This is a genomic window from Flavobacterium cheongpyeongense, assembly GCF_003202435.1.
GTDB lineage: Bacteria > Bacteroidota > Bacteroidia > Flavobacteriales > Flavobacteriaceae > Flavobacterium > Flavobacterium cheongpyeongense.
In genome coordinates, this window is record NZ_QJHK01000017.1 from 1 (window position 1) to 57,671 (window position 57,671).

The following is a 57,671-nucleotide window of genomic DNA, read 5'->3' on the forward strand; positions in this document are numbered from 1 at the left end:
CTTATTATCAGAAGAATTGAAAGAATGCTGATTTCCAGTAATAAATGTTTTTTCAGCCACAGTCTGGTTTTGATTTCTTTTTTCAGATTGCAGTACCTTATTATCAGAAGAATTGAAAGAATGCTGATTTCCAGTAATAAATGTTTTTTCAGCTACAGTCTGGTTTTGATTTCTTTTTTCAGATTGCAGTACCTTATTATCAGAAGAATTGAAAGAATGCTGTCTTCCAGTAATAAATGTTTTTTCAGCTACAGTGTGGTTTGTTTTTTCGTTTTTGTTTGATTTCGGGTAAGAAATGCTGGAATTAACTATATTATTAGAGTTGAAAGGAGTAATTTTTGTTCTGTGTGTTTTGTCATTTTGAGAATTGTTTGATTGATTTGCAATTTTCTCTAAAGATAAACTTTTGACAATGTCAGATTCTTCTTCCGGGCTATTTTCAGCATTAGATATTGCTTTGTTATTATCCAGATTTCTTTTGTTTTCGTCAACAGCAATACTTTTTTCTATCGATCCGTTATTTATTGTTTCGATTGATGAATCAGAATTAAAATGTAACGCAGTAGGAAGCAATAATCCTAATAAAAGGCATGCAGCAGCAGACCACCAGAGAATTGCTCTCTTTTTCTTTTTGGGTTTATTAAGTTCTTCCTCAATTTTAGTCCATAATTCGGGTGGTGGAACACTCGAAAAGTTTTCAATTGATGAAAAAATATCTTCTATTTTTTGCTTTTTCATGCTGTCTTAAAATTTTTAATACTCAAAATCCTTTTTTGTAAAATTCTTTTGGCCCTGTTTAAATTGGATTTTGAGGTTCCTTCTGAAATTTTGAGTTTTTCTGCAATTTCTCTATGTTTCATTTTTTCAAAAACATATAAATTAAAAACCATACGGTACTGATCTGGTAATTCTCTGATATATTCAAGTAATTTTTCTTGTGCGATCGGAATAATTTCCAGTTCCTCCTCTTCTATGAAATCGGTATCAGGATCAAAAACATCTAAAAAGAAACTTTCTTTTTTTTTCTTATTTAATGTTTCGATCAGTTTGTTGATAAAAATTCGTTTAAGCCAGCCTTCAAAACTACCCTCAAATTTATATTGATGGATTTTTTGAAAAACAATAATAAAGGCTTCCTGAAAAACATCCTTGGCATCGTCTTCATTTTTCATATATTTTAAGCAAATACCATATAAAACAGGCGAGAACAACTGATAAATTTTCAGTTGTCCTGTTCTGTCATTTTGTATACATTGTTTAATATATATGTCTAAATCGTCTTTCAAAAACAGGGTTGTTTGGTTTTGGTAAAAATAACTTTTTTTATACTCTTAACCTATTTTTTATAGATAGTTCGCGTGCCTTCAGAGTCATTACTTATTATTATTAAGTTTTGATTATCAAGGCTTTCTATGATGTATGTTTTACCTTCAAAAGAAATCAGTTCTTTTTCTGACTGGTCAAAAAAACTGATTCCTTTTTTGATTTCATAGGTGCTGTTACGAATTTCGACATCATCTTTGTAGGTGATGATTTTTCCGTCAGAGGTAAAAACTATTTTTTTATTGAATCCTATTGTTTTGGGAGTAGAAATGTAAGGATTACTCTCTCCGCCTATCGTTTTTTCCCATACCCAGGTATCAATAATCTGATCGGTTTTGGTTGTGTTGGCTTCTAATGAATAGGTAGTAGTGAAAATGCTAAATACAATAAAAATAAATAGTTTTTTTGTCATGATTCGTTTAAGTTTTTAAGAGTACAATTTTGTCTTTAATTGCCTTCTTGAACGCTTTCACTTCTGTACTCTGATCTTCTGTATCGGTGTTGTCGATATAGATTTTCGTTGTACTGGCACCTTGACGTAATTCAAAATAAACGCCACCCTGATTTTGCGGGTCTGGAGATCCGTAGGTTTTGGTTTGGCCTTTTAAGTTTAAGATTTCAGTTGGGACACTTTTGAGAAACAACGTATATTCACCTCTTTTTATTGTAGCGGTATATTTATATTGACCAAATTGATAATTTTCTGTATTGACAACATTTAAGAATTTAAGAAAATTATAGTCATTTAGTTGAAAAAAGTCGTTAACACTGCCAAAAGTTCCAATTACAATATTGTCTTTATTTTCTGTAGTTTTGTTATAAAAGATAGGTTTTGTTGTTTTAGGAATCAAAACATAATCAGCCGGATAGTTTACAGACGGAGTAGTCGTTTCGCCAGTTTGTGGGCCATATTCGTAAAAATTAACAATAATCTGGCAATTATTTTCTACTATCGAACTAATTTTTATACCATAACCGGTGGTTGATTTTTGACCTGAAAATATTCCAATTAAAAAATTAGTAGTAAAATTGATAGTTGGATCACTTGCAACTGTGCATGTATTAGCATGTTGATTAAAATACTGATTCAATTTCTCCTGTGTGTTTATAACTAAGGCAGCAGGATTAGGAAATTGTTCTTTAATCGAATAGTTGCAGGGAAGAGGAAATCCGCTAAAAGGGACAATAGTATACGCTCCACAAGTATCCTGGGGTAAATCATCATTCAGTGAACAGGCACTGATCCCAAATGCTATAAATAAGCTTAAAATTAACTTTTTCATGAATTTTTAATTATTAGGTTTATGTTAAGTAGATGCAATAGTTTTAAAAAGGTTGCGTTAGTTACTCTTTTTTTAAAAAAATTACAGATTTGTTTATTTAATTTAGAATGAATACTAATTCGTGAAATTTTAATTGTAAAGATTAACGACTACGTATTATTGCGTACTTTTACTTAAAAATAAACGTAGATATGTTCGATTTACTTCCTTTTTTATTCCTTTTCCTGATTGCTTTGTTCCTGGGGTTTTACTTAGGTAAAATCATGTCTGTTGCCAAATCCGAAACAGAAAAAGTAAGCCTGAACGAAAAACTAAATGCAGCCAGCAGCCAATTTCAATTGCAGAAAGAACAGTCTCAAAATGAAAAGAACAATTTTGAAAAACAACTTCATCTAATCAATTCGGAGAAAGAAAATATCCGTAACGAAAAAGACAGTCTTGCGATTCAGCTTTCTAAAAAAGAGGTCGATTTTGAGAATTTGTGGGAACGCCATAAAGAACAGAAGGCAGAAATAACAGCATTACAGGAAAAATTCACCAAAGAATTCGAAAACCTGGCCAATAAAATCCTCGAAGAAAAATCAGCAAAATTCACAGAGCAGAATTCCATAAACATGAAAAACATCCTGTTGCCACTGCAGGATAAAATTCAGGGTTTTGAACAAAAAGTAGAACAGACACACAAAGAGAGCATCGACTACCATGCTGCTTTGCGTCAGCAGATTTTAGGTTTAAGCGAAATGAATATCCAGATGAGCAAAGAGACTTTAAATTTGACAAAAGCACTAAAAGGCGACAGTAAAATGCAGGGTAACTGGGGCGAGCTGGTTTTAGAACGCGTTCTGGAAAAATCAGGTCTGGAAAAAGGACGGGAGTACGAAGTGCAGCAAAGCTTTACCAATGCTGATGGTAATCGTGTTTTGCCGGATGTAGTCATTAATCTGCCTGACGGAAAAAAAATGATTGTCGACTCAAAAGTATCCCTGACGGCTTATGAAAAATGGGTAAATGAAGAACAAGAGTTTCTTAAAACAGATCTTTTAAAAGAGCATGTCAATTCCATCAAGAGACATGTTGAGCAATTGGGAAGTAAAAATTATCACGACCTTTATCAAATTGAAAGTCCCGATTTTGTGTTGCTTTTTGTTCCTATTGAACCCGCTTTCGCCATTGCTTTAAATCAGGATGCTAATTTGTACAATAAAGCGTTCGAAAAAAACATAGTTATTGTAACACCAACGACTTTACTGGCCACTTTACGCACAATTGACAGTATGTGGGCCAACCAGAAACAACAGGAAAATGCTTTTGAAATTGCACGTCAGGCGGGCGCATTATATGATAAGTTTGAAGGTTTTGTAACGGATTTAGTAAAAATAGGAAACAAAATTAAAGACACCAAAACCGAATACGAAAATGCCATGAACAAGCTTGTTGATGGAAAAGGAAACCTGATTTCCAGTGTTGAAAGATTAAAAAAAATGGGGGCTAAAGCAAAAAAATCACTTCCGGAAAATATTATTGCGAGAGCTTCCAATACCGATGAAAATCAATTATTGTATTAAACTACCACTTAAATAAACCAAAAACTAAAAACAGATTACCAATGACTACAGATTTCAAACCCGTTTCTTCATCAAAAATTAGTATTTCCGAGTTGATGCTTCCGTCGCATACTAACTTTAGCGGAAAAATTCACGGAGGTTATATTTTACAGCTTCTGGATCAGATAGCTTTTGCATGTGCTTCAAAATTTTGTGGCAATTATTGTGTAACAGCATCTGTTGATACGGTAAACTTTTTAAAACCTATTGAAGTTGGAGAATTGGTAACCATGAAAGCATCAGTAAATTATGTCGGAAGAAGTTCTATGGTTGTCGGTATACGTGTTGAGTCTGAGCACATTCAGACTGGTGTGGTTAAACATTGCAACTCGTCTTATTTTACAATGGTAGCAAAAGATAAAGAAGGTAAAAGCGTTCAGGTTCCGGGACTTATTTTAACCAATCTGGATGAAGTACGCCGTTTTAGAAAATGTATCAAACAAATTGAAACCAAAAAAGAAATAGAACAGCACGCTAAGGAGGCTAAAGTAAATTCGATTGAAGACCTGGTAAATTTAGACAAGTATAATGTGTTGCTGGAAATAGGATAATTTTCTGCCTTGATAGGGATAAATTCTTTAAAATAAAGTAAAATGGTAAAATTTGGATATACAATTTTATATGTAGCAGATGTAGAAAAGGCGATCGTTTTTTATGAAAATGCATTCGGATTTTCAAGAAAATTTATAACGCCAGGAAATGATTATGGTGAAATAAACACAGGCGAAACAACAATTTCATTCGCTTCCAAAAAACTGGCCTTGCAAAACCTGAAAGAAGGTTTTATCGAAAGCAGTTTAGAAGATAAACCTTTTGCAATTGAATTAGGTTTTATAACCGATAATGTTGGCGATCTTGTACAAAAAGCGATTTCTTTCGGAGCTGTTCTGGCCACAGAACCCAAGAAAAAACCCTGGGGTCAGATCGTCGCCTATGTAAGGGATCCGGAGGGTTTTTTGATTGAAATTTGTACGCCGGTCCAGTAACGGTTTGTGAGTATAAGGAACATTCTTTTGTAAAACGTTCACAAATATTTAGCACAAAACCAGCATCCTTATTGCCGGAAATTCCGTAACTTTAAGTGTAATCATTTATGGGTTACAGCATTTTCACTGAATCGCCATTCGATTTTTTTTGAGCCTGATAGTCTGATCTTCTTCTTCGTCTAAAACCGGATGACATAATTGTTTAAATACTGACGATTATGAAAAGAATTGTATTTTTTATTTTACTGTTTACCACTTGTTCTGTGATTGCTCAGGAAAAAATTACTACCAATAAAGCAATACTGAATTTTGAAGCTTCCGTCCCGTTTTTTGAAGAGATCACAGCAGTAAACAATTCGGTTGCAGTTGTTTTAGATCCTAAAACAAGTACTTTATTATGTACTGTTTTGATGCGGGATTTTCGTTTTAAACTGGATTTGATGGAACAGCATTTTAACGAAAATTATGTTGAAAGTCACCGGTATCCCAAAGCTGTTTTTAAAGGCAAAATTGCAAAATTTGATTTAAAAGATATTGACGAAACGGAGAAAGAATATATAATTAAAGGGAAATTGATGATTCATGGAAAATACAAAGAGATCTCGGTAAAAGCTTTCTTCAAAAAAGCATTTGGAGTAATCAGGATCAGGTCTGATTTTCCGATTACCATAGCAGATTTTGATATTGAAATCCCGAACAAAATTGCTTCTAAAATTGCCAAAACAGTCAATGCCGAATTAAATGGTGTTATTGGAAATGATGAAAGAACCCTTATCACGTTAAAATAAACTGAATTTAGGATATACAGTTTGAAAGCGCTGTTTCCAGATCTTCAAACTGAAACCTGAAACCTGCGTTTTTAATTTTTTCAGGTGAAACCCTTTTTCCGGTCAGTATAGCAATACTCATTTCGCCCAAAACTATTTTAAGTACAAAAGCAGGCACTTTAGGCAGCCAGACCGAATAACCGTACAAACCGGCAATTGTTTTAGACACGGTTTCGTTTGTAGTATTGTCTAAGACAGTTGCATTGTAAGGACCATTTAATTTTTCATCCTGAATTGCCTTTAAATAAACAGCGCACAAATCTTCAATATGGATCCAGGGTACAAATTGTGCTCCTGATCCTAATATGGTACCAAAACCCATTTTAAAACCAGGTAAAAGTTTTTTTAGAAAACCTTCATTTCTGCCCAAAACAATACCGGTTCTGATTTTTACAGTTCTGATGCCCAATGATTTTATTTTAGTAGCCGTACTTTCCCATTTCTGGCAGGTTGTTCCTAAAAAATCATTGGCGGGAGCTGTGTTCTCCTTACAGATTTCATCCGAAGTTTCCGCTCCGTAAATTCCTACTGCCGAAGCAGAAACAAAAGCATCCAATGATTTATTGTTTTTTTGCAAAACAGAGTAAATAAGTTCAATTGGTTTTATGCGGCTTTCTAAAATGTCATTTTTGCGCCTGGACGTCCATCTTTTTTCTACAATTCCTTCGCCAGCCAGATGAATAATAAAATCTGCATTCAAAACGGCATTTTCGTCAATATAGTTACGGTTCAGATCCCATTTATAATACGTAATAAAATCCGTATTATTTTTGTTTGATCTGCTTAAAACAGATACCGAAAAACCATTGTTAATGAGTATGTCGGTAAGGTATTTTCCAATAAAACCTGACCCTCCGGTGAGTAATACGTTTTTAGCCATAATAGTTTATCATATATTTAACAGTTCCTTTTGTTTAAGGATTCATAAAGATACTTAAACATTTCCTATCTTTATATCAAATTCTAAACTTAAATAAAAATGGCTGTTAAAAATAAGATAATCAGTAAAGAAGATATCGTTTCAATATACATGAATGAAGTTCTGGAAAAAGGCGAAAAACCAAAATCAGTTTACCGTTTTGCAAAAGAAAATGATTTTACAGAGGCCGAATTTTATACCTTTTTTGGGACACTCGAAGGCCTGGAAAAAGAAATTTTCAGAATGTTTTTTGCTAACACAGTGGCTCTTTTGCATCAAAATGCGGATTATCTGCATTATGACATGAAAAACAAAATGCTGAGTTTTTATTTTACGTTTTTCGAAATCCTCACAGCCAACAGAAGTTATGTTTTACAAGCGCTTAAAATGGACAGAAATCCATTAAAAAATCTAACGCAGCTTACTTCATTAAGAGATAGTTTCAAAGGATATGTTGCTGAAATCCTCACAGATGATTACAGGCTTGAAGTCGAAAAACTGCAGCAGTTTCAGGAGAAAGCCATTCAGGAAAGTGCCTGGTTTCAATTGATGCTCACAATAAAGTTCTGGAAAGACGATGAATCTGCAGCTTTTGAAAAAACAGACATATTTATCGAAAAATCGGTCAATGCTTCCTTCGAATTAATGAATGTGGCTCCCATAAATCATCTAATAGATTTAGGAAAATTTCTCTTTAAAGAAAAAATATACAGCAAATCATGAAAACTATCGATTATATACCAACGTCAAAAATAGAACGAGCAGGAAAACTGGTACAGACCGGGGCAAAAATAGGCGTAAACTATGTCAAACATTATGCTGAAAAAATAGTCAATCCGGATTTGACCCGCGATAAACTCAACGAAAACAATGCCGAGGATATTTATGACGGACTAAAAAGCCTGAAAGGGAGTGCCTTAAAAGTAGCCCAGATGCTGAGCATGGACAAAAATTTTCTGCCACAGGCGTATGTAGAGAAATTTTCGTTGTCACAGTTTTCTGTTCCGCCACTTTCAGCGCCATTGGTTTTGAAAACGTTTAAAAATAATTTTGGCAAAACACCGTATGAAATTTTTGACGAATTCAATGCCAATTCCGTTAATGCCGCCAGTATAGGGCAGGTGCATCTGGCAAAGAAAGGCGATAAAAAACTGGCAGTAAAAATTCAGTATCCCGGTGTTGCGAACAGTATTTCGTCTGATTTGGCTTTGGTAAAACCTATCGCCATCCGCATGTTTAATCTACAGGGAAAAGATTCGGATAAATATTTTAAAGAAGTAGAGGATAAACTGATTGAAGAAACCAATTATTTACTGGAACTTCAACAAAGTCAGGAGGTTGTAAATGCCTGCAGTAAAATCGAAAACATTCTTTTTCCGAATTATTATCCCGAATTTTCATCAGAGAAAATCATCACGATGGACTGGATGAGCGGAATTCACCTTTCTGAGTTTACAGCAAAAGATTTTGATCGGGAGACCGGAGACAAAATTGGGCAGGCACTTTGGGATTTCTATATGTACCAGATTCATGTATTGCGAAAAGTACACGCAGACCCACATCCCGGAAACTTTTTGGTAGACGATCAAAATCATCTGATTGCTCTGGATTTTGGCTGTATGAAGCAAATTCCGAATGATTTCTATATTCCGTATTTTGAATTGATTAATAAAAATGTCATAACCAATCCGGGACTTTTCAATGATAAACTTTTCGAACTCGAAATCCTGCGGGAAGACGATTCCCCGGCAGAAATCGCCTATTTTACCGAAATGTTTCATGATTTATTATCACTTTTTACAAAACCTTTTCAGAACGAAACCTTTGATTTTGCAGATGAAACATTCTTCAATTCAATTGCCGAATTAGGAAAACGTTTTTCAGAAGATACCAACCTGAAAAAAATGAATGGCAACCGCGGCTCTAAACATTTTATCTACATGAACCGTACATTCTTTGGTTTGTATAATTTAATGTTTGATCTGAAGGCCAAAATTGAGGTTGCTCATTATTTAAAATATTAATTTACGATTATTTGATGATAAATAACAGACAAAAATGAAAAATATTCTAATCATTGGAGGAAGTAAAGGTATCGGAAACGCTGTTTTAAAGCAACAGTTAGCAGCTAATAAGGTCTTTAATATCAGTCGGACAGAACCAGCTCTGACACATGCAAACCTGACTCATTTTGATTTGAATGTTGTACAGGATCAACTTCCTGATATCGAAAACATAGACACTTTGATTTATTGCCCGGGATCGATTAATTTAAAACCGATCTCGGGCCTAAGCATCGATGATTTCAGAAATGACTTTGAAATTAACGTCATCGGAGCCGTAAAGGTGATTCAGAAATACCTGCCTGTTTTAAAAAAAGGCCAACAGCCTTCTATTGTTTTATTTAGTACCGTTGCCGTAAAATTAGGAATGCCTTTTCATGCCAGTATCGCAACAGCAAAAGCAGGTGTCGAAGGTTTGGTAAAATCACTAGGAGCCGAGTTGGCTCCCACAATACGCGTAAATGCTATTGCACCCACAATTACAGACACTTCACTCTCGGCTTCTATTTTGCGAAACGACCGTATGAAAGAGAATATGGCAGAACGTCATCCTATGAAAAGCTATCTAAAACCAGATGAAGTGGCTAATATGGTTGATTTCCTGATTTCTGAAAAAGCAAACTCTATTTCAGGTCAGATTTTCGAAATGGATTATGGTCTGGTGACTTTTAAAATCTAAAACCATGAAAATTCTCTTAACAGGCGCCACAGGTTACATAGGGAAACGCATTTTGCCAGTTTTGGTAACGCAGGGACATGATGTGATTTGCTGTGTAAGAGACAAAAACAGATTTTATGTACCGGAGGATTTTCAGGAAAAAATACAGGTTATTGAAGTCGATTTTTTAGACCATTCAACTGTAATAAATATTCCGCTTGATATCGATGCCGCATTTTATCTTATCCATTCGATGTCTGGTTCAGCTACCAATTATGATGAACAGGAAAGCATTTCGGCAACCCATTTTTCTGAAAGGATAAATCAGACCCAGGCACAGCAGATACTCTATTTGAGCGGAATAGTAAATGATAAATCACTATCCAAACACCTGACCTCAAGAAAAAATGTCGAAAGTATTTTATCAAAATCAACAGTCCCGCTAACCACGTTACGGGCAGGAATCATTGTAGGCTCAGGAAGTGCTTCTTTCGAAATTATCCGTGATCTGGTCAACAAGCTTCCTGTCATGATTACGCCCAAATGGCTCAATACAAAATGCCAGCCGATTGCGATCAATGATGTGTTGGAATTCCTTTCAAAATCCCTTTTAAATCCGCTTACCTATAACCAAAGTTTTGATATTGGAGGCCCGGATATTTTAACATACAAAGAAATGTTACTGGCTTTTGCCAAAGCAAAAAAACTCAAAAGATATATTTTTACCATTCCGGTAATGACACCTAAGCTGTCATCCTACTGGCTCTATTTTGTAACTTCAACTTCCTATAAACTGGCTTCTGCTCTGGTAAGCAGTATGAAAGTTGAGGTTGTCTGCAGCGATAACCGGATCAATCAACTTTTGAGCGTTCAGCCCATCAGTTACAAAGAAGCACTTTCAAGAGCCTTATTAAAAGTCGATGAAGACAAAGTGGCTTCAAGCTGGAAAGACTCCCTCGTGAGCGGAAGGTTCAGCCAAAGTATTTCGTCACATCTAAAAGTCCCCAAAAAAGGCTGTTATACCGATCGGCGAAAAAAAGAAATTATCGATCGTGACTTTACGATTAATCAAATCTGGTCGATAGGAGGTGAAACCGGCTGGTATTATGGCGATTGGCTCTGGAGTTTAAGGGGATTTATTGATAAACTCGCCGGAGGCGTGGGCTCCCGTCGCGGCAGAACCAATAAGCACAACATTTATCCCGGAGACGCACTCGATTTTTGGCGCGTTCTCTATGCCGATAAAAAAGAAGGGAAACTGATTTTATACGCCGAGATGAAATTACCCGGCGAAGCATGGCTCGAATTCAAAATCATTCACAACACCTTATATCAGGCTGCAACTTTTAAGCCAGACGGGTTCTTAGGAAAATTATACTGGTATTCCGTTCTGCCTTTCCACGGCTTTATCTTCAACGGAATGCTCAATAAACTCATTAAGTAGTTTCAGGAGCTTGATCCAGCTGTACACTGTATTCCCGCTAACAAAAACTACGGCAAAAGCCTTGTTTTTCTAAGCGGGAGATGCCGTTCACATCTGGGCTATGAAATTAGTTTTTATAAGAAATAGAGAGTTTACATTTGCAAATAAAATATACTGCTGTTTAAAGTATAACAGTAGCCTTTAACTTCCCGATACGATCAAAATCACTTTGCTGTATACCGAAGTGAGCGATAAAAGCATTCGAAAAATAATACGTATGTCTGATAATTTGTAGGATAATAATTAAAATGTATATTTACAAAGTATACGCTACTGAATAGCGGGTTTGTTTCCTAAAAAGGAGGGATAGTCGCTATTTAGTAGCGACTATATATTAGTTGTAGGCAATACTATTGAAAATCGTAGGTAAAAGAAAAAGATTGAATAAATGAAAAAAATCGATGAAGCAAAAAATGAATTTGATAGATTAAAAAATTCAATAAATAGTTTTATTCTAGACGATAATAATGAGTCAGATACAAGGTCGAAAATTATAGATAGCTATCTAATAAATATTTTAGGTTGGAGCGAAAATGATATTAAAAGAGAGGGACATTTAGATTCAGGCTTTTTTGATTACAAAATTAATTGTCCATCTATATCCTTTGTTATTGAAGCAAAACGTAATTACAAGGAGTTTATTTTACCATCTTCACATAAAAAAGTTAAATTGAAAAATATTTATAAAGAAAACCTTGATGTAATTACTCAAATTAGAAATTATTGTGGAGACATTGGTTTACAATATGGAATGATAACAAATGGCAAACAATTTATTATTGCAAAATTTTACAACTCTGACGGAATAGATTGGAAAGAAAATGATTGTTTGATTTTTCATAGTATTGAAGATATCGAAAACAGATTTGTAGAGTTTTATGAAAATACTTCTAAATTTTCTATTATTAATAATGGTGGTTTTAAATTTAATTATTTACCAATTGAAAAAGAAGCAAAAACAATTTTATCTACTTTAATAAAAAGAGAAAAAGAAATTGACAGAAATAATTTAAGTGCTCAAATATCGCCATTAATTGATAGGTTTTTTGGCGAGATTTTTTCATCATCGCTAGAAGATGATATAGATTTCATAAAAGAATGCTTTGTTGAAAATATTGAGACTAAAAAAAATCGTGATGAAATTGAACGCTTATTTGAAGATAAAGCACCTCAAATTTCAAATGTTGTTAAAGCTGTAAATACTAAGAACATCGTAAATCAAATATCAACTGAAATTAATAATGATGAAATTTCAATTAAGAATGCAACACCTCCAAAACCAATAATAATTATTGGTACTAAAGGTGCAGGTAAAACAACATTTATTAATCACCTTTTCAGAACTAAAGATGAAGAATTTGAAGCAAATCATCTAACTATCTATATAGATTTTAGAGAGTTTTACGAAACTTATAATTCATTTGAGCCAAATAATATTTCTAAAGAAATATATGAAAAAATAATAGATAAATATTCAAGTTTAGAATTGCATAGCCTCAAAACTTTAAAACGAATATATTCTAGAGAGATAAAAAATAATAATGAAAGTATTTGGCTATACGCATTAAATAATTCTGATATTTATGAAAGACTAGTTTCAGAATTTTTTATTACTCAATTAAAAGACTTTTCAAAACATTTAGAATACCTAAACAAGTATTTGATAAGAGATAGAAGAAAAAGAATAATTGTTATAATTGATAATGCAGACCAGTATAAAATAGCAATTCAAGAAAAAGTATTTTTTTACTCCCATTCTTTATCAAAAAACTCAAATTGTGGTGTGATATTTTCATTAAGAGAAGGATATTATTATAAATGGAGGAACAAACCACCATTTGACGCATATATATCAAATGTTTACCATATAACAGCACCTAAATATTCTGAAGTTTTATTGCGAAGAATAAATTACACTCTTGAGCATTTAACTACTTTGTCGGGTACAACTTCATCAATAACAAAAAAAGGATTAAAAATCGAAATGACGAATCAATCTGTTATTGAATTTTTGTCAGGTCTGAAAGACTCCCTTTTTTCTGAAAAAAATAGCGAATTAATTGATTATTTAAGCTTTACAACTTATCCAAATATTAGAGAAGGACTTCTCGTTTTTAAACAATTCTTAACATCAGGTCATACAGATGTTAGTAACTATATTTTAAGAGAGATCTATAAAGAGGTTGATAGACCAAATAAACAGATTATTCCAATACATGAATTTATAAAAGCACTTGGGTTGCAAAACAAGTTATATTATAATTCTGAATTCAGCATTATAAACAACATATTTCTTCCACCAAAAGAAACAAACGATCATTTTATAAATTTTTTCATTTTACAGAAATTTTGTGAAAACTTTGATAATAAGGGAAATACAAATAAATTTATATCTTTAGTCCATATTGTAGATTTTTTCAAAGAATTGGGTTACAGAACAAACGTAATTACATCATCTATTAAAAAAATGATACAAATGGAATTACTTGAATCTGATGAATTTATTTCAGATATTGAAATAACAAATTTAGAATTAGAAATAGAATTAGGTATTTCAACGAAAGGTTATTATTATTTTAAGGAACTAATAAAAAGATTTCATTACATAGACTTGATATTACAAGATACTCCAATTTATAACAAAGAGCATTTTGAAAAAATTAATAATTTGTTTCCAGAATCAGACATTAATGGTAGAAGAAATTTGAATGAAAGAGTTGAAACCGTTAAAGCATTTATAAACTATTTAAATGAAGAGCAAGATAAACAAGCAATTGCAGTAATCAAAATGTTTGGTAAACCATTAGACCACATTAATGAAAACTTAAGCAACGACTTGAATAACATTCAAACAAAAAATAAATAAGTACTGCCCACAACAGCAAGGGATTCGTTGCGTGCGCAGCACGAACAATGAAGCCCGTGTTGAACGGAACTGCTGAGATTCCGCTACTATGGGTTTTTCGATAAATGAGTTATAAGAATTTCAAGAGGCTATCGCTCCTTGCGTAAAGTCTGAAGATTTTGCCAGCGGAATACCCATAAATTGAATTAATTTAGTGTGATTTATGGACATGAAGAGCCGTGTGAAGGGAGACTTTCAAGCACGGTTTCGTGAGAATGTAGGGGTGAAATTCCCTTGCGTGACTCGATTAGCGGTCAGTTTGCCAAACGAAAACGAGAAAACTTGATAATAAATTAAATATAGATAAATGACAATTAACACATTCTGGAGAATCTTAATAAAAATTTTAGGCTTACTTTTAATTTTAGGTGCATTAACAGTGATTCCTCAATGGTTTTCATCTATGTATTCTGCTTATCAAATTGGAGATTTTGAAAGCTTAACAATATTAGCTATAATTTTTTTAGCAATATTATTTATTTATTATTTTGTCTTTAGACTTTGTGTTTATAAAACATCTTGGATAATAGAAAAACTAAAACTGGACAGAGATTTTGAAACTCAAAACATCGAGTTAAATTCCAAAAGCTTTACAATTATTTCAATTGCAACAATTGTGATTGGTGGTTTAATATTCGTGGAAAATATTCCTCTTTTACTAAGAGAAATATTTATTTTTTTTCAGCAAGAAAGTTTATTCAAAGATTATCCAAAAACTGGATGGATTTTGTTTGACTTCTTTAAAGTTATTCTTGGATATTTATTAATAACAAATAGCAGTAGAATAGCTAAATTTATTGATAATCAGAAAAAAAACGCATAAAAAAACCGAACCGCCAACAGATGCTACAACGGATTTGGGCAATAGGCTTAATGGAAAAATGGTCTTGTATTTGGGATGATTTGGCAAATCCGAAAATAGAGCTTAATTTAGTCCCAAACCCGGTAGTGCCAGAACGTTAGCTGCAAGCGAATCGAACAGCATTACAAATAATAAACAAATAGACTTATCGAACAGACAGAAAAAATATTCAGTCACTTTGAAAAATACATAAAACTAAGTGACACTTTAAAAGCTGAACTTGCTAACAGAATTGTATTCAAGACTTTTAAAAAAGGGGAACTTGTACATGATGCTGCTACAGTTTGTACGAAAAGCTATTTTATTCAAAAAGGACTATTGCGAACCTACTTCATCAAAGATGGAAAAGAAATTAGTGAATATTTTCCCGCAGAGGGTGAATGGAGCAATTCGCCCCGTAGTTTAAGAACCAGACAAACTGATATTTATTACATTGATGCCATAGAAGACACCGAAGCATTTTGTTTAAACGTATCTGACTTGATGTATTTATTTAATAACCATCCTGAAATGGAACGCTATGCAAGACTTTCTATGGGAACTGTTCTTGGACACCTGTTGGAAAGAATAACATCAATGAGGTTCACAAGTGCAAAAGAAAAATACAATCATTTTATTGCTACCTATCACGACATACACCATAGAATTCCACTTGGAATGATAGCTTCCTATTTGGGCATAACTCAAGAAACATTAAGCAGAATTAGAGCAGAAAAATGATTTTTTGATATAGGTCAAAAATTAACTAAGTACATAGAAATATATTTGTCGCCAAATTTAAAACTCATTGAAATGATAAAATTCTGTAGACATTCTTTTTCTGTTTTTCTGCTGATATTTTCAGCTAACGCTTTTGCTCAAATTACTTTACAGACACCTAATGTTGAGAGTGTTCTATATTTAGGCAAAAACAAAAACCAACCACTTATTGTTGGACTTGGAGGTTCAGAGGGCGGTAATGCTTGGACAAGCGATTATTGGAAAAAAAACAGAGACCAATTTATTGAAAAAGGGTATGCTTTTTTAGCATTAGGCTACTTTGGTTGCAAAGGCACTCCCGATACCCTCAATAAGATTGCAATTGAAGATGTTTACAATGCCATTAAAATTGCATCAAAAAATAAACTGATAAACAAAAAGAAAATCGCTATAATCGGTGGGTCGAGAGGTGCTGATTTAGCTTTATTGATAGCCAGTTATTATAAAGATATAGATTGTGTGGTGAGTATAGTAGGAAGTAATGCAGTGTTTCCCGGACACACCAATCATTTCACCACCTCTTGCTGGACTTATCAAAGCAAAGAGCTATCTTTTGTACCTGTAAATGATGAGGCAGTCCCCTTTTTAATGAAACGAGATTTAAGAGGGACTTTTGAGGCAATGCTAAAAGATACAATTGCAGTAGAAAAAGCAACTATTAAAATTGAAAATATCAAGGGAGCGGTATTTCTGTTATCTGCGACAAAGGATGAAATTTGCCCATCAACACCTATGGCAGAAACTATGATAGCAAGATTTAAAAACAATAACTTCAAGTACCATTACGAACATAAAGCAATTGAAGGCGGACACGCAGAACCGCTAAAACATTTTGATTTAATTTCTAATTTTTTAGAAAGCAACTTTGCGAAGAAATAGCGTTAGAAATAACGCCAGCATCTAACAGCAAGGGATTCGTTGCGTGCGAAGCACGAACAATGAAGCCCGTGTTGAACGGAACCGCTGAGATTCCGCTACTATGGGTTTTTCGATAAATGAGTTATAAGAATTTCAAGAGGCTATCGCGCCCTGCGTAAAGTCTGAAGATTTTGCCAGCGGAATACCCATAAATTGAATTAATTTAGTGTGATTTATGGACATGAAGAGCCGTGTGAAGGGAGACTTTCAAGCACGGTTTCGTGAGAATGTAGGGGTGAAATTCCCTTGCGTGACTCGATTGGTGGGCATTTTAGCGCAAAAACGGAAATCTATCGCAATTTGAAATCTAAAAATTAAATGAACGAAACGAATATTATTGACTTTGTAGTTGACAAAATAGTTAAGTATCCCAATATTAAATTTAATAAAAAAAGTAATTCTGAACTTAAAATATTTTGTCACGACAAAAACGGTTTTAATATTTATTTGCAAACAAATCATCGTGAGAGCACACTTTATTTTGGAGCATTTCATTGGCATTTTGATTTTACAGAATATGAAACTAATGAAATGCTGAATCAACTTCTTTTCGGCTTAACTGGGATTGCTAGACTTAAAGAATTTTCTAAAAACGGAAAAGCTTATAAGTGGAAATTAGAAGTTCAAGACAAAGATGGAAATTGGCTAGATAACGGAACGATGGGAACTATAAAACTAAACTTTTGGACAAAAGCGAATATAAAGTATTTCCAAAATAACCTTATACCAAAAGATATTTTATATTTGGATAATGAAGAAAAAATAATTCAATAAAATGCTAAATGCCTTTTATTTTAAGTGGAAATATTAATGACAAACGAAATAAAAAAACGCCCACTATGAGCCTACAACGGATTTGGCATTTGGCTTAATGGAAAGTTGGTTTTGTATTTGGAAGATTTTCCCCCCTGCGTAAAGTCTGAAGACTTTACGCAGGGGGGAACGTAGGGTGAAATTCCTTTGCGTGACTCCATTAGGCGACATACTTAAAAAACGATGAAAAAAAAACTAATTATATTATATTTTCTTCTTGGAATTACTACAATTGGATTCGGACAAGAATTTCCTGAAAAGAATAAAAAGTATGATCTCCAAATATTTGAGTTTTTAGTGTCTTCAACTGAAAAAGATTCAACATTATTAGAAACCTTTCTAATGAATATTAAACCTTTTTCAAAATGGGACATGAGACCTTTGAAGAGAGAGAAAGTCTGGGCTTTAGATACTATTCATCTCGCAAGTGAGGTTCCAAATTTCATTTGGGGTGCATTTTCCAATAAATATAAAATTTCACAGAAAGAGTCCATGAATATGCCAAATCAATTTTTAGGCAAAGGAGTAGAAAAAAGAAGTTCCTTAGAAAGTTATTTAAATGAAAATCTAAAAAAAATTGACGGGCTTTCGAAGCTTATTTTAGAAAGTAAAAATGATATCTTCTTATCCCAAAATAACCTTCAGAGAATTGATAATGTGTACAAAGAAAATAATCGATATTGGAAATATTCTATTCCTTCAGATTCTCCTTTCCCAATTTCAAATCAAATCGAAACTAATATAAAAGATAGTTATTCCAAAAAACAAATCAAACTTTTAGAATTGCTTAAAGATTTGAAGATTTATTCAGCCATAAAGACCCATAAAGGCATTTTCTATATAATTGATGGCTTTACGGATAATTCATATGGTTATTATTTTAATCAGCAAGGAGAAATGGAAAAGGATAATTTTCTATTCCAAATTATGAGATCTGAAAAAATAAATAAAAACTATTTTTACTACGTAGCAAATTAATACGTCGCCTAACAGCCAGGGTTCGTTGGGTTCGAAAAGCCAACACCCAAGCTTTTAGGCAACTGAAGAAGTAATAAAACCCTTGTTAAATGGAACCACTAAGACTCCGTCACTATGAGTTATCGTAAAACAATCAGGAGGATTTCCAGAGGATGTGGATTCCTCTTTTTTTGTGGAGTAATTCGGAAAACCTCCGTTCACCACCGAGCGTATGCTGGCAAGTACGCGCTGGCTTTGTTTTTTCGTGTTCATACAACTCATTTTAAAGCCTTTTGCCACCCTGATTTTTGGGTAGCAAACCAGTTTACTTTTCACCGAAAGCTATTTTTTTGTAGTTTAAATCAACTATATTTACGTTCAAAATAATAAAAAACGGAGGTTTTGAGACAAACTGATGTTAGCCGACATTTTAGCGCATCCAAAAATAATGAAACAATATTTTATTTTACAATTCAAAATGTTAAACAGGCAATTAACCGAATGGGGAATTGAACCCGTAATTGGTTATGTTGTTGGTCTTTTTGCATTTATTGGTATTTCAATAAAATTATTTGAAAAAACTCAATTTGCTGAATATATCTATATTGTATTGGCTTTAAGTTTAGTAATAAAATTGAATGAAATAAACAGAAACGATTTTTTGAAGCTTTGTTATTCTAAAACGGAGTATATTAAAATAAGAATAGTTGAAAACCTAATTGTTTCAATAGTATTCATAACCTTTTTACTATTTCAAGAAAAGTATTTGAGTTCGATTTTACTTTTTATTTCGGTTTGTCTTTTTTCTCTACTAGATTTTAAAAACAAATCAAGCTTTACAATACCAACTCCTTTTTATAAGTATCCGTTTGAGTTTATAGTAGGATTTAGGTCAAATTATTTGATCTATTTCTTTGCTTATTTTTTGACCTTTATGTCAATTAGTGTTAATAATTTTAATTTGGGTATTTTTTCATTAATTCTGACTTTACTTTCTTGTCTTAATCATTATACAAATTCAGAAAATGAATTTTATGTTTGGGTATTTTCTATGACACCAAAAGAATTTATAAGATATAAGTTAAAAAACATCATTCAATATTCAACTATTTTGTGCTTACCAATACTTATAACTTTAGCTCTGTTTTTCTATACAAAAATTGATATAATAGTAGTTTTTCAATTTTTAGGATATTTATTTATTTTCACAACTATGTTAGCAAAATATTCAGTATTTCCTGAGAAATTAAATATTAGATTCGGAATTGTATTTGCTTTAACATTTTGGTTTCCACCATTATTATTGTTCATTATTCCTTATCTGTACATTCAATCAACGAAAAAATTAAAAGAAATATTATAATGATTAGCATTGAAAACTTGTCAAAATCATACGGTTCTAAACTAGTTTTAGAAAATATTAACCTGAATTTTGAAAAAGGAAAAGTTTATGGAATTGTTGGCGAAAATGGTGCAGGAAAAACGACTTTGTTCAAATGTATTGCTGGATTAGAAAAATACAATGGAGCAATCCATTGTGAATATGGAAAACCTAAAGATTTTTTGGGCTATTTACAAACAGAACCCTTCTTTTTTTCAAAAATAACAGGTAATGAGTATATTCAGTTATTATGCAATGCCAGAAATGTAATCTATCCTGATATAAAAGAAAAAAATATTTTTGATTTACCATTGAATGAATATGCAGTAAAATATTCAACTGGTATGAGAAAAAAACTCGCATTTACAGCAATATTATTACAAGAAAATAAATTATTTATTTTAGACGAGCCTTTTAATGGTGTTGATATTCACAGTAACATCATAATTACTGAAATAATTCATAAATTGAAAGGAATGGGAAAATCAATAATAATTTCATCTCACATTTTTTCGACACTAAACGACACTTGCGATGAAATATTTTTATTGAAAAACGGAAAAATAATTAAGACAGTTTTGAAGGAGGAATTTCGCAATTTAGAAAGTGAAATGAAAGCGTTTACAATCGGAAATAAAATAGAAAAATTAAACTTAAAATAAAACGGTTATTAACAGCTAGGGTTGGGTTCGAAGAGCCAACACCCGAAAAGCAAACTGACGAAGTAATGAAAACCTTGTTGAACGGAACCACTGAGACTCCGTTACTATGAAGTATCGTAAAAATCAGGAAGATTTTAAGAGGATTGGGATTCCTCTTTTTGTGGAGTAATTCAGAAAACCCGAGTACACCACTGAGTATATGAGGTATTACGCACTAGCCTTGTTTTTTCATGTTCATACAATTCCTTTTAAAGCCTTTTGCCACCCTGATTTTTGGGCAGCAAACCAGAGGTTACTTTTTCCCGAAAGTTATTTTTTTGTAGTTTAAATCAACTATACTTATGTTCAAAATAATAAAAACGGAGGTTTTGAGACAAACTGATGTTATGTGCAAGCTTAAACAGAAAATAAACAAAGGGAAATTTGAAAAATAAGAGGCTAATAATAACAATAATCGTTTTCTGTATCATAGTAAACACATCATACTATTGGAAAGGAAAACTTTACTTTTTAACATTCCCTGCTTTCTTTATATTATTCATTGTTTATGTTGGACTTGGACTTGCATTAATTCGAGAACTTTACTTTGCTTTTAAAGACAATTTCAAAGACAAGAAAAGAATACTAACAATTGGTTTGCTAATAACAGTTTTGACTTTGACCTTTCTTAAACCATTTGGATTTATAAACTTTGAAGAATTTTGAAGGTAAAAATGTCTTAATTGCAGAAAGAGAAGGAGTCGCAGGTTGTATGATGACTTTGAAACTTAAAGATAATAATGAATTTACAGCAAAAAGCGTTTGCTTTGGTATCACAGAAATTAATGGTAACTATAAGTTCAGAAACGATACTGTCTATTTTGAAAACGTTGAACTTGGAAGAGGAGAAAAAGAATTTTACAAATAGGCTGTTATAAAACCTTTGAAATTTTATAGTGATAATAAATACTTTGAATTGTTATGTTACAGAAGCAAGAACGACACAATCGGGCACGGACTAAAAGTAATATTAAAAGAACTTAAATAAAAAGCCAGATCATAACATCAGCTCCTATGTAAAGCATCGTAAAGTTATTCACAACTGACACTGTTCTAAAAAGTGTGTTGTTTTTCGAGTATGGAATTCCGTTCCAACGGCTTGTTAGTTACAAACGGCAAATCATAAAAAACCTCCCGAAAATTTTCACTTCCGGGAGGTTTCGTTTTACAACCTAATTAATATAAAAACAATGCTATTTCCAGCCTCCGCCCAGATCTCTGTAGACATAAACTGCTGCGTTGAGCTGTTCTTTTTTGGTATCTATCAATTCTAATTTTGATTCTAAAGCATCACGCTGTGTCATCAAAACTTCAAAATAATCTACTCTTGCTGATTTAAACAAGTCATTCGAAACTTCGATTGATTTATTTAAGGCATCAACTTGTTGTGATTTTAAATCGTAACTTCTCTGTAAATTATCAATTTTAGAAAGTTGATTCGAAACTTCCAGATACGCATTCAAAATCGTACGATCATAGTTGTATAACGCCTGAATTTGTCTTGCATTGGCACTCGAAAACTCAGCTTTGATAGCATTTCTGTTAATCAGCGGTGCTGCCAGTTCTCCTGCCAAAGAGTACAAAATAGATTCTGGGAAGGTAAACAAATAAGCCGGTTTAAAGGCCTGTACCCCAAAAGCTGCCGAAATTTCAAGTGAAGGATAGAATTCGGCACGGGCTACTTTTACATCTAATTTGGCTGCAACCAGTTCTAATTCGGCTTGTTTAACATCCGGGCGGTTCATCAATAACTGAGACGGAATTCCGGAGTTTACTTCTGCAGGCAATAAGGTCAAAAAGTTACTGTTGGTTCTCTTCACTTCCTGCGGATATCTTCCCAATAAGAAATTGATTTTATTCTCGTTCTCCTTAATTTTCTGAAGAATATCAAACTCTAAACTTTTTGAAGTCAATACCTCAGCCTGAAACTTCTGAACACCAAGTTCTGTAGCTCTCGCTGCCTGTTTCTGAATTTTTACAATTTCTAAAGCATTTGTCTGGAGTTCGATGGTTTGTTTTACAATATCCAGCTGACTGTCCAGGGCCAGTAATTCGTAATAGGAATCGGCGACCTCAGCAATCAGGTTGGTAATGACAAAGTTTCTGCCTTCAATAGTTGCCAAATATTTGTTTACTGCCGCTTTTTTAGAATTACGCAGTTTTTTCCAGATATCCACTTCCCAGTTGGCATAAGCGGCAATGGTAAAATCACCAAGCGGATCAGGCGTTTCAACACCCGGTTTTATTTCTGTAGTGGCATCACCAGCACCCTGACTGGTATAGCGTCCTACTTTTTCTACTCCCGCTCCGGTACGAACGCCTGCAGATGGCAGCAAGAGTCCTTTTTTAACCCGAATATCATTTTTTGCAATTTCTATTTCCTGCAGCGTAATGTTTAATTCCTGATTGTTTTTTAAGGCAGCATCAATTAAGTCAATCAGATTCTGATCCTTAAAAAATGTTCTCCACTTCATGGAACCCGTATTGACTGTATCCTGGGTTTTAGCTGCTCCAAAAGATTCCGGAACGGGCGCACTTGCCGTTGCAGTCTCGGCCACGGGGGCTTTACAGCCCAGCACAGTAAGACAAAGGCCTAACGCAATACGATATTGATATGCTTTGAATTTATACATGATTATTGTCAATTTCTTCAGTTAATGGATTTTCTTCTTCATGTTTTACCAGTTTGTATTTCTCGGCTATTTTACCAAAAATGTAATATAATCCGGGAATCACAAATACTCCGCAAATGGTTCCGATAAGCATTCCTCCGGCTGCTGCAGTACCAATCGTTCTGTTACCTATTTTTCCCGGGCCAGTGGCAAAAGCAAGCGGGAGCAATCCGGCAATAAAAGCAAAAGAAGTCATTAGAATTGGACGGAATCTTGCTTTTGAACCTTCCATAGCAGCTTCCAGAACTGATTTTCCTGCTGCATGCCTTTGAATAGCAAACTCTACAATCAACACAGCATTTTTGCCCAGTAAACCAATAAGCATTACCATGGCAACCTGAGCATAAATATTATTTTCTAATCCGGTTAATTTCAACAGAAGGAAAGCTCCAAAAATACCTGCCGGCAACGAAAGAATTACCGATAATGGCAGAATAAAACTCTCGTATTGTGCAGCCAAAACCAGATACACAAATCCCAAACAAATCAGGAATACCCAAATCGCCTGATTTCCCTGCGCTACCTCATCGGCAGAAATACCAGCCCAGTCAATATCATAACCTCTTGGTAATTTTTTGGCTGCCACTTCCTGAATTACTTTAATGGCAGTTCCGGAACTGTATCCCATAGCAGGACCTCCACTAATTTCGGTAGAAGTATACATGTTATGACGCGTAATTTCTGAAAGGCCATACACTTTTTCCAGTTTCATAAAGGCTGAAAAAGGAACCATTTCATCCCGGTCATTTTTCACGTACAACTTTAAGATATCCTCTGGCAGAGCGCGATATTCTGGTGCGGCCTGAACGATTACTTTATAGTTGATTCCGTATTTAATAAAACTGATTTCGTAGTTGCTACCTACAAGCGTTGACAAAGTATTCATCGCATTTTCGATAGAAACGCCTTTTTGCTGTGCCAGATCATTATCGACTTTCATCATATACTGAGGGAAACTCGCACTAAAGAAGCTAAAGACATTTGTTAATTCAGGACGTTTGTTCAGTTCTTCTACAAACTCTTTGTTAACTTCTTCCAGTTTTTTGAAATCGCTGGTACCCGTTTTATCCAGCAGACGAAGTTCAAAACCTCCTGCAGCCCCATATCCCGGAACTGCCGGCGGCTGAAAGAATTCGATATTGGCACCCGGAATGTTTTTAGACTTTTCTTCGAGTTCGATCATAATTTCCTGTACGGATTGTTTACGATCATTCCAGTCTTTTAAGTTGATCAGACAGGTTCCTGCATTTGCTCCGGTACCTTCCGTCAAAATTTCATATCCTGCCAGAGAGGAAACCGATTTTACGCCTTCAATTCCTTCGGCTTCTTTTTGAAGTTTTTCTGCAATGTTATTTGTTCTTTCCAAAGAGGATCCCGGAGGAGTCTGGATAATCGCATAAAACATTCCCTGATCCTCATTCGGAATAAACCCGGAAGGAACCGTACTGCTGATAAACCATGTTCCTGCACAAAATCCTAAAAGTGCCACAACAGTAACAACCCTTCTGTTTACAATTTTGGACAATACATTTTGGTATTTGCCCTGAGCGAGATTGAATTTGTTGTTAAAACTATCGATGAATCTGTTTACAGGTGTTTTTTTCTTCGGTTTGCCATGATTGTTTTTCAGCATCATCGCACAAAGTGCCGGTGTAAGAGTCAAAGCCACAATACCCGAAAGGATAATAGCAGTTGCCATTGTAATAGAGAACTGTCTGTAGAATACCCCAACAGGACCTGACATAAAGGCAACCGGAATAAATACTGCCGCCATTAAGAAAGTGATGGCAATAATTGCCCCCGCAATTTCATGCATCGCTTTCTTTGTAGCTTTAAATGGCGACAGATGTTCTTCTTCCATCTTAGCATGGACGGCTTCGATGACCACGATCGCATCATCGACGACGACTCCAATTGCCAGAACCAAAGCAAATAATGTAATTAAGTTCAGTGAAATATCGAAGAAAGTCATAAATACGAAAGTTCCGATTAGCGATACGGGTACCGCAATAGCCGGAATTACAGTAGAGCGCCAGTCCCCTAAGAAAAGGAACACTACTAATCCTACCAGAATAAAAGCTTCAATAAGTGTATGGATTACTTTTTCGATAGAAGCATCAAGGAATTTAGAAACGTCATACGAGATTTCGTAATCCATTCCTTTTGGAAATTTGGTTTTGATTTTTTCCAGTTTGGCTTTTACATCTTCAATAACCTGATTGGCATTACTTCCAAAAGATTGTTTTAATACGATTGCTGCTGACGGTTTACCATTTAAATTGGAATAAATATCATACATCGAACTTCCAAATTCAATAGTAGCAATGTCTTTTAAACGTAAAAGTTCGCCGTTAGAATTGGATCTTACTACGATATTTCCGTATTGTTCTTTTGTTGTAAAACGTCCGGAATATTTCAATACATACTCAAATGCCTGGGAGCGTTTACCGGAACTTTCACCCGTTTTACCAGGAGAGGCTTCTAAACTCTGACTCGATAATGCTTCCATCACCTCTTCGGCGGAAATTTTATACGCCAGCATTCGGTCCGGTTTTAACCAGATACGCATCGCATATTCACGCGTTCCTAGAATGTCTCCGGAACCTACACCGTTTACCCTTTTCAATTCTGATAGTATATTGATATCTGCATAATTGTAAAGGAACTTCATGTCAGTATTTTTATCGTTGCTGTAAAGATTCACATACATCAACATACTTGGGACTTCACGTGTAATCTTCACACCTTCCCTAACAACCAGTGGGGGTAATTTATTGGTAACTGATGCCACACGGTTCTGAACATTGACAGCGGCCTGATTTGGATCTGTACCTAAATTGAATACCACCTGAATACTGGCTTCTCCGTCGTTTCCGGCATCAGAGGTCATATATTTCATTCCAGGGACACCATTTAAAGCTCTTTCCAGCGGAATAATAACCGATTTGATCATCAGCTCACCATTTGATCCCGGGTAGTCTGCCGTGATATTAACCATCGGTGGGGAAATCGAAGGGAATTGGGTAATCGGTAAACTTATTACCGACAATATTCCTAAAAAGACAATTACCAACGATATAACAATCGAGAGTACAGGTCTTTGTATAAATTTATTAAACATCTGTTTATTTTTTTAATGATTGGACTAAAGAGAAAGTTTAAAATTTGTTTCAAGTTTCAAGTGTCAGGTTTGCTTCGCTAATTCACCTAAAAGCCTCGCATCAAGTTTCCGTATAAAACTTGAAACTTGAAACCTGAAACCTGAAACTTGAAACAAAAAAACAAAAAAGCTACTCCGCTTTTAATCGTAAGTTGTTGATTATCTTTTGCGGAGCGATGTAACTGTAATCGATTTTATCATCTTCTTTTACTTTCTGAACACCTTCAAGCAAAATTTTATCGTTTTCAGTTATTCCGCTGTTTATCACATACAGATCCGGGATTTCTCCAGTAATCGTAATTTCTTTTGAACTTACCTTATTGTTTTTACCTACAACAAAAACATATTTTTTGTCCTGAATTTCGTAAGTCGCTTTTTGCGGAATTACAACAGCATTCTTCAAAGGAACCAGCATCTGAACTTTTCCGGTTTCTCCGTTTCTAAGCAGTTTCCCGTTATTGGCAAACCTTGCCCTGAAAGCAATATTTCCGGTTTCATTGTCAAATTCACTTTCAATAAGTTCTACTTTACCTTTGTATTTAAAAAATTCACCGTTTGCCAAAAGTAAGTTTACTGTGTTGTCGGCACGGTCTTTCACATTGGTTTGATATTGAAGGTATTCCGGCTCCGAAACGTTGAAATAAGCAAACATTTGAGAGTTGTCTGAAAGGCTTGTCAGTAATTCACCTTCATCAATAAGACTACCAAGTTTTAATGGAATTCTGTCAATCGTTCCGTCAAACGGAGCTCTGATTTCAGTAAAGGATAAATGGAGTTTCCCTAGTGCCACCTCCGCTTTTGCAGCCTGCAATTTTGCCTGTGCAACATTCAGTTCGTTTTTAGAAACAATATTTTTATCTGCAAGTGTTTTAGCATTTAAAACTTCAATTTCTGCTGATTTTTCTTCTGCCTGAGCTTTCAGTAATTCTGCCTGATACACATTTGGCATAATCCTGAACAATAATTGTCCTGCTTTTACAAACTGACCTTCGTCAACATAAATGTTTTGTAAAAATCCTTTTTCCTGGGCACGGATTTCGATATTTCGTACAGAACGGATCTGCGAAACATATTCTTTAGTGAATGAAGTGTCAATTCTGACAGGATTGGTAACGGTAAATTTTTCCGTTTCTTCTTTTTCTTCTTTTTTAGATGTACAACTGGTTAGACACACCAAGGCAATTAAGCCTGTGAATACAATAATTCTCTTCATGATTTTAGTATGGAAATTAAGCGATTGGATGTCAGGAATTTAAAAATTCCCTTAAAAGTAAAAGTACCAGTAACCATAGTCAGAACAGACCTGTTCAATGAAAGAAATAAAAAAACATACCTCTATGAGATAGGATTGCTCATAACCCAGATAACTGATGTAGAAGTATAAATCAGATTCTTAAAACGCGCTGTGTAATATAAAGAGGATTTGAATTGCCACAAAATGGCACAAAGAATTTGAAATGCCTGTGATAATTTACAGTAATACGGTCTGATAAAGACAGATACCAGCCATCTAGCAGGCTGTAATTTGAAGTAAAAATTTTGCTGACTGAAGTACCGTCAGAAGCGGCATCACCGGAGAACTCTTCATCAAGATCAAGGTCAGCTTCTTCAATGATAGAGTTGCCCTGCTCCTGATTCGTGTATTTTATATGATGTTTATGCCCGTAAGTATGATCAGAATTTTGATGCGTACCGGCACTAAGATATTGCCCTCCGCCAAACAGAAGGAAATTCATAAATGCCAGAAAAACAATTATTCTTTTCATTTGGGTGCGAAAGTAAGCAAAGAATCAAAACAAAAAAAGAAATTTTAATAAGGTTTAACAACTTAAAATAACGAAAACGTTTTCTGCTGCACTTTAAAAATTGGACAATATAATTTTCGGATTTAATTTGTAAAAAATAGAAGACTTTTTATTCCAGAACTTAGTTTTTGATTACAAATATTTCCTTGACCAACAATAGGAGAGTAAGACTTTTAATGTTATTGTTATTGGCAAAAAATAATTTTAAAGTTTTTTTACCCTATTTGACATAAAGTTTGAAAAAAACTTGAAGTCGAAAAACAAAAAAAACTCTAAATCAATTGATAAACGAGTTCAGGTTTATAATTTAGTTCTTTTTTTATACAGAAAATTTAATTTTTTATTTCCTTTTTTTTAAGGTAAAAAAATTCCTCTTCCAAAAGAAATATTTCTATATTCGTTCCATATTAATTTAACCCCAAATTGGTTTTTATGAAAAACATTTTACTTACGTTATTTTTTATGGCGGCCAGTTCAGTATGGTCGCAATCTGCAACAGCTTATTTTGATAAAGCAATTAAAAAAGCCGAAGCCGGAAACACAAAAGGAGCCATTGCAGACTATACCAAAGCAATCAGTATGAATTCAAAATTTGTTGAAGCGTATCAAAACAGAGGTGTTGCCAAATACAAGCTTAATGATTTACAAGGTGCTCTGGCAGATTTTAACAAGACCATCGAACTAGACAACATGAATGCTGATGCTTTTACCGGCAGAGCCAATGTTAATTACAAGCTTTTAAACTATCCTGATGTTATAAAAGATTGTTCGTATTCCATTCTTCTAAATCCTAAAGATTATGTAGCTTACAATCTTAGAGCTTTGGCTTATAATAAATCCGGAGACAAGAAAAATTGCTGCAAAGATTTTTCCAAAGCAATAGAATTAGGCAGCCAGAGTGCCATCAAAAACAAGGCTACTTTTTGTAAATAAAAGAGATCGATTATTAAATCATAAAAAAGCAATCTGTAAAAATGCTACAGATTGCTTTTTTTTATATCAAAATCATGTTAGTTTTAATTTAGCTAATTCAAATTGCTGTCATCCTGAGCAGAGTTGAAGGCTTTTTATTTTAAAGGGCTTCGACTCTGCTCAGCCTGAGAATCTATATAATCACAATAAAAAGATATCCTTACATTTGCTCAAAACAATACTAAATGGCTCTTTTAAGAAAAATAAATAACAATGCCCAAACCGATCAAAATTCTGGTTTTGGAACCAATGCCAACAGTTACGGCGGTCGCTTTGTAAACAAAAACGGCACTCCAAATATTGAGAAAAGAGGTATGCATCTGTTGCGCAGAATCAGTTGGTACCATACCATGATTGATATGCCCAACTGGAAATTCATGCTTATTCTGTTTACGTTTTATATCCTTATCAATTTTGTTTTTGCTCTTATTTATTACGCAATCGGAATTGAACATCTTGACGGAATTGCACAATCACAAAGTATCTGGGTACAATTTGGACAGGCTTATTTTTTTAGTGCACAGACCTTCACGACTGTTGGCTACGGACATATCAGTCCAACCGGATTTTTGACCAGTGCTTTGTCAGCCGCAGAAGCTTTAATCGGACTTTTAAGTTTTGCTATTGCAACAGGTTTATTCTTTGGAAGGTTCAGCAAGCCTACTGCCTTTTTAAAGTTTTCGCATCATGCCTTAATTTCTCCTTATAGAAATGGAAAAGGTTTAATGATTCGGCTTGTACCCTTTAAAAACACTAATTTTACAGATGCCAAGGCAAAAGTAACCCTTGGAATGAGTGTTGAAGAAAACGGTGTCATGACCAATAAGTTTTACGATCTGGATTTAGAGCTTGACAGGATCAACGCGCTTTCGTTGAGCTGGACACTAGTCCATCCCATTACAGAAAACAGTCCATTGTATAATTTTACCGAAGAAGATTTTAGAAAAATCCATGGTGAAATTCTGGTATTCATTACCACCTTTGATGATATGTTCAGCAATACCGTTGCAGCAAGGACTTCCTATACTTTTAATGAAATTGTTTATGGTGCCAAATTCAAAACCATGTACAACCGCAGCAAAGACGGGTCAAAAACAATTTTGCATTTAGACGTATTAAACAGCTTTGAACCAGCAACTTTTTAATATTTTAGCATTTTAAGCTCCTTATAAAGGTTATCCCGGATTTTATTCTATTTTTGTTTATTCAATAATGAAAAATGATAAACAATATAAAAACTGTTTTCAGTATAAAAGATCTTGAAAACTTATCCGGAATAAAAGCACATACTATTCGCATATGGGAAAAAAGATATAATATTCTTGAACCTATGCGAACAGATACCAATATCCGACTTTACAATTTAGCCAGTTTGCAAAAACTGCTGAACATTACATTGCTTCATGAATATGGTTACAAAATATCTAAAATAGCCACTTTTCCCGAAGAAAAAATCCCAGAGCTGGTTCGTGAAATTATCTCCATGAAAAATTCACAAAACTACGCCATCAATTCTTTCAAGATGGCTATGATGAATTTCGATCAGGAAATTTTTTTTAACACCTTTGACTGGCTCATTTCTGAAAAATCATTTCAGGAAGTTTTTAAGGAACATTTTCTGCCTCTGTTAAAAGAATTAGGACTTTTATGGCAATCACAAACAATTAGTCCGGCTAATGAACATTTCATGAGCCATTTAATCAAACAAAAAATATTAATTTATACCGAAGGACTTCAAAAACTGAAACCGGTCAAAACAGATAAAGTTTTTGTACTCTCATTACCTTTGAATGAGATTCACCAAATAGGATTATTGTACCTTCAATATGAAATTTTACTCCAGGGTTACAAAACCATTTATTTGGGTGAAAGTATGCCTATTGAAAACCTGCAGGATCTCACCCAACATTTTAACAAAATTACTTTTGTTACCTTTATGACTGTCCAGCCTGACCGCAGTATGGTTAATCAGTATGTAAAAATAATGGAACAGAAACTACTCTTACAAAGCAATGAAATCTGGCTGATTGGAAAAATGACAGAACATGTTGACCGAAAAAACCTATCCCAAAGAACGTTTGTTTTTGACTCCATGGAAGAAACTATTTATAATATATGATTTTGTTTATAGTTTTTGTATATTTGTTAAACAAATGAAAAAAACTATCTCTATAATAGGCTCCGGCTTTTCTGCATTAGCAGCTTCCTGCTACCTGGCACAACAGGGACATGCAGTAACTGTTTATGAAAAAAACGATTCAATTGGAGGCAGGGCAAGACAATTAAAAAGTAACGGCTTTACCTTTGATATGGGGCCAAGCTGGTACTGGATGCCGGATGTTTTCGAACGTTTTTTTCAGGATTTCAACAAAAAACAATCTGATTATTATGAGCTCATAAAGCTAAATCCGGCTTATCGGGTTTACTTTGGGATTGATGATTTTATCAATATCTACGATAACCTCGAAGCCATAAAAGCTACTTTCGAAGCCATTGAAAAAGGAAGCTCACAAAAACTTCAGGTTTTTATCAATCAGGCTAAAAGCAATTATGATATTGCGATAAAAGATTTGGTATATCGTCCTGGGGTCTCACCTTTAGAATTAGTTACGCCAAAAACGATCTTAAAACTCAATCAGTTTCTTAGCAACGTCAGTTCTGAAATTCGAAAAGAATTCAAAAACGAAAGATTAATTCAGATTCTGGAATTCCCAGTTCTTTTTTTAGGAGCTAAACCTTCTAAAACGCCTTCGTTTTATAATTTCATGAACTATGCCGATTTTGGCTTAGGGACCTGGCATCCCAAAACGGGGATGTTTGATGTGGTTCGCGGTATCGAAAAACTGGCTTTAGAACTTGGCGTTACCATAAAAACAAATTCTCCAATCGAAAAAATAATAGTCGAAAACCAAACCGCTACCGGAATTATAATTGACGGAAAAGAGATTAAATCTGACCTCGTTTTAAGCGGTGCTGATTACCAGCATACTGAAACTTTACTCGAAAAAGAATATCGTGTTTATTCTGAAAAGTATTGGGAAAGCCGTGTTTTTGCGCCTTCCTCGCTGTTGTTTTTTGTCGGTTTTGATAAAAAAATACAAAACATAACACATCATGCCTTATTCTTTGACGTCGATTTTAATCAGCATGCCGCTGATATTTACGACGAACCAAAATGGCCTGAAGCTCCCTTGTTCTATGCCAATTTTCCATCAAAAACAGATCAGACAGCTGCGCCTGAAGGAATGGAATCCGGTTTTTTTCTAATCCCATTGGCTCCCGGAATTCATGATAATGAAGCACTTAGAGAGGAGTACTTTGAAAAAATAATCACTCGTTTTGAGGAGCTTACACAGCAAAAGATAAAAAATAATATTATATTTAAAAAGTCTTTTTGTAAGAATGACTTTGTTGCAGACTATAATGCCTGCAAAGGAAATGCTTACGGAATGGCCAATACCTTATTACAAACTGCTTTTTTAAGGCCAAAACTAAAAAGCAAAAAAGTTCGTAACTTATATTTTACAGGACAATTAACAGTTCCTGGTCCAGGGGTTCCGCCTGCGTTAATTTCAGGAAAACTGGTTGCTGAGTTAATTCAAAAATCACTTAGATCTTAAAAAATGAAATCACTATTCGACACCGTTTCTTTCAAATGCAGTAAGCTCGTTACCAAAAACTACAGCACCTCTTTTTCGCTTGCCGTACACATGCTGGCACCAAGCATCCGGGATGCCATTTACAGCATTTACGGTTTTGTACGTTTTGCTGACGAAATCGTCGATTCGTTTCATGATTATGAAAAAGAATATCTCATCGATGATTTTGAAAAAGAATATTACAAAGCCATGCAACTAGGGATCAGTTTGAATCCAATTTTAAATTCGTTTCAGCATACCGTAAAACAATACAACATTACCGACGATTTGGTTCAGGCTTTTCTAAAAAGCATGAAACTTGACCTTTTCAAATCAAATTACAACACACAAACCGAATACGAAGATTACATATACGGCTCAGCAGACGTGGTAGGTTTAATGTGTCTTAAGGTTTTTGTAAAAGGGAACAATCAAAAATACGAACAACTAAAAGCTGAGGCTATGCGCTTAGGATCGGCGTTTCAGAAAGTAAATTTCCTTCGAGACCTGAAAGATGATAACTTAGTCTTAAACCGCAATTATTTTCCGGGAATCAATTTAAATTCTTTCGATGAAAGTGCTAAAACTGCAATTATAGCTGAGATCGAAGAAGATTTCAGAGTGGCGTATCAGGGAATTGTAAAACTGCCTATGGAAGCCAAATTTGGGGTTTACACCGCTTTTGTTTATTATAAAAAGCTCCTCAAAAAACTAAAAAGCACACCCTGTAATCAAATTGGAAACTCAAGGATCAGGGTTTCCAACTATACCAAAGCCGGACTTTTAGCACAATCTTTTGTAACTTATAAACTAAAATTAGTCTAAACTCATTTCACAAAAACAATTTACAATGATTTCTTTTTTAATCTTTTTAGGCGTTTTTCTGTTCATGGAATGCGTTACCTGGCTTACCCACAAGTACATCATGCACGGATTGATGTGGTATTTTCACGCAGATCATCATCAGCCCAAATACGAACATACTTTTGAGCGCAACGACATCTTTTTTGTCATTTTTGCCATTCCGAGTATTGTGCTGTTTTATCTTGGTGTTCAGGGAGGCTTCAATTATTTATTTTTCATTGCCTGTGGCATCACCACCTATGGATTTTGCTATTTCATGATTCACGATGTATTGATCCACCAGCGTTTCAAATGGTTCAAAAACACCAAAAACAAATATTTAATTGGTCTTCGAAAAGCACATAAAGTTCACCATAAACATCTTGGAAAAGAACATGGAGAATGTTTCGGAATGCTATTCGTACCTTTTAAATATTATAAAATGTAACCATTTGGGCGTTCCCCAAGGGTCGGGTTTTACGTTCCCGCTTTTTTGTGGCAGAGATGCGGCTCTAAAAAGATATTGATCCTGCCACAAAAAGAGCTCCACTGCAACCCCTAACGCAACCGTATCTCAGGAACGATACGTAATAATTGAAACCTTATGAAATTATACAAAGTAGAAACCGTACAACAGTTAAACACCAGTATCGAAGAATGTTGGGACTTTTTTTCCCGTCCACAAAATCTTCAAACAATCACACCGGACAATATGAGTTTCGAAATCCGGGATTTTGACAATAAACGCATGTACCAGGGACAAATCATTACCTATACTCTAAAACCGCTCTTGGGCATCAAGGTCTCATGGGTAACTGAAATCACTGCCTGTGTCGAAAACCAGTATTTTATAGATGTACAGCGTTTTGGTCCCTATACGTTATGGCATCACAAACACTTTTTCGAATCCACAGCAAACGGCGGTACCAAAATGACAGATATTGTTCATTACGCACTGCCACTCGGAATCCTGGGACGCCTTATGAACAGATTAGTAGTAAAGAATAAACTGAAAACCATTTTTGATTATCGTCACAAAAAAGTTGAAGAACTGTTTAATTCAAAATGAAGTTTCAGCACAACATTGTGTACAGATCTATATTCATAAAAATATTCTGCAAGCGAATACTCCAACAATGACAAAACAAAAAGTTACCCTTTTCTGGTTCAGACGCGATTTACGGCTCGAAGACAATACCGGATTATTTCATGCTTTACAATCTGATTTTCCAGTAGTCCCGTTATTTATTTTCGATGATGATATTCTGGACAATCTTCCAAAAAACGATGCACGGGTAAGCTTCATTTACGATTCACTACAAAAAATAAATACCGAATTATGCACAATTGGCTCTTCTGTTTTAATCAAAAAAGGAAAGACAAAAGACATCTGGAAATCGCTTCTGGAAGAATTTGACATTCAAAGTGTTTTTTTCAATAAAGACTACGAGCCATCTGCTATCAAACGAGATCTGGCAACTCAGGAATTATTAGCGCAAAATAATATAGAATCTTTTTCATTCAAAGATCATGTCATTTTTGAAGAAAAAGAAATCACAAAAGCAGACGGGCTTCCATACACAGTTTACACGCCATACAAAAACAAATGGCTTGAAAAATACCATATTTTAGGTCAGGCACCGGAGTATGATACAAAACTATTCTTTTCAAATTTTGATAAAAACAGCTATTCGTTTACTGAATTAAACGAAATAGGCTTTGAAAGAAGCACTATTAAAGTACAGCCACATAACCTGACTCAAATTGCCAATTATAAAGAAACACGCGACTTTCCTGCTTTAGACAGTACTTCCTACCTTTCGCCACATTTGCGTTTTGGAACTGTCAGTGTCCGAAAACTGGTAAATTGGGCAAACCGAAAAAATCAGACATTTTTAAGCGAACTGATCTGGAGGGAGTTTTTTATCCAGATCCTTTTTAGTTTTCCGTATTGTGTCAATCATAATTTCAAACCAGCTTATAATGGCATTCAGTGGCGTAATAATGAAGAAGATTTTAAACGCTGGTGCTCCGGAACAACAGGGTATCCTATGGTCGATGCCGGAATGCGTCAGCTAAATGAAACAGGATATATGCACAATCGCGTGCGTATGATTGTAGCGAGTTTTTTATGCAAACATTTATTGATCGACTGGCAATGGGGAGAAGCGTACTTTGCTAAAAAATTACTGGATTTCGAATTGGCCTCCAACGTAGGTAACTGGCAATGGGCAGCCGGGACGGGTTGTGATGCTGCACCGTACTTCAGAGTTTTTAACCCGGAAATCCAGCAAAAGAAGTTTGACGAAAATGGAGCCTACATCCGCAAATGGATTCCTGAATTTGATTTCGGTTACAACGAACCGATGGTTGATCATGCCTTTGCCAGGGATCGGGCAATTGCAGTTTATAAGGATGGGATTTTGAAGTAAATTTTTATTTTTTTAAATTTAAACTACACATACTTGGTCATCCCAAGGAACAAGGGATGATATACTAAACAGAAACGGTGATCGTTTAACAGGTATCTTTTACAAATACAAACTAAAGAAAGGGGGCAATGCATTTTTTAATCTATTACAGGACAACTAATCTCGTAAGGTTCTTTTGGGAATCCATATAAAATAAGGTTGTTAGTGTCTACATACTTTATCGGAATTAGTTTGTCCAGATAACTATCTGTGTAAAGGGATAGAAATAAGGTAGAATTGATTTTTTCGAGTATAATTTTACTTCCTTCTTTATTCAAACGCTTATTAATTTCTTGTATAACTGGTGAATCTAAAACCTCATTGAAGCGAATATTCATTTTTTCACCATTCCAATTAAACTCAAATTTTAAATTTTGAATTTCACTTTCTGTTAATTCGGTTTCCGTTTCATATAGTTTTTCATAATCATTTTCGAATATACAATCTTCTGTTATAGATTCAGTTTCGCTTAAAACCCTATAAATTTTTCCTTTACGAAAAAAACGAATACGGTTTGGATTAACAAACTCATGTTGTATTTGGCTTACTTTTTCACTCCGGTTTTCTTCTTTTATTTTTACTAAAGACAGATCGCTGCCTTTTTCGACCCAAAAATGTGTAATTTCATTTTGATCAAATTCAATTATTTCCGGTTTTCCATAATGATCAGGAGTTTTAATAAATAACCAGTTTTCTTTCATATTAATTTTTTTTAAATAGCTGATAACATAATAACGCTCAAAAGTACTGTATTACAAACGCTGCGTTTTATCTCTTTAATTTATGTCGGTACTCCTTGCAAAAGAGCCTGATTGAGGATTTGGGCAGAGGCTGAAAATAGCATTGTTTTTTATTAAGAGGTTGTAGAATTAAAACTTTTGGAGGTTTTGTTATGATTTTGAGTTGGTATTCTTTTGTAATAATAAGATTGTTATATTAGCTATAAGAAAAACAGTATTCTATAAAGTTGATTTATCGGACCATTTGTGTATTTTTTACCACAAAAAAACAAGAATGCTAAGTTACACTAATTCAAAATACTATGAAAAAAATAAGCCTGATTATTCTGTTTAGTCTTATGGTTTTAAACGTATTTGGGCAGTATACTAGTCCGGATAGTCTGTCTGTAAATAAAAATATGAAGTTTAAATATAAGGCATTAATTATTCCCACAGCTTTAATTGCGTACGGTGTTATTGGACTAGAAAGTAATACCCTAAAAGACATCAATACGGATACTAAAGAAGAAATAAACGAACATATTGACAACAAAGTAACAATTGATGACTTTTCTCAATACAGTACTTTTTTATCTGTTTATGCTCTAAATGCAGCTGGAATTAAAGGTAAACACAATTTCAAAGACAGAACAATTATTTTAGCTTCTGCATATTTGATTATGGGATCAACGGTTAATGTAATAAAAATGACAGGAAATGAGCTAAGGCCTGATAGAACGACAAATAACTCATTTCCTTCAGGACATACAGCAACTGCTTTCATGGGGGCTGAATTTCTTTATCAGGAGTATAAAGATGTTTCTGTCTGGTATGGCGTTTCAGGTTATTTGGTTGCTGCCGGAACTGGATTTTTTAGAATGTATAATGACAGACATTGGTTTAGTGATGTCGCTGCCGGTGCCGGTATTGGAATTTTAAGTACTAAAATAGCATATTGGATTCATCCTTTGATTAAAAAAACAATATTCAAAAAGAAGGAAAACCTTAACGGGGTAATTATGCCTATTTATAATGGAAAACAATATGGTCTTGGAATGTCAGTGTCATTTTAGGTCTGAAGAGAAACGAAAGAAATTCCAATCTCGTTTGCAATGAGGATCGTAATAAATTGAAGAAACGTATTTGGCAGCGTTTGAAAGGCGGATAATTTAGAAAACATAATTTAGAAGAGAATATTGTTTTTTGTAAGGCGAAGGCTGGACTTTTGTGCTCAGGAATTGCAAACACTGCGATTTGGTTCATAAAAAGTTCTGGTACTCGTTGCAAAAACATCAGATTGTTTGAAAGCAAAAAAAGCATTACTATGAAACTTACTTACTCAATGGCACTTGTTTTTATTTTAGGTTTCATTTGGGCACTAATGCATGAAGCTCAGTTTTTAGCTTACGACGAGAATTGGGGAAATATTTTATCAGCTTTTTTTATTTCCATTCTTGCAACTTTGTGTTTGCTTATTTTGTGGTTTAAATGTCAGAGTTTTATTTTGGAATGTAAATGGCAGACACTATTATTTTTAATTTTTGGCTCTCCGCTTACTATTGTTATTGTTGTCATGAATTATAACCTTATTTTTGGATCATCGTTAAAAGTTTAAACTCTGAACTGATTAGTGAACAACGAACACATCAAAAAATTAATCTTCCCAACCACAAAGCGTAAGGCCATAAGCTTGTGCCTGTTTAATAGAGACTTTTGTGATTTCATGTCTGCAGGCAGTTAATCCACGACAATTTTCTTTGTAGTGGTATTTTTTTGCACCGGTTGGACCACATATAAATACAGTGTTCTCTAAAGGCTCAAAAGCGGAAAGCGAAACAAACAGCAGAATTAAAACGAAACCATATTTCATGTGAGGCGTTATTTATTTGACAATTAACTGATATTGATTTCCTTTTTTATCAATGGCTTTTAGTTTTCCGTAAGCAATCCATTCGGTATTAATTTCAATGTCCCCAACGCTGTCTGTGATTAAAATTCCGGCACCGTATTTCCCTTCTACATTTATATTTCCAAAAACCGAATCGCCTTTTACATCTGTTCCTTTTACATCATAATTGTATTCATAATGTTGAGAATATCCTGTTCTGTATTGATATAGACAGGTTTTATCAATATGGTAGGTTTTGGCTTCTTCTGGCGTAATTGTTTTGCGGTCGTCTGCCGTAATTACTTTTTTGTAAAATGAATTGATTTGCGGTGGAGGTGGAGCAGATGCTTTTTTGCAGGAAACCGCAACAAAAAACAATAAAAATAAAATGGAGTATTTTTTTAGCATAGACGATTTGGTTTTACGTAAAGAGTTTTAAAACAGTGTTTTGGGAGCTTTAATCAATATTGTGCTAAATCTAAATAGAATTCAGTATTTTAAAATGAGTACTTATACGTGATTTATTTTTGTAAAATTTTTAGATTTATTTAAAATTTTCTTCTGGAGTTTAAATCAAATGAGAATTAAAATATTCAAAAAAGCACTTATACCTGTACTTGTGCTTCATATAGATCAACCGTATCTAATAATTCCTTTTCAAATTGATAAATATCATCAATTGATGAAATGGGTAATTTGGTTTCGTTTTTATTGTCATTAAAAAGGCTGATGTATTTTTTTGATCCGTTTAAATGTAATCTGCAAAGAGGTTTTCGATTATTATCGTCCAGGAGAATGCCAAAATACGATTGTGTATCACGATGGACGATTCTGCTGATCGGAATTTTTCGTCTTAAAACAGCTACTACGATCCTGAAACCGTCTAGTTCTTCTTCGGTTGTAATAATTTTATTTTCGTCTTCAATCGTTACCGTTTCTTCGTCCTGCTGCTTGATTGTTTCTTTGGTAAGTGCAGCATTAAGTCTGTCATTGATTTTTTCGCTGATAAACTGATTCAATGATTTCTGGACTAAGTCTTTAAATTCATCCACTACTTTTTCAGTCAGTCTTCCTGTGTACACTTTATTGGCAAAAAACTTGGTAAAATCATTCGAAGGATTTTCAAGTTCATTATTGATTTGCTTTTTGATTTCTTTGATGTATTTTAAAGAACTGGCATTACTAACGATATTATCTACATTGAAATTAGACTTATGAAACTTTGTGATTTCATTAATCGTGTTTTCCTTTAAATTGGTAATGTCAAATTCAAGGAAAGGTTTTTCATCCATTTTATTCTGAGCATCCAAATCCGTAAAAAACTGATAATGAATACCATTTGTCAAAAGTGCAAACCTGGTTTTGGTCACATGAAAATAGCGGAATAACTGCGAATTATGAATCGTCAGTTTTTCTTTCCAGCTTTTGCATTCAACGATTATGATAGGCTCTCCATTCTGGAAAATGGCATAATCTACTTTTTCGCCTTTTTTTAAACCTAAATCGGCTGTAAATTCAGGAACTACTTCAAGAGGATTAAAAGCATCATATCCCAGAACATGAATAAAAGGCAATACAAATGCATGTTTGGTAGATTCTTCGGTTTCGATTTTGCTTTTTAGCTGATTGATTTTATCGGCTAATGATTTTAGTTGAATATTGATTTCCATTGGTGTTGGTTTTAATTAGATTATTCAAATTTAGAATGATTCAAAGTCTGTATTTTATGGAAAACCGTAGAATCTGATTTTTAGATATAAAATTAGAATTGTAAATAGGATCGCTTTAGGATTTCTTTTCTAATATGAAATCTTTGATGATTTTTTCTGTATTGGAAGGCAAATCAGCATTTTTAATTTCAAAATGTTTTATTTTCATTTCAGTAAACCATTTTGTCCAATAGGCTTTTATTACTTTCTCTTCGTAAGGATTATTTCGATTTGGATTGATTCCTAAAACGAGCACTTCCAAATTAGATAAATCATCTCCGGTTTTAATAAAACCGTAATCCTGAACTTGAATTTTTTTCTCCCAGTCTTTGGTGTTTAAGCCATTCTTTCGAATCCATTCAGCAGTAATGTAGGATGTTCGGTTTTCTTCTTTCATTATGGTATTGTCATAAAACATATAGCCATCTGTGAGTATCACAAGAATGTTCCTTGAATCTTTTTCAAAGCATTGATCTTTCACTTTAGTGTCAAAAAAGCTCCAGATATCAGAGCCGATAAAATGGTTGTCTTGTATCGCAGATTCATATATTTTTGAGGTCTGTGAAGCGTAATTTGAATTGATGGAGTTCAGTAAATCTTTTGAGGCATTATTTTTATCAATAGCAATTTTTAACTTCTGAGAAATCGAATTTATATCTGGATCTTTAGGTTCCGGATTAAAAAATAATTGCATTTTATCGTCAATCTGCCTTATTCTTTTTGATTTTAGATGTTGAGTGAAAGCTTCCGAAACCGATTTTATATAACCTAAGTCCCGCTGATAATATTCCATAGTTGGATTTGGATTTTTTTCAGGGCTAATTCTGTCTGATAAATCAAGAAGTATGCTGATATTATAATTTTCGGATATAGAATTTTTAGAAGTAATGGCTTCCTTGCCTTTAACAGGATCTTGTTTGCATGAAAAAGAGATAACGAGCAATAATGATATTGCAAATGTTTTTAAGATATTATTCATAGGATTAGTTTTTAGAGTATACTAAATGTTGAAAATCAGGATCAATCAGATTTAATTTACTCAGATGTTCTTCAGAGTGAAGTTCACAACTTTCCAGAAGTTCAGTTTTTTCTTTATGAGCCAAAGCAATTTCTGTATTTATAGCCTGAAACCATCCTTCTTTATATTGATGATGATAATGAAGATATTCTTTTACAGGAAATACAAAACCATCTATTTTGGACTGGAGTTCTGAAATTCTTCCGTTTGCCGTTACAATTTGCTGTTTAAAATCATTTATTTTATTGATATATTCTGCTTTTAGTTTTTCTAAATCAATCAGATTTTCTCTTTTACCTCTTATAAAAGCCCTGATTTTATCAATGTTTTCAAACTCTTTCATTACAAAATCAAAAACAAGTCCCCAGATAATATAAACTACAAATCCTGCAAAAATGATCATCCAGAATTCTGCTTCGCCTAAAGCAATATTCAAATTGTACGGTGCGGAATCTGTTGTTTTATTAAATTCATAAATCTTTTTTTCGATTTGATAGGCTAATAAAGCATCAAATAAAAAGGTAGTGACAAAGAGGGCAATCATTCTGAAAATATTTTTAATCCCTTTTCCTTTTTGGACCATATGAATTACATAGCCTAATCCCATGAATACAAACGGAATTGTTATTACCAGTACACCTTCAAGCCAGCTGGCTTTAAATGAATTTGTTAAGGCATCGGCATCAAAAATAGCAGCTGTCAGACTATCATTTGAGAATTCCTTGAAAAATGCAGAATAAGAAGCCGAAACGTAAAATACTAAAACATAAAGCGTAATAGGTAGGAGTAAAAACAAGCCAATATAAAATTGTGCTTTTAGGCCTTTTCCATCTTCAATTCCAAATTTATCAGGATTTCGTTTGACTTCGATAATTTCGTTTTTGATCTGGTCGATATTATCGTTGAGATCCTGTTCTTTTTTTTCATAAATCCCAATTGCAGCTTCACACTTTTTAAGTTCTGTGCGATTCTTTTCCTGTTCTTCCCGATAGGGTTGTTTTAATCGGTCCTGTTCTAATTTTTGTTTTCGGCATTGATCTTCAAAACTCATGTATAAATTTTGTAAACAAGCTTTTAGAACAATTGGTTTTCCTGTTGCTTTTATTGAAGCAGCAAAACCGCTTTGATAATACGTAATTCTGATTTGTTCTCTGTCTTCTTCATTTTCATCTAAAAGTTTAGAAGAGGAATCGGTAGTTTTTTTTAAACTAAATAATTGTGAAAGTGGTTTCATAACTTAAGCGTTTAGTTGACTAATAATTTCTTGTTTACCAATGTTTTTCTGCACACAATCAATCAGATAGTCAGATAGGTCATTGATGTTTTCTTCAATAAAATTGAATTTTCTGCAATATTTTCTAAGCATATTCAATTCATCGTCCGTGACTTTTTCGTCAGCCCATATAATTCTTGCCAGATCATATAAGTATTCGATTTTTGTGGCTAAGGTTTCTGGAACTATAAAATCGGTACTGACAGGATTTAAAAAGAGTTTGTCTAGTTCTTCTTTTGGAATTCCTCTTTCATCTGCAAAATGATACAGCATTTGAAGTTCCAGAACATTAAATTGATCGTCTGATAATGCCATTTGGTATAATCGTAAAAAATGGCTTTTGAGTTCTAGTGTTATCATGTTTGATGGTTATTATTTTAAAGATTCACATGCAATTCCGTCACCGTCAGCATCTAAATTTTTATAACAGTTTTTGTTACTGTCATAAGTTGCTTGTGCTTGAGACCGACTTGTAAAATCTCCACAAGTTTTAGTTGGACAATTGGAGTTTGAACCCGAATTTGAAGTTTTCTCAACTGAATCTGAAGATTCTGAGCACGAAATAATTGAGCTAATTGCGGTAAAAAATAAAATCAGAATTAGGCATCCATTATTGTTTTTAGTTGAAAAAGACTTAGATCTGTTATTGGCATAATGCCCCTGAACATAAGTTCCGTCTTTTCTGTAATATCCTTTTCGATATCCCATAGTTATAAATGTTTTATTGTGAAAATTAAAAATGTAAGAAGTCCTGTAAAAGCAAATATTACAAGACACCCGCTATTTTGGTATTTTACTCCCGGGATGCCTGTTTTTACGGAATAACCGTATTTGCTAAATGTGCCCATCTTTGTTCTTAAACTTGGAGAAATCCCGGATTTACTAATATTTAGTCCGAGTCCGCCTCCAAGATTAATTCTTTTTTGAAATCGAAAGCCCATGATAGATTAGCTGCTGTGGCATGCACTACAACAAGTTTTGCATCCATTTGATTTTGAATACGTTTTTTTTGCCTCGGCTACAGCAGATTTACAATCTGAAAAAACGCCTAAATATTTTCTGTTCAATGGTAAATAATTACAATCACTGGTGTGAACTTCATGATCGCCATTTTGCTGAGCGTGTTGATTTACATAATAATTTTTCATCATTTAATAAAGTTTTAATTAATTATTGATTTAACAATTCAAACTTAATCTTATTTAAAGCCAGTATTTTACGGAAAACCATAATCCGTAAAAATTAAATTTTAGCCATAAAAAAAGCCCCCGAAGGAGCTTGAAAAATATGATTTTAGAGAGCTTAAATAATTCCCATATCTTTGGTAATCGAAACCAGATGAACGGTATTATTAGCTTTAAAAAAATCTTTGAGTTTCGAGAGTCTTTTTTCGATAGCGCTTTTGCTGTTGGGTTTGATATCGGTACTTTTAAAAATTTCTATAATTTCATCCTGTGAAGTACCGGCAGATAAATATTTTAAAATTTTAATATCAACATCATCCATTTCATAGTTGTTTTTTTCCTGTACTGCAGAGGCAACTTCTGGTGAAATGAATTTTTGGTCTGAGTTCGAAATGAGATGAATCGCTTTTTTTAGTTCTTCGATACTATTTAAACCTTTTAGAACGAAGCCATCAATTTCTGCAACATCAAAAAGAGATTTTATACGATAATTTTTATCTTCGACAGAATAGGCTATGATTTTAATAGCGGGCTGTAATTGACGAACTTTTTGAATGAGTTCATCACCACTGGTGATTTTTACTTCACGGTGATCTGTTTTAAACGAAAGGTCGCTGATTAATAAATCATAGGGTTCATTTTGAAGGATTGCAACGCGTATTTTTAGAAATGCATCATCACAATATTTAGAATGCTGAAAATCGACAATCTCCAAATCTTTCAGGACTTGCTGGATTCCTAAATTCATAGCATCAAGGTCTTCGGCTATTATTACTTTTTTAAACATAGGCTTTTATTTGGGCAGTGTTATTATTACTTTAAAACCTTTATCAGGCTGAGTGTCAAAAGTAATCGTTCCTTTTGTGGCCTGAATACGGTTTTCCATATTTTGCAAACCATTTTTTATAATTTTTGATTTTTCACAGCCTTTTCCGTTATCAGTGTAATTGATCATTACAGCCTTTGATTTACTGTCGAATTTTATGACCACAAGAAGAGCTTCGCTATGTTTTTTCATGTTGACCATTAATTCCTGCAGTACTCTGTAGATGGTAACCTTTTTTTCGTCCTCAATACTATCCCAGTTCACTTTTTCAATGTTTGTAATAATAACATTTGTATTACTACTATTATAGGTAGAAAGCATTTCTTTTAAATTAACAGAATAATAGGATCCTGTGTCAATACTACTATTCTCTCTCGAAATACCACGAACACGGATATATATATGATTCAGTTTTTGCAATAAGGTTTCTTTACTGTTTTCGGTAGTTAAAGGATGGGTTTGTGTATAAGTTATGGCGTGAAAAACATCATTTGCAAGTTCATCATGAATATCTTTGGCTATTCTGGTTTCGGTGTCGTAAGCAGTTTTTATTTTGTCTATTCGATTTCGGTTTTCATAACGTTTCTTCAGATAAGCCAGTAAAAAGAAAAGCGAAACAATACCTGTTATAAAAAATATTCTTTGGTATTTAGCTTTCTGAAGTGCCAGTAAATTTTCTGCTTGCTCTAAACGAAGTTTCTGATTTTCATCTTTCTCTTTTTTAGAGTCATATTTTATTTTGGCAAATTTGTTTTTATAGTTGTTTCTGATTTTAATGATACTATCATTTATTGTGATATATTTTTGTGCATAACTAACATTTTGATTACTAAAATCATTCGAAATTAAAAATTGTAAAGCTTTTAATCGTTCATCAATGCTATTTAGTTTTGTAGCAGTTTTATAAGCCTCTAAAGAATGTTGGTTTGATTTTTTTGGATCTGTTTTGATGTAATATTCTGCTAAATGCAGATTGCTTTCAATTGCTCCGTAGGTATCATCAATTTGATTTCTTAGTTTAAAACTATCTGTCATTAAAACAAGACCTTTTTCGGTGAAACCTTTTTTAAAATAAGCATAACCTAAATTGTCTAAAACTCTCGCTTTATTATTTTTAAGAGATTGGTTATCTAAAGCTTTTGTATTAATGATTCCTTCTAAAATATGGATTGCCTTATTATATTTCTTTTGCTTAATGTATACAACTGCAATGTTGTTTAATGGTCCTTGTTTTGAAATAGAATCTGTGCAATCTTTTAAAGCTTCTTCGTAATAATAAATAGCATCGCTGTAAAGAGAAAGCTCTTTGTCTGCTATGCCAAAAGAGTTATTGATAGAAGCATTGTAAATGTTTTTTTTTCTGATATACGGTAATGCCTCTGTCAGGGTTTCTTTGCTTCCATAGTAATCTCCGTTTATTTGTTGAATGGAAGCCATTTGGATAAGACTGTAAACAATATTTGCACTGTCTTTTATTTTTTCAAAGATTATTTTTGATTTGTTGAAATTGTAGAAAGCTGTATTAAAGTTTTTTTCTTCCATTGCTGACATTCCTTTCTTCCTCAGGCTGACAGCTTCTGTTTTTATAGATTCCTGATTAAGCAGGACAGTTGTTTTTTTCGTGCAAGAAAATAGTAAAAGGAAAGTGGCGAAACAAAAAAACGGGGATCGTAGCATAAAACTTACTTTCCCCGAAATTAGTAATTAATTATAAATTACAGATTTTTAATTGATTATTATTTTGGTGGCGGTACAACTATAGGCTGGTCGCCAGGACCATCATCATAAGCTAGTGGTATTTCTTTTTTTTCCTGAGTTTCGTATTCGTCAGCTGTACAAGAAAATAAAGTCGTTGACAATAGAGCACACGCTCCCAATAAATATAGAGTTTTCATTTTTTTCTGATTTAAAAATTAGACATAGACATTGCTGTTCAGAACCATTCTGAATCTTGTTAAGGCAATGCCATTATTGCTTGGGAAGTGAAGTGCGTAGAACTATAAAATTTATTTATACTTCCCGGATAAAGTCCGTTTTACGGTTTTCCGCACTTTTAATTGAACTAGTTTTGTACATTTGTTTTAACCTGCAGATCAAAACGTTAACTGATTCTGAGGCAAAGTAACAGCAGTTTTATAGCTGTGTTTATAGATGATTCCGATATTTCCGATGATTCTAATATTTCTAATAATTCCGTAGAAGATTATGAGCAACATTACTATTGAAGATTATAAAAAAGCGATTCGCGCTAAATATGAAATAGCCATTAAAGAAGATGTGTCTGGGATTTTATCAGATCCCACACCAGCCCAATTACGAGATTTTTATTTGAGAATTTTTGAAAAAGGTTTGGGTAGTATTGATGAAGAAATTGTGAAAATATTTTTGGAGGCTAAGGAAAATTTTTCTTTGAAAAAATCAATTGAGAATTTTAATATTGGAAAGTTTAAGCCTATAATCTCTTTTTTAAAAGGTGGAAATACAGATAACAGGCCTAGGATTGAAATGGCCGCAATTCTAGTTGATTTTTATCCTAGACCTTTTAATAAATTCAAATCTAAAGATGCATCTGAAGATATCAAAACGAAAGAGTTATATTTCTTAAAAGATGAAAAAAAAGAGAAAGAGAGGAATCATAATGAAGAAGAAAACCTAAATCAAGAAAATGTAACAAAGATTTTAGATGATGTTTTTGAAGCTGAACCAATAAACTTATTCTTGGATTTAAAAAAAGAGTTGCCTGAAAAAGAAACTCAAAAGGCAAAAAAAAATGTACTGATAGTAGTAACGGGAGTTATCGGTTTGTTTTTTTTAGGTTATTACTTTCCACAAAAAAAACAATGCATGCAATGGTCAGGTGATCATTATGAAGAAGTAAGCTGTGATTTAGAAATTCAGGGAATAGGAACGTACATTTCTGTTGAACCTTTAGATGAAAGAGTAATTCACCTTAAAAAAATTAAAGTATCAGACACAACTACCTTTTTTAAAAATGGAGAAGCAGTGATCTGGTATGCAAAAGTAGAAGAGGGGGTAGAATTTTTTAATTCACACGGAATGCATCCTGAAAATAACAAACCATTAAAACCGGTAACCCAATATATTATTGATAAGTATGTGAAATGAAGTAATAGGATTATTTTTGCTTTATTCTTTGGTATTTTGATATAAAATTGTTATTTCGTTAAACAAACGATAATTATGTAAGTTATTTTTGAAATTATGAAACAGATTGCAGTGACATCGAATGTATATTCGTAAATATAAAATCAAACATAATTTAAAAAAAAACAAACATGAAAACGAGAAATTTTTTATACGTACTAGCCTTAAGTTTTGGATTATTCGCAGCAACATCTTGTAGTAATGATGATAATGACGGAGAAACAATAGTGCCAATACAAGGTAAATACCAGCTTAGTAAAACGGGGGGAATTATTAATGGAAATGAAGTATTAATTGATGCTATTGAAAATGAAAGTGGATGTAGCAAAGATTATTTAGAACTAAAATTGAGTAATGTAGCTGTTATTGGTGATTATGACGGTGCTAATTGTGACAAAACAGAAACGACAGGGACTTATGTAAGATCTCATAATGATTTAACTATTACTATTGGTAATGCTGCTACTACGAGCGATATTATGAACCTTACAAATAAGGAGTTAAAATTAAAAGACAAAACTACTGGTGTCATTACAGTCTATACCAGATAAAAGTAATTTTTAAGAGAATCTGATTTTTGAGAATTGGAATTAAAACGGAAATAACAGGTAAAAAGTTATTTCCGTTTTTTTTGTTTTATATCGAAGGAAATTTACCGTACTACATCTACGGAATACACCGATAGAGTTTAACGAAAATTATCATTTTAATTTGTATTTTCGTTTGGTCGAAAACACGGCTTTGAAATTCAAAAAAGCAATACCCTAATATTTATGAGCGATAATACAATTGATAGTTTAAAAGAGGCATTGAAGCATTCTCCTGAAAACACGCCGTTAAGGCTTTTGCTGGCCGAAACCTTGCTATCCTTTAATAGACTTGAAGAAGCAGAAACAGAGTTTCTTACCGTTTTAAGGAGTACAAATGATATTAAGGCAAAAGTAGGACTTGCAACCACTTTCTTTAAAAAAGGAAATTACTCAGCCTGTAATGTGATTCTGGAAGAAGTGATTGAAAACGGAACTCAGGATTTAAACGTATTTACTTTATATGCAAAAGGACTTTTAAAAGAAAATTCGATTGCAAAGGCCGTTGAAACCTATAAAAGAGCACTGGCGATTGATCCTAAACACTTTGATGAAGAATTAGATAGTCAACTAAGATTAAAGGGGAGCCACGAAGTAATTGAATCAGATGACGAAATAGACAGCAGATTTCTGGAAAAACCAACGGTTAATTTTGCTGATGTTGGCGGAATGGAGTCTGTAAAAAAAGAGATTGAACTAAAAATCATCAAACCATTGCAACATCCGGAACTTTACAAAGCATACGGAAAGAAAACAGGAGGGGGGATTTTACTTTACGGACCTCCGGGCTGTGGAAAAACATATATAGCAAAAGCAACAGCCGGACAAGTAAACGCAAAGTTTATAAGTGTTGGACTGAATGATATTTTGGATATGTGGATTGGCAGCAGTGAAAAAAATCTGCACGATATATTTGAACTCGCCAGACAAAATACGCCCTGTGTTTTATTTATAGACGAAATTGATGCTTTGGGAGCCAGCAGAAGCGATATGAAACAATCAAGCGGTCGACACTTAATCAACCAGTTTCTGCAAGAGTTAGATGGAATTGACAATAATAATGAAGGAATACTGGTACTTGGAGCAACAAATACACCCTGGAATTTAGACCCGGCATTCAGGAGACCCGGCCGTTTTGACAGAATCGTTTTTGTTCCGCCACCAGATGAAACTTCGAGAGAATCAATTTTGAGGCTTAAATTAAACAATAAACCAACAGAAGCAATTGACTATAACAGTATTTCAAAAAAGATAGAAAATTTTTCAGGAGCCGATATTGAAGCCATTATTGATATTGCTATAGAAGAAAAATTAGAATCTTCTTTTGAAGATGGTATTCCAAAACCAATTAGTACAAAGGATTTACAAAATGCAATCAAAAAGCACAAAGCCAGTACACAGGAATGGTTTATGACTGCCAAGAATTTTGCCATGTTTGCCAATGATTCAGGATTGTATGATGATATTCTAACGTATTTAAAAATTAAAAAATAGCATGTCAGAAGATCATAGAATAGCAAAGGTTACTATTTTAATTCAACAGAAAAAATACCCGGAGGCTGAAAAAGTATTAAAGGATTTAATTTCAGAGGATGCTAATAATATTTACTTTTTGTCCTTGCTGGCAGAAGTTAATTTACAGCAGGACAAAATTGATGTTGCCAAAACCATAATCAAAAACGCCATTGGTCTGGCACCAGATGCTCCTCATTTATTTTATATAAAGTCCAGGATTGCAATTCAACAGGATGATTATAATGAAGCAGAAGAAAACATCATGCAGGCAATAGCGTTAGACTCTTATGATGCAGATTATTTTGCTTTTCTGGCACACATTAAGTTGTCACGTAAACAATATGAAGAGGCTTTAGAATTTGCTAATAAAGCCTTAGAAATTGATTCAGAAAATTTATTAGGGCTTAATACGAGAAGTACTGCTTTGCTAAAATTAGACAGAAGTGAAGAATCATTTAATACTATAGAAGGCGCTTTAAGAGAAGATCCCAATAACGCCTATACACATGCCAATTATGGCTGGAGTTTATTAGAAAAAGGAGATAATAAAAAGGCACTTAAGCACTTTAATGAAGCATTAAAAAGTGATCCTAATTTTTCCTATGCACAATCCGGAATGCTTGAAGCCATAAAAGCTTCTAATCCTTTATATAGAGGGTATTTAAAATATTCATTTTGGATGGGTAATTTAACAGCTAAGTATCAATGGGGTGTTATAATTGGTTTCTATTTAGGAGTAAAATTGCTTAGAAACTTAGCAGATAATAATGCGAATCTTCAGCCCTATTTAAATCCTTTAATAATTATTTTGGCGTTGTTTGCTTATTCAACCTGGGTTATTACTCCAATTGGAAATTTATTTCTAAGGTTCAATAAATATGGGCAGTTGTTACTTAGTGAAAAGCAAAAACAGAGCTCCAATTTCGTCGCTTTAGGTTTGGCTGTATTTGCTGTTGGTCTATTGCTTTATTTTGTTTTGCCGGATGAAAGATTTTTATCTGTAGCAGTTTTTGGATGTGCGATGATGTTGCCTTGCAGTGTAATGTTTTCACCCACAAAATATAAAGATTCATTAATGATATACACTATTGTTATGGCAATTATTGGCATTTTAGCGATAGCTTTAACCTTTATCAGTGGAGAAATATTTAATTTAATGTCTGTAATTTTTATATTTGGATTTATAGGTTTTCAATGGGCAGCTAATTTTCTATTAATAAAACAGAGCAACCGTTAATGAATTGAAATTTCCTGCTGAATAAGTGATTTTCTCTAAAAAAACAGGTTTTATAATCTAAGAAATTTGACAACTAAAAATAGCAACTATGGAAGATCAAAAAAATAAAACAGAAAGTTTAACGCCAAAGGTAACAGGTATTGGCGGAATTTTCTTTTTTTCAGACAATCCACAGGAAACAAAAGACTGGTATGCCAAAAATTTAGGTTTTGAAATTAGTGATTGGGGCACATCAAGTTTTGAATCCAGAAATATTGATAAGCCTGATGAGATAGAATCTCTTCAGTGGAGCCCTTTCAAAAGTGGGGATGCATATTTTGCTCCATCTAAAAAAGATTTTATGATCAATTACCGTGTTCAGAACATTGAAGCATTAGTAAACAAACTCAATGAAAATGGCGTAACCATATTGGACGATATCGTAACTTATGAGTATGGTAAATTTGTGCACATTATGGATGCAGATGGTAATAAAATTGAACTGTGGGAGCCTTCTTAAAGCAAATAATTTATAAGCAGAAAAACCTCTCAAAAATTAATTCTGAGAGGTTTTACTGTATCAAAAACGGGCTGTTTAGTCTTTAATTATTACCGTAATTAGGGCAACCAAAGCATTTACGGCTCAGGTCAAACTGATAAGTTAATGAAAGTTCATAAACACCTCCGGTTCTTCCTATTTTCGTAGTATTGAGATCGTATGAAAGTCCCAATCGCAAATGTTCGTATTGCAATCCCGTAAAAAAGTTGACAGAGGTAAGCAATTCGTTGTTCATACCATTTTTAGATGGATTTGTTACGAAGGTTGTTCCAAAAAACATTTTTTCAAATAAAATAGAAGCCCCCATATCCAGACGATTATAGCGCCCTTGCTGCATATAATTTGAGGTCACAAACATTTTCGTTTCATACGGAAAAAACAACACATCAATATAATCAGCCACCAGAAATTCATATCCGCTGCTTAGCGAGAAAAAGGTGTTTAAGGGCAGGTTGCCGTTTGCACTCAGGGCAATATTTGGCCTGTTGAGGTGTTTCATTGAAAGACCAATCCAAAGATCATCAGTATTAAAAACCATACCTGCAGATACATCAAAAAAAGTGATTTTATCGTTTGCTAGCAAAGGATCTATAGAAGTGGCATTGTTTGGACCGTTTATGTTAATCTGATCTTCCAGTAATAAATTTCCAAAGGCAAATGATTTTAAACCAAAACCGGCTTCGATACCCGGTCTGAAAGTCCAGTCGTCATTGATTCTTACCCGATAAGCATAATTGGCATTGATTTGTGTGAAATTATATTTGGAAGCATTTTCACGCTGGTTTAAAATATTCAAGCCAATTCCACTATTGAGCTTATCACTCCAGGTATTTACAAAGGCATAATCTGTGTCAACGCTTAAATCTAACTCAGGCCATTGTTCACGATGAATGATTCCGGTATAAGTGGTTTCCATAAATCCTGTAAAACCAGGGTTTAAGGTTTCGGGAACTAAAAAATATTGTGTAAAAATAGGATCCTGTGCTCTTGTTTTGGTATAAAAACAACATGTTATCAGTATAACAAATAGTAATTTTAATCTCATTTTTTAATATGTTGCTTTTATTTAATTAATGTTAATGATCCTTTTTCGGTTATGGTATGATTGTAAAACGTTTTGGCAGTTATCCTGAAATAGTAATTACCATTTTCAGCATCCAGATCTTTAATTTTTCCTCTCCAGCCATGAATGTTTACTCCTGTTTCGGTATAAATAATACCTCCCCATGTATCGAAGATATCAAGGGTTACATTGTTTAATCCCTGAAATACCGGTGCAAATGAATCGTTGATTCCGTCATTATTGGGAGTAAAAGCGTTTGGCATAACCAAAGTGTATCCTTTTTCCACAAGAATGCTGGTTTCATAAGAATAGCTGCATCCAAAAGGATAGTTAACGACTTGTTTTATGGTGTAAGTACCTTCTCTGGTATAAATATGCTCCGGATTTGTTTCAGTTGAAAAATTACCATCTCCAAAATCCCATGACATACTTGTAAAATCTCCCGTGGCTAAATTGGTGAATTTAACAGGGTCGTAAATAGCAAACAAGTCAAACATTTCTTTTCCATAAGAGCTTGTAGAGAAATTTGCGACACCCAAAACAGGTTTATTAACATTATGAGAAACATCAAAAGTACAGCCAAAACTATCGGTAACGGTAAAAATGATTAATCCTTTATTATCGGTTTTCATTATTTCGCCATTAACACCGGAAACAACTCCGTCTGACCATTTTAAAGTATAGGGAGGAATACCACCCTTTACATGTCCTACGAATGTCTGATCTACAAATCGGGTATCACAATTAAAGTCAGTTAAAACTTCAATTGTAGGGGTAAGCTGCTCAAATCGGATAATTTTAAAAGTATCTGATTTTTTACAGCCTCGGGAATCTGTCACCGTAACCGTGTAGTTGTCAGGAGTAAGCTGACTCAAGTCTTCAGTTTTGGCACCATTAGACCACGCATAAGTGTAAGGCGCTGTGCCGCCTGTAACAACAAGGTCGATAACCCCGGTATTTGCTTTAACGCAGTCAAGCGGGTTGGAGACATCTCCTCTTATTTCTAATTCAAGCGGATCAACAACAATATATTCTGCTTCTATTACACATAATTTTGCATCGGTAATTTTTACTTTATAGCTTCCCGGGCCAAGGTTATTTCTTTCAATTCCGGCTGTAGAACCATCACTCCATTCTAGTTTAAGCGGTGCCTGCCCGCCAACAAGATTAAGTCGGATGTGAGCATCATTTGCTCCATGGCATGAAATATTTTGAAAGTCCGGATCGATTTTAAAAACTGGCGCATTGTTAACCGTTATTGGAAATACTTTCGGACATCCTAAGGCATCTGTAATCGTAATTGAATAATTTCCTGCAGATAAATTAGATTGCTCCATTCCGGTTCCTAAATTACTCCATTTTATAATATACGGATCACCCGTAGCAAAAGGAACACCGCCGGTTATGTTATTAATTTTTATGACTCCGTCCCTAATACTGTAGCACGTCAAATGAGTTACAGAGTAGTCTAATTTAATTTCAGGGTTTTGCAGTATTTCAACTTTTAAATCTTTTGTACAACCCGAATTATCGGTAACGGTTAAATTATAGGTACCGGCATAAAGGTTTTTTAAATTTTGAAGATTACTTCTAAAACCGTTTGGTCCGGTCCAGCTGTAACGGTGACTAGGTCTTCCTCCTGATGAACTTACATTAACTTCACCAGTATTATATCCGTAGCATAAAACATCAACCTGGCTTTCCCATTTTACTTCCAGTAAAGGAGGTTCGATAATGGTAAAAGTTTGTCCTGTAAGTTCGCCACAATTATTGGCTTCTTTTATTTTTACCTGATAAACTCCTTTGTCCAGATTATTCAGGTTTCCGGAATTAACAGGATATGGACTTCCATCTTTTGTCCAGACAAAATTGTAAGGAGGTGTACCGCCGGTTACATTGGTATTAATGTTTCCATTTTTTGATCCAAAACAGGTTATGTCGTTTTTACCTTCACTGGTGATCCTGAATTCTCCAGGCTCTGAGACATAATAGGATGTATTAAAAGGGCAACCACCATCATCTGTAATTGATAAATAATAGGTTCCCGCTTTTAAATTAGAAATATCCTCATCAAAACTTTTAAAATTGTTAGGACCTGTCCAGGATATAATATAAGGTTTCCCTGTTGTACGGGGTGTCCCTCCAGTGATAGTTAAAGTAATAGAGCCATCACCAAATCCATAACAAGTTACATTTTTTATATTTTGAACCACTTTTATTATTGGCTCTACGGTGACTGTAACGGTAAAATCAGGACCTGGACACGATGCCGATATTGGTGATACAGTATAGGTTACCGTTGCAGGACTGGTAGTGTTATTTATCAGTGTCTGGCTAATACTTGTTCTTGGACTCGATTGCGCACTTGCACCGCTAATCGCACCCGGAGGAGAAACTATGGGAGTAGACCATATATAAGTAGTCCCGGATGGGACATTATCGGTTGTTCCGTTACTGACAGGTGTAATCTGAAAACTATCACCACTGCATATTTTTGCTGTTTTTGGAGTGATAACAGGGGAAAGTACCATGTCGACAGAGAAGCTTTTTGAATCTTCTGATGTTCCACAACTGTTTGTAACCTTAAAAGTAGCTTTATAAGTACCGGTTTTGGTATAATTAATAGGACCGGGATTAAGTGCTGTAGAAGTTGAAGGTGTACCTCCTGGAAAACTCCATTCGTATGTGATTTCTGAAGGCGGGGAACAGGTTTCCTCTACTGTTCCTACAGGATAAATGGTTGCCGTTTTGCAAAAATCTGAAATTGGTTTTAACGATATAACTGGTTTCTTTTTTACATGGATTGCCTGAGTGGTTTCGCGCTCTATTCCACAAGAATTCCATGTTCTAAGTCTTAGATAATAAATTCCTGGGGTTATAAAATTAAAAGCAGGGTTTTTAGAAGATGAATATGTTCCGTTTGCAAAATTCCATTGACCTTTTCCTGATCCTGGTGAAGTTTCTTTACCACAATAGGTTGGAGAATAACCGGTCACATCCCAAAAGAAGCTTGAAACACCACAGCTTAAATTTGTATCAGTCGTATTGTTTATCTGAACCGTTTCTGATGCACAGGCATTGCCAAAAGTAAATTGTGGCTGTAATACGGGTTCCACACATATATATTGTGCAGCAGGAGTGATCCCGACACCACAAGGTGTTGTAGCATTCAGGGTAACTTTATAAGTACCTGGTAATGAATAGGAGTGATAGGGATTAACTTCTCTCGAAGTTGTACCATCTCCAAAATCCCATGTATAAACATTTACAGTACTACAGCCATTAGTATAACCGGCATACGTTGAATTATTGAAGCGTACACCTGAATTTACACATGCAACTGACGGAATGCTAAAACTGATTACCGGCACGTCTAAAATAATAATGGGACCGGCAGTAAGATAGGTGCTTCCACAGGATGTTGTTATAGTTAGGGTAACGGTATTTCCAGACGGACAGTTGGCTCTTGTAAACTTATGAGGAATAGGGAAATTTTGTGAGGCTTGCGGATTCAAGCTATTATAATAAATTGAATTTTCTAATTGGGACTGAGTATAGTTTTGAGTAGAGCCGTCACCGTAGTCAACAAAATATCTCGTGTCAGAAGGATTAAGCGCCCATGATCCAATTGCAAAATCCATAGGGTCTACAGGAACACATAAGTTGGTTGTGTTTCCCGGAGCGATAAGTGCACCAATTGGGTTATTGGAATTTTTAACTACATACGTTACAGAGTTATTACAGCTATTATTTCCAACGCCTGTAATCACCATATTGAAAGAACCTAATTTTTGATATTGATGTGTTTTCGGAAAAGTGACATTTGTCTCTGTACTGCCATCGCCCCAGTCTACATTATAGGAGGCAATGCATGAAGCAGAAGCTGAACTGTTTCCAACAGTAATAGTGTATTTTGGATTCGAGTTGTTATCCCCGCATCTTTCAAAAGGTTTGTTAGATCCGGGAGCATTAAGGTCAGTAAACTTTAAATCGGGTTTTTCTTTTACAAAAACGTCTTTCGTTATCGAATTTACCTGACCAGTAGCATCTGTAACTGTTAGTTTTACAGTAAATTTTTGAGTTCCGCAGCCAAGTGCAGTAAAAGCGTGACTTGGGTTAATCTCAGTAGACGTTTTTCCATCGCCAAATTCCCATTTGTAAATAAAAGGACCATTTCCGTTCACAATTGCGTTGAATGTTACCGGTGTTCCTGAACAAGCACCGTCATTAGTAAAGCTAAAATCGACGTTAGGAGCGACTAAATTGTTGCAATTTTTAGTAGTGAAATTACTTCTGTCGTTATGATTATAACTGTAAGAAGCAGTAATGATTAAAATAAAAAGTAATGTTAAGAAGTAAAGTTTCTTCATGTAGTATAATTCGGTTATTTTCGGTAGTAAAAGTATGTGTTTTTTTTTTATCAAAGAAAGATTACGAATAATGATTTTGAATCATTTGTAAGTTTTATAGCAAAATTGGTTTCACCTGAAATTTTCTTTTGTGGAGATAAAGCACTAATCATTTATATAATAGTTTAACTCTTTCACAATAAATCAAAAGAATCAAATAATAATCAGAACCTTGTAAATAATAATTGTTATTATGATACTAATAAACATATTATACATTTGTCAGACAACAACCAAAAACAAGAAAAGTGAATCTAAAATTACAGCTTATAATTTTCTTTTTCGTATTTCACATCTGCGGAATATTCCATGGGCAAAATGTTCAGCTAGATAGTTTAAAAGGAATTGTTGAGAATACTAAAGTTGATACAGTAAGAGCCGATAGGTACAATAAAATAGCTGATTTATATAAAGAAATCGATCCTGATTTGACTTTTTCTTACGCTCAGAAAGCAATTGTGATCAGTTTAAAAAAAGAATACCATTTTGGACTTGCAACGGCTTATGTAAACAAAGGAAATGCTTCTATTATTCTGG

The 57,671-nt window shown here is 33.9% G+C and carries 56 protein-coding genes and 1 pseudogene (1 of these 57 running past the window's edge); 33 read left to right on the forward strand and 24 right to left on the reverse strand.

The genetic code is table 11. From position 1 onward, the window contains the following. From DMB65_RS16955 to DMB65_RS16970, 4 genes and pseudogenes are all read right to left on the reverse strand, one after another. Window positions 1-738: pseudogene (locus DMB65_RS16955) on the reverse strand (hypothetical protein); the annotation flags it as partial. Continuing rightward, entirely contained in the window at window positions 735-1,286 is a 552-nt protein-coding gene (locus DMB65_RS16960) for an RNA polymerase sigma factor (RefSeq protein ID WP_110307810.1), read from the reverse strand. The gene DMB65_RS16960 and the pseudogene DMB65_RS16955, both read right to left, overlap by 4 nt. 50 nt (window positions 1,287-1,336) lie before the next feature. After that, the gene (locus tag DMB65_RS16965; protein ID WP_110307811.1) at window positions 1,337-1,735 is read right to left on the reverse strand and encodes a hypothetical protein; all 399 of its coding nucleotides are present in this window, start codon (window positions 1,733-1,735) and stop codon (window positions 1,337-1,339) included. A gap of 7 nt (window positions 1,736-1,742) precedes the next feature. Then, window positions 1,743-2,606, reverse strand: a complete 864-nt coding sequence (locus DMB65_RS16970) for a protease complex subunit PrcB family protein (RefSeq protein ID WP_110307812.1) — start codon at window positions 2,604-2,606, stop codon at window positions 1,743-1,745. 191 nt (window positions 2,607-2,797) lie between these two features. On the opposite strand from DMB65_RS16970, the gene DMB65_RS16975 reads away from it, so the two are divergent. The 4 genes from DMB65_RS16975 to DMB65_RS16990 all read left to right on the forward strand — a co-directional run bounded on the left by DMB65_RS16975 (window position 2,798) and on the right by DMB65_RS16990 (window position 5,984). Beyond that, window positions 2,798-4,171 carry a DNA recombination protein RmuC gene (locus DMB65_RS16975; RefSeq protein ID WP_110307813.1) on the forward strand — a complete coding sequence of 458 codons (1,374 nt, stop codon included), beginning with the start codon at window positions 2,798-2,800 and terminating at the stop codon, window positions 4,169-4,171. 41 nt (window positions 4,172-4,212) lie between these two features. After that, a complete protein-coding gene (locus DMB65_RS16980; RefSeq protein ID WP_110307814.1) occupies window positions 4,213-4,761 on the forward strand; it encodes an acyl-CoA thioesterase in 549 nt (182 codons plus the stop codon). A 42-nt stretch (window positions 4,762-4,803) separates the two neighbouring features. Then, window positions 4,804-5,196: a VOC family protein gene (locus tag DMB65_RS16985; protein WP_110307815.1), complete on the forward strand. Its 393-nt coding sequence runs from the start codon at window positions 4,804-4,806 to the stop codon at window positions 5,194-5,196. A gap of 218 nt (window positions 5,197-5,414) precedes the next feature. Beyond that, on the forward strand, window positions 5,415-5,984 hold the full coding sequence (locus DMB65_RS16990; RefSeq protein WP_110307816.1) for a YceI family protein: 570 nt from the start codon (window positions 5,415-5,417) through the stop codon (window positions 5,982-5,984). Window positions 5,985-5,991: 7 nt separating this feature from the next. Here DMB65_RS16990 and DMB65_RS16995 read toward each other — a convergent pair whose 3' ends face one another. Next, entirely contained in the window at window positions 5,992-6,903 is a 912-nt protein-coding gene (locus tag DMB65_RS16995) for a TIGR01777 family oxidoreductase (RefSeq protein WP_110307817.1), read from the reverse strand. Window positions 6,904-7,002: 99 nt separating this feature from the next. On the opposite strand from DMB65_RS16995, the gene DMB65_RS17000 reads away from it, so the two are divergent. From DMB65_RS17000 to DMB65_RS17065, 13 genes are all read left to right on the forward strand, one after another. Then, complete coding sequence (locus DMB65_RS17000) at window positions 7,003-7,665, forward strand: TetR family transcriptional regulator C-terminal domain-containing protein (protein WP_110307818.1); 663 nt, start codon at window positions 7,003-7,005, stop codon at window positions 7,663-7,665. Beyond that, window positions 7,662-8,966, forward strand: a complete 1,305-nt coding sequence (locus tag DMB65_RS17005) for an ABC1 kinase family protein (RefSeq protein WP_110307819.1) — start codon at window positions 7,662-7,664, stop codon at window positions 8,964-8,966. Before DMB65_RS17000 ends, DMB65_RS17005 begins: the two co-directional genes overlap by 4 nt. A 34-nt stretch (window positions 8,967-9,000) precedes the next feature. After that, window positions 9,001-9,684, forward strand: a complete 684-nt coding sequence (locus DMB65_RS17010; protein WP_110307820.1) for an SDR family NAD(P)-dependent oxidoreductase — start codon at window positions 9,001-9,003, stop codon at window positions 9,682-9,684. A gap of 4 nt (window positions 9,685-9,688) precedes the next feature. After that, entirely contained in the window at window positions 9,689-11,107 is a 1,419-nt protein-coding gene (locus tag DMB65_RS17015) for an SDR family oxidoreductase (protein WP_110307821.1), read from the forward strand. Between the two features lie 427 nt (window positions 11,108-11,534). Beyond that, on the forward strand, window positions 11,535-14,012 hold the full coding sequence (locus DMB65_RS17020; protein WP_110307822.1) for an AAA family ATPase: 2,478 nt from the start codon (window positions 11,535-11,537) through the stop codon (window positions 14,010-14,012). A gap of 346 nt (window positions 14,013-14,358) precedes the next feature. Further along, window positions 14,359-14,874: a hypothetical protein gene (locus tag DMB65_RS17025; protein ID WP_110307823.1), complete on the forward strand. Its 516-nt coding sequence runs from the start codon at window positions 14,359-14,361 to the stop codon at window positions 14,872-14,874. A gap of 357 nt (window positions 14,875-15,231) precedes the next feature. Next, window positions 15,232-15,633 (forward strand): Crp/Fnr family transcriptional regulator, encoded by a 402-nt coding sequence (locus DMB65_RS17030; RefSeq protein ID WP_110307824.1) that lies wholly within the window; start codon window positions 15,232-15,234, stop codon window positions 15,631-15,633. Window positions 15,634-15,705: 72 nt separating this feature from the next. Then, window positions 15,706-16,551 carry an acyl-CoA thioester hydrolase/BAAT C-terminal domain-containing protein gene (locus DMB65_RS17035; RefSeq protein ID WP_110307825.1) on the forward strand — a complete coding sequence of 282 codons (846 nt, stop codon included), beginning with the start codon at window positions 15,706-15,708 and terminating at the stop codon, window positions 16,549-16,551. A 357-nt stretch (window positions 16,552-16,908) separates the two neighbouring features. Beyond that, window positions 16,909-17,364, forward strand: coding sequence for a hypothetical protein (locus DMB65_RS17040; protein WP_110307826.1), 456 nt, complete (start codon window positions 16,909-16,911; stop codon window positions 17,362-17,364). A 222-nt stretch (window positions 17,365-17,586) separates the two neighbouring features. Further along, complete coding sequence (locus DMB65_RS17045) at window positions 17,587-18,381, forward strand: hypothetical protein (RefSeq protein WP_110307827.1); 795 nt, start codon at window positions 17,587-17,589, stop codon at window positions 18,379-18,381. Window positions 18,382-18,808: 427 nt separating this feature from the next. Then, window positions 18,809-19,723: an ABC transporter permease gene (locus tag DMB65_RS17050; protein WP_123955357.1), complete on the forward strand. Its 915-nt coding sequence runs from the start codon at window positions 18,809-18,811 to the stop codon at window positions 19,721-19,723. Then, window positions 19,723-20,403, forward strand: coding sequence for an ATP-binding cassette domain-containing protein (locus tag DMB65_RS17055; protein ID WP_110307829.1), 681 nt, complete (start codon window positions 19,723-19,725; stop codon window positions 20,401-20,403). The genes DMB65_RS17050 and DMB65_RS17055 overlap by 1 nt, the downstream gene beginning before the upstream one ends. A 691-nt stretch (window positions 20,404-21,094) precedes the next feature. Continuing rightward, complete coding sequence (locus DMB65_RS17065) at window positions 21,095-21,310, forward strand: hypothetical protein (protein WP_110307831.1); 216 nt, start codon at window positions 21,095-21,097, stop codon at window positions 21,308-21,310. A gap of 325 nt (window positions 21,311-21,635) precedes the next feature. Here DMB65_RS17065 and DMB65_RS17070 read toward each other — a convergent pair whose 3' ends face one another. The 4 genes from DMB65_RS17070 to DMB65_RS17085 form a co-directional block, all read right to left on the reverse strand. Beyond that, complete coding sequence (locus DMB65_RS17070; RefSeq protein WP_110307832.1) at window positions 21,636-23,075, reverse strand: TolC family protein; 1,440 nt, start codon at window positions 23,073-23,075, stop codon at window positions 21,636-21,638. Beyond that, window positions 23,068-26,235 (reverse strand): efflux RND transporter permease subunit, encoded by a 3,168-nt coding sequence (locus tag DMB65_RS17075; RefSeq protein WP_110307833.1) that lies wholly within the window; start codon window positions 26,233-26,235, stop codon window positions 23,068-23,070. Before DMB65_RS17075 ends, DMB65_RS17070 begins: the two co-directional genes overlap by 8 nt. A 169-nt stretch (window positions 26,236-26,404) precedes the next feature. Next, window positions 26,405-27,487 carry an efflux RND transporter periplasmic adaptor subunit gene (locus tag DMB65_RS17080; RefSeq protein ID WP_110307834.1) on the reverse strand — a complete coding sequence of 361 codons (1,083 nt, stop codon included), beginning with the start codon at window positions 27,485-27,487 and terminating at the stop codon, window positions 26,405-26,407. A gap of 172 nt (window positions 27,488-27,659) precedes the next feature. After that, on the reverse strand, window positions 27,660-28,040 hold the full coding sequence (locus tag DMB65_RS17085) for a hypothetical protein (RefSeq protein ID WP_110307835.1): 381 nt from the start codon (window positions 28,038-28,040) through the stop codon (window positions 27,660-27,662). A gap of 471 nt (window positions 28,041-28,511) precedes the next feature. On the opposite strand from DMB65_RS17085, the gene DMB65_RS17090 reads away from it, so the two are divergent. From DMB65_RS17090 to DMB65_RS17125, 8 genes are all read left to right on the forward strand, one after another. After that, a complete protein-coding gene (locus DMB65_RS17090; protein WP_110307836.1) occupies window positions 28,512-29,012 on the forward strand; it encodes a tetratricopeptide repeat protein in 501 nt (166 codons plus the stop codon). A 224-nt stretch (window positions 29,013-29,236) separates the two neighbouring features. Continuing rightward, on the forward strand, window positions 29,237-30,196 hold the full coding sequence (locus DMB65_RS17095) for an ion channel (RefSeq protein WP_110307837.1): 960 nt from the start codon (window positions 29,237-29,239) through the stop codon (window positions 30,194-30,196). Window positions 30,197-30,270: 74 nt separating this feature from the next. Beyond that, window positions 30,271-31,170, forward strand: coding sequence for a MerR family transcriptional regulator (locus DMB65_RS17100; protein WP_110307838.1), 900 nt, complete (start codon window positions 30,271-30,273; stop codon window positions 31,168-31,170). Between the two features lie 34 nt (window positions 31,171-31,204). Continuing rightward, complete coding sequence (locus DMB65_RS17105) at window positions 31,205-32,671, forward strand: phytoene desaturase family protein (RefSeq protein WP_110307839.1); 1,467 nt, start codon at window positions 31,205-31,207, stop codon at window positions 32,669-32,671. A 3-nt stretch (window positions 32,672-32,674) separates the two neighbouring features. Beyond that, complete coding sequence (locus tag DMB65_RS17110) at window positions 32,675-33,514, forward strand: phytoene/squalene synthase family protein (RefSeq protein WP_110307840.1); 840 nt, start codon at window positions 32,675-32,677, stop codon at window positions 33,512-33,514. Between the two features lie 25 nt (window positions 33,515-33,539). Beyond that, window positions 33,540-33,980, forward strand: a complete 441-nt coding sequence (locus DMB65_RS17115) for a sterol desaturase family protein (protein ID WP_110307841.1) — start codon at window positions 33,540-33,542, stop codon at window positions 33,978-33,980. A 156-nt stretch (window positions 33,981-34,136) separates the two neighbouring features. Further along, the gene (locus tag DMB65_RS17120) at window positions 34,137-34,601 is read left to right on the forward strand and encodes an SRPBCC family protein (protein ID WP_110307842.1); all 465 of its coding nucleotides are present in this window, start codon (window positions 34,137-34,139) and stop codon (window positions 34,599-34,601) included. Window positions 34,602-34,668: 67 nt separating this feature from the next. Next, entirely contained in the window at window positions 34,669-35,964 is a 1,296-nt protein-coding gene (locus DMB65_RS17125) for a cryptochrome/photolyase family protein (protein WP_110307888.1), read from the forward strand. Between the two features lie 137 nt (window positions 35,965-36,101). Here the strand turns inward: DMB65_RS17125 and DMB65_RS17130 are convergent, their stop codons facing one another. Next, window positions 36,102-36,704 carry a hypothetical protein gene (locus DMB65_RS17130; RefSeq protein WP_110307843.1) on the reverse strand — a complete coding sequence of 201 codons (603 nt, stop codon included), beginning with the start codon at window positions 36,702-36,704 and terminating at the stop codon, window positions 36,102-36,104. A gap of 341 nt (window positions 36,705-37,045) precedes the next feature. Between DMB65_RS17130 and DMB65_RS17135 the strand changes: the two genes are divergently transcribed. Then, window positions 37,046-37,795 (forward strand): phosphatase PAP2 family protein, encoded by a 750-nt coding sequence (locus DMB65_RS17135; protein WP_110307844.1) that lies wholly within the window; start codon window positions 37,046-37,048, stop codon window positions 37,793-37,795. 251 nt (window positions 37,796-38,046) lie between these two features. Continuing rightward, entirely contained in the window at window positions 38,047-38,337 is a 291-nt protein-coding gene (locus DMB65_RS17140; RefSeq protein ID WP_123955358.1) for a hypothetical protein, read from the forward strand. A gap of 39 nt (window positions 38,338-38,376) precedes the next feature. Here the strand turns inward: DMB65_RS17140 and DMB65_RS17145 are convergent, their stop codons facing one another. From DMB65_RS17145 to DMB65_RS22195, 12 genes are all read right to left on the reverse strand, one after another. Further along, window positions 38,377-38,592 carry a hypothetical protein gene (locus DMB65_RS17145; RefSeq protein WP_110307846.1) on the reverse strand — a complete coding sequence of 72 codons (216 nt, stop codon included), beginning with the start codon at window positions 38,590-38,592 and terminating at the stop codon, window positions 38,377-38,379. A 12-nt stretch (window positions 38,593-38,604) separates the two neighbouring features. Beyond that, on the reverse strand, window positions 38,605-39,018 hold the full coding sequence (locus DMB65_RS17150; protein WP_110307847.1) for a single stranded DNA-binding domain-containing protein: 414 nt from the start codon (window positions 39,016-39,018) through the stop codon (window positions 38,605-38,607). Between the two features lie 197 nt (window positions 39,019-39,215). Next, entirely contained in the window at window positions 39,216-40,280 is a 1,065-nt protein-coding gene (locus tag DMB65_RS17155) for a type I restriction endonuclease (RefSeq protein ID WP_110307848.1), read from the reverse strand. Between the two features lie 115 nt (window positions 40,281-40,395). Continuing rightward, window positions 40,396-41,298 carry a hypothetical protein gene (locus DMB65_RS17160; protein ID WP_110307849.1) on the reverse strand — a complete coding sequence of 301 codons (903 nt, stop codon included), beginning with the start codon at window positions 41,296-41,298 and terminating at the stop codon, window positions 40,396-40,398. Between the two features lie 4 nt (window positions 41,299-41,302). Then, window positions 41,303-42,571, reverse strand: a complete 1,269-nt coding sequence (locus tag DMB65_RS17165) for an ABC transporter permease (RefSeq protein ID WP_110307850.1) — start codon at window positions 42,569-42,571, stop codon at window positions 41,303-41,305. A 3-nt stretch (window positions 42,572-42,574) separates the two neighbouring features. Next, window positions 42,575-42,970, reverse strand: coding sequence for a hypothetical protein (locus tag DMB65_RS17170; RefSeq protein WP_110307851.1), 396 nt, complete (start codon window positions 42,968-42,970; stop codon window positions 42,575-42,577). A gap of 12 nt (window positions 42,971-42,982) precedes the next feature. After that, on the reverse strand, window positions 42,983-43,318 hold the full coding sequence (locus DMB65_RS17175) for an excalibur calcium-binding domain-containing protein (protein WP_110307852.1): 336 nt from the start codon (window positions 43,316-43,318) through the stop codon (window positions 42,983-42,985). 2 nt (window positions 43,319-43,320) lie between these two features. Then, the gene (locus tag DMB65_RS22715; protein ID WP_110307853.1) at window positions 43,321-43,551 is read right to left on the reverse strand and encodes a DUF4236 domain-containing protein; all 231 of its coding nucleotides are present in this window, start codon (window positions 43,549-43,551) and stop codon (window positions 43,321-43,323) included. A 6-nt stretch (window positions 43,552-43,557) separates the two neighbouring features. Further along, window positions 43,558-43,761 carry a hypothetical protein gene (locus DMB65_RS17185; RefSeq protein ID WP_230470706.1) on the reverse strand — a complete coding sequence of 68 codons (204 nt, stop codon included), beginning with the start codon at window positions 43,759-43,761 and terminating at the stop codon, window positions 43,558-43,560. A gap of 151 nt (window positions 43,762-43,912) precedes the next feature. After that, window positions 43,913-44,581, reverse strand: coding sequence for a response regulator (locus DMB65_RS17190; protein WP_110307854.1), 669 nt, complete (start codon window positions 44,579-44,581; stop codon window positions 43,913-43,915). A 6-nt stretch (window positions 44,582-44,587) separates the two neighbouring features. Then, on the reverse strand, window positions 44,588-46,162 hold the full coding sequence (locus DMB65_RS17195) for a tetratricopeptide repeat-containing sensor histidine kinase (protein WP_317048145.1): 1,575 nt from the start codon (window positions 46,160-46,162) through the stop codon (window positions 44,588-44,590). Between the two features lie 194 nt (window positions 46,163-46,356). Beyond that, a complete protein-coding gene (locus tag DMB65_RS22195; RefSeq protein ID WP_165834986.1) occupies window positions 46,357-46,515 on the reverse strand; it encodes a hypothetical protein in 159 nt (52 codons plus the stop codon). Between the two features lie 310 nt (window positions 46,516-46,825). On the opposite strand from DMB65_RS22195, the gene DMB65_RS17200 reads away from it, so the two are divergent. The 5 genes from DMB65_RS17200 (at window position 46,826) to DMB65_RS17220 (ending at window position 51,623) form a co-directional block, all read left to right on the forward strand. Beyond that, complete coding sequence (locus DMB65_RS17200) at window positions 46,826-47,746, forward strand: hypothetical protein (RefSeq protein WP_110307856.1); 921 nt, start codon at window positions 46,826-46,828, stop codon at window positions 47,744-47,746. Window positions 47,747-47,916: 170 nt separating this feature from the next. Beyond that, the gene (locus tag DMB65_RS17205; protein WP_110307857.1) at window positions 47,917-48,336 is read left to right on the forward strand and encodes a lipocalin family protein; all 420 of its coding nucleotides are present in this window, start codon (window positions 47,917-47,919) and stop codon (window positions 48,334-48,336) included. A gap of 222 nt (window positions 48,337-48,558) precedes the next feature. Then, a complete protein-coding gene (locus DMB65_RS17210) occupies window positions 48,559-49,866 on the forward strand; it encodes an ATP-binding protein (RefSeq protein WP_110307858.1) in 1,308 nt (435 codons plus the stop codon). A 1-nt stretch (window position 49,867) separates the two neighbouring features. Next, the gene (locus DMB65_RS17215; RefSeq protein WP_110307859.1) at window positions 49,868-51,124 is read left to right on the forward strand and encodes a tetratricopeptide repeat protein; all 1,257 of its coding nucleotides are present in this window, start codon (window positions 49,868-49,870) and stop codon (window positions 51,122-51,124) included. An 88-nt stretch (window positions 51,125-51,212) separates the two neighbouring features. After that, entirely contained in the window at window positions 51,213-51,623 is a 411-nt protein-coding gene (locus DMB65_RS17220) for a VOC family protein (protein ID WP_110307860.1), read from the forward strand. 82 nt (window positions 51,624-51,705) lie between these two features. On the opposite strand, the gene DMB65_RS17225 is transcribed toward DMB65_RS17220, so the two are convergent. Beyond that, window positions 51,706-52,707, reverse strand: a complete 1,002-nt coding sequence (locus DMB65_RS17225) for a PorP/SprF family type IX secretion system membrane protein (protein WP_110307861.1) — start codon at window positions 52,705-52,707, stop codon at window positions 51,706-51,708. Window positions 52,708-52,724: 17 nt separating this feature from the next. After that, window positions 52,725-57,095, reverse strand: a complete 4,371-nt coding sequence (locus DMB65_RS22655) for a PKD domain-containing protein (RefSeq protein WP_110307862.1) — start codon at window positions 57,093-57,095, stop codon at window positions 52,725-52,727. 287 nt (window positions 57,096-57,382) lie between these two features. Between DMB65_RS22655 and DMB65_RS17235 the strand changes: the two genes are divergently transcribed. Further along, window positions 57,383-57,671 carry the beginning of a tetratricopeptide repeat-containing sensor histidine kinase gene (locus DMB65_RS17235; protein WP_110307863.1) on the forward strand. The gene runs 1,643 nt beyond the window's last position, so only the first 289 of its 1,932 coding nucleotides appear in the window; its start codon is at window positions 57,383-57,385; its stop codon lies off the right edge, out of view.

Excerpts from the sequence above, each read along its gene's own strand:
- DMB65_RS16965 (WP_110307811.1), bottom strand. The coding sequence starts at position 1,735 with ATGACAAAAAAACTATTTATTTTTATTGTATTTAGCATTTTCACTACT.
- DMB65_RS16970 (WP_110307812.1), bottom strand. The coding sequence starts at position 2,606 with ATGAAAAAGTTAATTTTAAGCTTATTTATAGCATTTGGGATCAGTGCC.
- DMB65_RS16975 (WP_110307813.1), top strand. The coding sequence starts at position 2,798 with ATGTTCGATTTACTTCCTTTTTTATTCCTTTTCCTGATTGCTTTGTTC.
- DMB65_RS16980 (WP_110307814.1), top strand. The coding sequence starts at position 4,213 with ATGACTACAGATTTCAAACCCGTTTCTTCATCAAAAATTAGTATTTCC.
- DMB65_RS16985 (WP_110307815.1), top strand. The coding sequence starts at position 4,804 with ATGGTAAAATTTGGATATACAATTTTATATGTAGCAGATGTAGAAAAG.
- DMB65_RS16990 (WP_110307816.1), top strand. The coding sequence starts at position 5,415 with ATGAAAAGAATTGTATTTTTTATTTTACTGTTTACCACTTGTTCTGTG.
- DMB65_RS16995 (WP_110307817.1), bottom strand. The coding sequence starts at position 6,903 with ATGGCTAAAAACGTATTACTCACCGGAGGGTCAGGTTTTATTGGAAAA.
- DMB65_RS17000 (WP_110307818.1), top strand. The coding sequence starts at position 7,003 with ATGGCTGTTAAAAATAAGATAATCAGTAAAGAAGATATCGTTTCAATA.
- DMB65_RS17005 (WP_110307819.1), top strand. The coding sequence starts at position 7,662 with ATGAAAACTATCGATTATATACCAACGTCAAAAATAGAACGAGCAGGA.
- DMB65_RS17010 (WP_110307820.1), top strand. The coding sequence starts at position 9,001 with ATGAAAAATATTCTAATCATTGGAGGAAGTAAAGGTATCGGAAACGCT.
- DMB65_RS17015 (WP_110307821.1), top strand. The coding sequence starts at position 9,689 with ATGAAAATTCTCTTAACAGGCGCCACAGGTTACATAGGGAAACGCATT.
- DMB65_RS17020 (WP_110307822.1), top strand. The coding sequence starts at position 11,535 with ATGAAAAAAATCGATGAAGCAAAAAATGAATTTGATAGATTAAAAAAT.
- DMB65_RS17025 (WP_110307823.1), top strand. The coding sequence starts at position 14,359 with ATGACAATTAACACATTCTGGAGAATCTTAATAAAAATTTTAGGCTTA.
- DMB65_RS17035 (WP_110307825.1), top strand. The coding sequence starts at position 15,706 with ATGATAAAATTCTGTAGACATTCTTTTTCTGTTTTTCTGCTGATATTT.
- DMB65_RS17040 (WP_110307826.1), top strand. The coding sequence starts at position 16,909 with ATGAACGAAACGAATATTATTGACTTTGTAGTTGACAAAATAGTTAAG.
- DMB65_RS17045 (WP_110307827.1), top strand. The coding sequence starts at position 17,587 with ATGAAAAAAAAACTAATTATATTATATTTTCTTCTTGGAATTACTACA.
- DMB65_RS17050 (WP_123955357.1), top strand. The coding sequence starts at position 18,809 with ATGAAACAATATTTTATTTTACAATTCAAAATGTTAAACAGGCAATTA.
- DMB65_RS17055 (WP_110307829.1), top strand. The coding sequence starts at position 19,723 with ATGATTAGCATTGAAAACTTGTCAAAATCATACGGTTCTAAACTAGTT.
- DMB65_RS17070 (WP_110307832.1), bottom strand. The coding sequence starts at position 23,075 with ATGTATAAATTCAAAGCATATCAATATCGTATTGCGTTAGGCCTTTGT.
- DMB65_RS17075 (WP_110307833.1), bottom strand. The coding sequence starts at position 26,235 with ATGTTTAATAAATTTATACAAAGACCTGTACTCTCGATTGTTATATCG.
- DMB65_RS17080 (WP_110307834.1), bottom strand. The coding sequence starts at position 27,487 with ATGAAGAGAATTATTGTATTCACAGGCTTAATTGCCTTGGTGTGTCTA.
- DMB65_RS17085 (WP_110307835.1), bottom strand. The coding sequence starts at position 28,040 with ATGAAAAGAATAATTGTTTTTCTGGCATTTATGAATTTCCTTCTGTTT.
- DMB65_RS17090 (WP_110307836.1), top strand. The coding sequence starts at position 28,512 with ATGAAAAACATTTTACTTACGTTATTTTTTATGGCGGCCAGTTCAGTA.
- DMB65_RS17095 (WP_110307837.1), top strand. The coding sequence starts at position 29,237 with ATGGCTCTTTTAAGAAAAATAAATAACAATGCCCAAACCGATCAAAAT.
- DMB65_RS17100 (WP_110307838.1), top strand. The coding sequence starts at position 30,271 with ATGATAAACAATATAAAAACTGTTTTCAGTATAAAAGATCTTGAAAAC.
- DMB65_RS17105 (WP_110307839.1), top strand. The coding sequence starts at position 31,205 with ATGAAAAAAACTATCTCTATAATAGGCTCCGGCTTTTCTGCATTAGCA.
- DMB65_RS17110 (WP_110307840.1), top strand. The coding sequence starts at position 32,675 with ATGAAATCACTATTCGACACCGTTTCTTTCAAATGCAGTAAGCTCGTT.
- DMB65_RS17115 (WP_110307841.1), top strand. The coding sequence starts at position 33,540 with ATGATTTCTTTTTTAATCTTTTTAGGCGTTTTTCTGTTCATGGAATGC.
- DMB65_RS17120 (WP_110307842.1), top strand. The coding sequence starts at position 34,137 with ATGAAATTATACAAAGTAGAAACCGTACAACAGTTAAACACCAGTATC.
- DMB65_RS17125 (WP_110307888.1), top strand. The coding sequence starts at position 34,669 with ATGACAAAACAAAAAGTTACCCTTTTCTGGTTCAGACGCGATTTACGG.
- DMB65_RS17130 (WP_110307843.1), bottom strand. The coding sequence starts at position 36,704 with ATGAAAGAAAACTGGTTATTTATTAAAACTCCTGATCATTATGGAAAA.
- DMB65_RS17135 (WP_110307844.1), top strand. The coding sequence starts at position 37,046 with ATGAAAAAAATAAGCCTGATTATTCTGTTTAGTCTTATGGTTTTAAAC.
- DMB65_RS17140 (WP_123955358.1), top strand. The coding sequence starts at position 38,047 with ATGAAACTTACTTACTCAATGGCACTTGTTTTTATTTTAGGTTTCATT.
- DMB65_RS17145 (WP_110307846.1), bottom strand. The coding sequence starts at position 38,592 with ATGAAATATGGTTTCGTTTTAATTCTGCTGTTTGTTTCGCTTTCCGCT.
- DMB65_RS17150 (WP_110307847.1), bottom strand. The coding sequence starts at position 39,018 with ATGCTAAAAAAATACTCCATTTTATTTTTATTGTTTTTTGTTGCGGTT.
- DMB65_RS17155 (WP_110307848.1), bottom strand. The coding sequence starts at position 40,280 with ATGGAAATCAATATTCAACTAAAATCATTAGCCGATAAAATCAATCAG.
- DMB65_RS17160 (WP_110307849.1), bottom strand. The coding sequence starts at position 41,298 with ATGAATAATATCTTAAAAACATTTGCAATATCATTATTGCTCGTTATC.
- DMB65_RS17165 (WP_110307850.1), bottom strand. The coding sequence starts at position 42,571 with ATGAAACCACTTTCACAATTATTTAGTTTAAAAAAAACTACCGATTCC.
- DMB65_RS17170 (WP_110307851.1), bottom strand. The coding sequence starts at position 42,970 with ATGATAACACTAGAACTCAAAAGCCATTTTTTACGATTATACCAAATG.
- DMB65_RS17175 (WP_110307852.1), bottom strand. The coding sequence starts at position 43,318 with ATGGGATATCGAAAAGGATATTACAGAAAAGACGGAACTTATGTTCAG.
- DMB65_RS22715 (WP_110307853.1), bottom strand. The coding sequence starts at position 43,551 with ATGGGCTTTCGATTTCAAAAAAGAATTAATCTTGGAGGCGGACTCGGA.
- DMB65_RS17185 (WP_230470706.1), bottom strand. The coding sequence starts at position 43,761 with ATGATGAAAAATTATTATGTAAATCAACACGCTCAGCAAAATGGCGAT.
- DMB65_RS17190 (WP_110307854.1), bottom strand. The coding sequence starts at position 44,581 with ATGTTTAAAAAAGTAATAATAGCCGAAGACCTTGATGCTATGAATTTA.
- DMB65_RS17195 (WP_317048145.1), bottom strand. The coding sequence starts at position 46,162 with ATGGAAGAAAAAAACTTTAATACAGCTTTCTACAATTTCAACAAATCA.
- DMB65_RS22195 (WP_165834986.1), bottom strand. The coding sequence starts at position 46,515 with ATGAAAACTCTATATTTATTGGGAGCGTGTGCTCTATTGTCAACGACT.
- DMB65_RS17200 (WP_110307856.1), top strand. The coding sequence starts at position 46,826 with ATGAGCAACATTACTATTGAAGATTATAAAAAAGCGATTCGCGCTAAA.
- DMB65_RS17205 (WP_110307857.1), top strand. The coding sequence starts at position 47,917 with ATGAAAACGAGAAATTTTTTATACGTACTAGCCTTAAGTTTTGGATTA.
- DMB65_RS17210 (WP_110307858.1), top strand. The coding sequence starts at position 48,559 with ATGAGCGATAATACAATTGATAGTTTAAAAGAGGCATTGAAGCATTCT.
- DMB65_RS17215 (WP_110307859.1), top strand. The coding sequence starts at position 49,868 with ATGTCAGAAGATCATAGAATAGCAAAGGTTACTATTTTAATTCAACAG.
- DMB65_RS17220 (WP_110307860.1), top strand. The coding sequence starts at position 51,213 with ATGGAAGATCAAAAAAATAAAACAGAAAGTTTAACGCCAAAGGTAACA.
- DMB65_RS17225 (WP_110307861.1), bottom strand. The coding sequence starts at position 52,707 with ATGAGATTAAAATTACTATTTGTTATACTGATAACATGTTGTTTTTAT.
- DMB65_RS22655 (WP_110307862.1), bottom strand. The coding sequence starts at position 57,095 with ATGAAGAAACTTTACTTCTTAACATTACTTTTTATTTTAATCATTACT.